The 57,671-nt window shown below is 50.3% G+C and carries 62 protein-coding genes (2 of these 62 running past the window's edge); 2 read left to right on the top strand and 60 right to left on the bottom strand.

The genetic code is table 11. The features are described 5' to 3' along the window. The 52 genes from K0T92_RS00730 to sucC form a co-directional block, all read right to left on the bottom strand. Positions 1-966, bottom strand: partial view of a 1-deoxy-D-xylulose-5-phosphate reductoisomerase gene (locus tag K0T92_RS00730; protein ID WP_219870503.1) — the 5' portion only. The gene continues 174 nt to the left of window position 1, outside the view; 966 of the gene's 1,140 nt are visible here — the first part of the coding sequence; it begins with the start codon at positions 964-966; its stop codon lies beyond the left edge, outside the window. Positions 967-987: 21 nt separating this feature from the next. After that, positions 988-1,785 (bottom strand): phosphatidate cytidylyltransferase, encoded by a 798-nt coding sequence (locus tag K0T92_RS00735; protein ID WP_219870504.1) that lies wholly within the window; start codon positions 1,783-1,785, stop codon positions 988-990. 26 nt (positions 1,786-1,811) lie between these two features. Beyond that, on the bottom strand, positions 1,812-2,567 hold the full coding sequence (gene uppS / locus K0T92_RS00740; RefSeq protein ID WP_246627834.1) for an undecaprenyl pyrophosphate synthase: 756 nt from the start codon (positions 2,565-2,567) through the stop codon (positions 1,812-1,814). Between the two features lie 85 nt (positions 2,568-2,652). Beyond that, positions 2,653-3,207, bottom strand: coding sequence for a ribosome recycling factor (gene frr / locus K0T92_RS00745; protein WP_219870506.1), 555 nt, complete (start codon positions 3,205-3,207; stop codon positions 2,653-2,655). Next, complete coding sequence (gene pyrH, locus K0T92_RS00750) at positions 3,207-3,935, bottom strand: UMP kinase (RefSeq protein ID WP_219870507.1); 729 nt, start codon at positions 3,933-3,935, stop codon at positions 3,207-3,209. The genes frr and pyrH overlap by 1 nt, the downstream gene beginning before the upstream one ends. A gap of 112 nt (positions 3,936-4,047) precedes the next feature. Beyond that, complete coding sequence (gene tsf / locus K0T92_RS00755; RefSeq protein ID WP_219870508.1) at positions 4,048-4,698, bottom strand: translation elongation factor Ts; 651 nt, start codon at positions 4,696-4,698, stop codon at positions 4,048-4,050. Between the two features lie 105 nt (positions 4,699-4,803). Then, positions 4,804-5,502, bottom strand: a complete 699-nt coding sequence (gene rpsB / locus K0T92_RS00760; RefSeq protein WP_219870509.1) for a 30S ribosomal protein S2 — start codon at positions 5,500-5,502, stop codon at positions 4,804-4,806. A 263-nt stretch (positions 5,503-5,765) separates the two neighbouring features. Further along, positions 5,766-6,356: a hypothetical protein gene (locus tag K0T92_RS00765; RefSeq protein ID WP_219870510.1), complete on the bottom strand. Its 591-nt coding sequence runs from the start codon at positions 6,354-6,356 to the stop codon at positions 5,766-5,768. Beyond that, positions 6,349-6,918: a DUF6115 domain-containing protein gene (locus K0T92_RS00770; RefSeq protein ID WP_219870511.1), complete on the bottom strand. Its 570-nt coding sequence runs from the start codon at positions 6,916-6,918 to the stop codon at positions 6,349-6,351. The genes K0T92_RS00765 and K0T92_RS00770 overlap by 8 nt, the downstream gene beginning before the upstream one ends. Positions 6,919-6,954: 36 nt before the next feature. After that, on the bottom strand, positions 6,955-7,287 hold the full coding sequence (locus K0T92_RS00775) for a hypothetical protein (protein WP_219870512.1): 333 nt from the start codon (positions 7,285-7,287) through the stop codon (positions 6,955-6,957). A 49-nt stretch (positions 7,288-7,336) separates the two neighbouring features. Continuing rightward, a complete protein-coding gene (locus K0T92_RS00780; RefSeq protein WP_219870513.1) occupies positions 7,337-8,743 on the bottom strand; it encodes a flagellar assembly protein A in 1,407 nt (468 codons plus the stop codon). A 24-nt stretch (positions 8,744-8,767) separates the two neighbouring features. Further along, positions 8,768-9,553 carry a FliA/WhiG family RNA polymerase sigma factor gene (locus K0T92_RS00785; RefSeq protein WP_219870514.1) on the bottom strand — a complete coding sequence of 262 codons (786 nt, stop codon included), beginning with the start codon at positions 9,551-9,553 and terminating at the stop codon, positions 8,768-8,770. Between the two features lie 5 nt (positions 9,554-9,558). Next, complete coding sequence (locus K0T92_RS00790; protein WP_219870515.1) at positions 9,559-9,987, bottom strand: hypothetical protein; 429 nt, start codon at positions 9,985-9,987, stop codon at positions 9,559-9,561. Position 9,988: 1 nt separating this feature from the next. Continuing rightward, the gene (locus K0T92_RS00795; protein WP_219870516.1) at positions 9,989-10,483 is read right to left on the bottom strand and encodes a chemotaxis protein CheD; all 495 of its coding nucleotides are present in this window, start codon (positions 10,481-10,483) and stop codon (positions 9,989-9,991) included. Next, positions 10,480-11,100, bottom strand: coding sequence for a chemotaxis protein CheC (locus K0T92_RS00800; protein WP_219870517.1), 621 nt, complete (start codon positions 11,098-11,100; stop codon positions 10,480-10,482). The genes K0T92_RS00795 and K0T92_RS00800 overlap by 4 nt, the downstream gene beginning before the upstream one ends. A gap of 3 nt (positions 11,101-11,103) precedes the next feature. Further along, complete coding sequence (locus tag K0T92_RS00805) at positions 11,104-11,565, bottom strand: chemotaxis protein CheW (RefSeq protein ID WP_219870518.1); 462 nt, start codon at positions 11,563-11,565, stop codon at positions 11,104-11,106. 13 nt (positions 11,566-11,578) lie between these two features. Then, a complete protein-coding gene (locus tag K0T92_RS00810) occupies positions 11,579-13,669 on the bottom strand; it encodes a chemotaxis protein CheA (protein ID WP_219870519.1) in 2,091 nt (696 codons plus the stop codon). 47 nt (positions 13,670-13,716) lie between these two features. Continuing rightward, positions 13,717-14,958 carry a protein-glutamate methylesterase/protein-glutamine glutaminase gene (locus K0T92_RS00815; protein ID WP_219870520.1) on the bottom strand — a complete coding sequence of 414 codons (1,242 nt, stop codon included), beginning with the start codon at positions 14,956-14,958 and terminating at the stop codon, positions 13,717-13,719. 29 nt (positions 14,959-14,987) lie between these two features. After that, the gene (locus K0T92_RS00820) at positions 14,988-15,863 is read right to left on the bottom strand and encodes a MinD/ParA family protein (protein WP_219870521.1); all 876 of its coding nucleotides are present in this window, start codon (positions 15,861-15,863) and stop codon (positions 14,988-14,990) included. Then, complete coding sequence (flhF, locus tag K0T92_RS00825) at positions 15,856-17,160, bottom strand: flagellar biosynthesis GTPase FlhF (RefSeq protein WP_219870522.1); 1,305 nt, start codon at positions 17,158-17,160, stop codon at positions 15,856-15,858. The genes K0T92_RS00820 and flhF overlap by 8 nt, the downstream gene beginning before the upstream one ends. Then, entirely contained in the window at positions 17,157-19,190 is a 2,034-nt protein-coding gene (flhA, locus tag K0T92_RS00830; RefSeq protein ID WP_219870523.1) for a flagellar biosynthesis protein FlhA, read from the bottom strand. The genes flhF and flhA overlap by 4 nt, the downstream gene beginning before the upstream one ends. 36 nt (positions 19,191-19,226) lie before the next feature. Next, a complete protein-coding gene (gene flhB / locus K0T92_RS00835; protein ID WP_219870524.1) occupies positions 19,227-20,318 on the bottom strand; it encodes a flagellar biosynthesis protein FlhB in 1,092 nt (363 codons plus the stop codon). Positions 20,319-20,336: 18 nt separating this feature from the next. Continuing rightward, positions 20,337-21,125 carry a flagellar biosynthetic protein FliR gene (gene fliR / locus K0T92_RS00840; RefSeq protein ID WP_219870525.1) on the bottom strand — a complete coding sequence of 263 codons (789 nt, stop codon included), beginning with the start codon at positions 21,123-21,125 and terminating at the stop codon, positions 20,337-20,339. A gap of 11 nt (positions 21,126-21,136) precedes the next feature. Then, entirely contained in the window at positions 21,137-21,406 is a 270-nt protein-coding gene (fliQ, locus tag K0T92_RS00845; RefSeq protein WP_219870526.1) for a flagellar biosynthesis protein FliQ, read from the bottom strand. 24 nt (positions 21,407-21,430) lie between these two features. Continuing rightward, a complete protein-coding gene (fliP, locus tag K0T92_RS00850; RefSeq protein ID WP_219870527.1) occupies positions 21,431-22,186 on the bottom strand; it encodes a flagellar type III secretion system pore protein FliP in 756 nt (251 codons plus the stop codon). Then, on the bottom strand, positions 22,183-22,815 hold the full coding sequence (locus tag K0T92_RS00855) for a flagellar biosynthetic protein FliO (protein ID WP_219870528.1): 633 nt from the start codon (positions 22,813-22,815) through the stop codon (positions 22,183-22,185). The genes fliP and K0T92_RS00855 overlap by 4 nt, the downstream gene beginning before the upstream one ends. A 7-nt stretch (positions 22,816-22,822) precedes the next feature. Then, positions 22,823-23,185, bottom strand: coding sequence for a response regulator (locus K0T92_RS00860; protein ID WP_219870529.1), 363 nt, complete (start codon positions 23,183-23,185; stop codon positions 22,823-22,825). A 20-nt stretch (positions 23,186-23,205) separates the two neighbouring features. Continuing rightward, the gene (gene fliY, locus K0T92_RS00865) at positions 23,206-24,423 is read right to left on the bottom strand and encodes a flagellar motor switch phosphatase FliY (protein WP_219870530.1); all 1,218 of its coding nucleotides are present in this window, start codon (positions 24,421-24,423) and stop codon (positions 23,206-23,208) included. Continuing rightward, positions 24,413-25,414 carry a flagellar motor switch protein FliM gene (gene fliM / locus K0T92_RS00870; RefSeq protein ID WP_219870531.1) on the bottom strand — a complete coding sequence of 334 codons (1,002 nt, stop codon included), beginning with the start codon at positions 25,412-25,414 and terminating at the stop codon, positions 24,413-24,415. Before fliM ends, fliY begins: the two co-directional genes overlap by 11 nt. A 40-nt stretch (positions 25,415-25,454) precedes the next feature. Then, positions 25,455-25,946, bottom strand: a complete 492-nt coding sequence (locus tag K0T92_RS00875; protein WP_219870532.1) for a flagellar basal body-associated FliL family protein — start codon at positions 25,944-25,946, stop codon at positions 25,455-25,457. Position 25,947: 1 nt separating this feature from the next. Further along, positions 25,948-26,169 (bottom strand): flagellar FlbD family protein, encoded by a 222-nt coding sequence (locus K0T92_RS00880; protein WP_219870533.1) that lies wholly within the window; start codon positions 26,167-26,169, stop codon positions 25,948-25,950. Positions 26,170-26,225: 56 nt separating this feature from the next. After that, positions 26,226-27,044: a flagellar basal body rod protein FlgG gene (gene flgG, locus K0T92_RS00885; RefSeq protein WP_219870534.1), complete on the bottom strand. Its 819-nt coding sequence runs from the start codon at positions 27,042-27,044 to the stop codon at positions 26,226-26,228. 172 nt (positions 27,045-27,216) lie between these two features. Beyond that, positions 27,217-27,594 carry a TIGR02530 family flagellar biosynthesis protein gene (locus tag K0T92_RS00890; RefSeq protein ID WP_219870535.1) on the bottom strand — a complete coding sequence of 126 codons (378 nt, stop codon included), beginning with the start codon at positions 27,592-27,594 and terminating at the stop codon, positions 27,217-27,219. Then, positions 27,591-28,043, bottom strand: coding sequence for a flagellar hook capping FlgD N-terminal domain-containing protein (locus tag K0T92_RS00895; protein WP_219870536.1), 453 nt, complete (start codon positions 28,041-28,043; stop codon positions 27,591-27,593). The genes K0T92_RS00890 and K0T92_RS00895 overlap by 4 nt, the downstream gene beginning before the upstream one ends. 47 nt (positions 28,044-28,090) lie before the next feature. After that, entirely contained in the window at positions 28,091-29,560 is a 1,470-nt protein-coding gene (locus tag K0T92_RS00900) for a flagellar hook-length control protein FliK (RefSeq protein WP_219870537.1), read from the bottom strand. A gap of 40 nt (positions 29,561-29,600) precedes the next feature. Next, the gene (locus tag K0T92_RS00905) at positions 29,601-30,506 is read right to left on the bottom strand and encodes a magnesium transporter MgtE N-terminal domain-containing protein (RefSeq protein WP_219870538.1); all 906 of its coding nucleotides are present in this window, start codon (positions 30,504-30,506) and stop codon (positions 29,601-29,603) included. 49 nt (positions 30,507-30,555) lie between these two features. Further along, entirely contained in the window at positions 30,556-31,002 is a 447-nt protein-coding gene (gene fliJ, locus K0T92_RS00910) for a flagellar export protein FliJ (RefSeq protein ID WP_219870539.1), read from the bottom strand. Positions 31,003-31,010: 8 nt separating this feature from the next. Beyond that, positions 31,011-32,336: a flagellar protein export ATPase FliI gene (gene fliI, locus K0T92_RS00915; RefSeq protein ID WP_281423087.1), complete on the bottom strand. Its 1,326-nt coding sequence runs from the start codon at positions 32,334-32,336 to the stop codon at positions 31,011-31,013. Continuing rightward, a complete protein-coding gene (locus K0T92_RS00920) occupies positions 32,326-33,156 on the bottom strand; it encodes a FliH/SctL family protein (protein WP_219870541.1) in 831 nt (276 codons plus the stop codon). Before K0T92_RS00920 ends, fliI begins: the two co-directional genes overlap by 11 nt. Beyond that, the gene (fliG, locus tag K0T92_RS00925) at positions 33,149-34,162 is read right to left on the bottom strand and encodes a flagellar motor switch protein FliG (protein ID WP_219870542.1); all 1,014 of its coding nucleotides are present in this window, start codon (positions 34,160-34,162) and stop codon (positions 33,149-33,151) included. The genes K0T92_RS00920 and fliG overlap by 8 nt, the downstream gene beginning before the upstream one ends. Positions 34,163-34,173: 11 nt before the next feature. Continuing rightward, positions 34,174-35,742, bottom strand: coding sequence for a flagellar basal-body MS-ring/collar protein FliF (fliF, locus tag K0T92_RS00930; protein WP_219870543.1), 1,569 nt, complete (start codon positions 35,740-35,742; stop codon positions 34,174-34,176). A 42-nt stretch (positions 35,743-35,784) separates the two neighbouring features. Then, entirely contained in the window at positions 35,785-36,090 is a 306-nt protein-coding gene (gene fliE / locus K0T92_RS00935) for a flagellar hook-basal body complex protein FliE (RefSeq protein ID WP_246627781.1), read from the bottom strand. Between the two features lie 22 nt (positions 36,091-36,112). After that, the gene (gene flgC / locus K0T92_RS00940; protein ID WP_219870544.1) at positions 36,113-36,565 is read right to left on the bottom strand and encodes a flagellar basal body rod protein FlgC; all 453 of its coding nucleotides are present in this window, start codon (positions 36,563-36,565) and stop codon (positions 36,113-36,115) included. A gap of 3 nt (positions 36,566-36,568) precedes the next feature. Further along, a complete protein-coding gene (gene flgB / locus K0T92_RS00945) occupies positions 36,569-36,979 on the bottom strand; it encodes a flagellar basal body rod protein FlgB (protein ID WP_219870545.1) in 411 nt (136 codons plus the stop codon). Positions 36,980-37,217: 238 nt separating this feature from the next. Beyond that, entirely contained in the window at positions 37,218-37,988 is a 771-nt protein-coding gene (codY, locus tag K0T92_RS00950; protein ID WP_219870546.1) for a GTP-sensing pleiotropic transcriptional regulator CodY, read from the bottom strand. Positions 37,989-38,019: 31 nt separating this feature from the next. Next, the gene (gene hslU, locus K0T92_RS00955) at positions 38,020-39,423 is read right to left on the bottom strand and encodes an ATP-dependent protease ATPase subunit HslU (RefSeq protein WP_219870547.1); all 1,404 of its coding nucleotides are present in this window, start codon (positions 39,421-39,423) and stop codon (positions 38,020-38,022) included. Positions 39,424-39,458: 35 nt separating this feature from the next. Continuing rightward, positions 39,459-40,004: an ATP-dependent protease subunit HslV gene (gene hslV / locus K0T92_RS00960; protein WP_219870548.1), complete on the bottom strand. Its 546-nt coding sequence runs from the start codon at positions 40,002-40,004 to the stop codon at positions 39,459-39,461. A 97-nt stretch (positions 40,005-40,101) separates the two neighbouring features. Further along, on the bottom strand, positions 40,102-41,424 hold the full coding sequence (trmFO, locus tag K0T92_RS00965) for an FADH(2)-oxidizing methylenetetrahydrofolate--tRNA-(uracil(54)-C(5))-methyltransferase TrmFO (RefSeq protein ID WP_219870549.1): 1,323 nt from the start codon (positions 41,422-41,424) through the stop codon (positions 40,102-40,104). A gap of 35 nt (positions 41,425-41,459) precedes the next feature. Next, positions 41,460-43,559: a type I DNA topoisomerase gene (gene topA / locus K0T92_RS00970; RefSeq protein WP_219870550.1), complete on the bottom strand. Its 2,100-nt coding sequence runs from the start codon at positions 43,557-43,559 to the stop codon at positions 41,460-41,462. Positions 43,560-43,584: 25 nt separating this feature from the next. Further along, a complete protein-coding gene (gene dprA / locus K0T92_RS00975; protein ID WP_343223605.1) occupies positions 43,585-44,691 on the bottom strand; it encodes a DNA-processing protein DprA in 1,107 nt (368 codons plus the stop codon). Between the two features lie 210 nt (positions 44,692-44,901). Next, complete coding sequence (gene sucD / locus K0T92_RS00980; protein ID WP_219870551.1) at positions 44,902-45,831, bottom strand: succinate--CoA ligase subunit alpha; 930 nt, start codon at positions 45,829-45,831, stop codon at positions 44,902-44,904. Between the two features lie 56 nt (positions 45,832-45,887). Then, positions 45,888-47,048, bottom strand: a complete 1,161-nt coding sequence (gene sucC / locus K0T92_RS00985; protein WP_219870552.1) for an ADP-forming succinate--CoA ligase subunit beta — start codon at positions 47,046-47,048, stop codon at positions 45,888-45,890. 447 nt (positions 47,049-47,495) lie between these two features. Here sucC and K0T92_RS00990 point away from each other — a divergent pair, with 447 nt between their 5' ends. Next, complete coding sequence (locus K0T92_RS00990) at positions 47,496-49,061, top strand: YifB family Mg chelatase-like AAA ATPase (protein ID WP_219870553.1); 1,566 nt, start codon at positions 47,496-47,498, stop codon at positions 49,059-49,061. Between the two features lie 140 nt (positions 49,062-49,201). Then, the gene (locus K0T92_RS00995; protein WP_219870554.1) at positions 49,202-50,224 is read left to right on the top strand and encodes an NADH:flavin oxidoreductase/NADH oxidase; all 1,023 of its coding nucleotides are present in this window, start codon (positions 49,202-49,204) and stop codon (positions 50,222-50,224) included. An 837-nt stretch (positions 50,225-51,061) separates the two neighbouring features. Here K0T92_RS00995 and K0T92_RS25430 read toward each other — a convergent pair. The 8 genes from K0T92_RS25430 to trmD form a co-directional block, all read right to left on the bottom strand. Further along, entirely contained in the window at positions 51,062-51,694 is a 633-nt protein-coding gene (locus K0T92_RS25430) for a YraN family protein (protein ID WP_343223606.1), read from the bottom strand. Continuing rightward, positions 51,691-52,026: an EscU/YscU/HrcU family type III secretion system export apparatus switch protein gene (locus K0T92_RS01005; RefSeq protein WP_219870555.1), complete on the bottom strand. Its 336-nt coding sequence runs from the start codon at positions 52,024-52,026 to the stop codon at positions 51,691-51,693. Before K0T92_RS01005 ends, K0T92_RS25430 begins: the two co-directional genes overlap by 4 nt. Continuing rightward, the gene (locus K0T92_RS01010) at positions 52,023-54,119 is read right to left on the bottom strand and encodes a hypothetical protein (protein WP_219870556.1); all 2,097 of its coding nucleotides are present in this window, start codon (positions 54,117-54,119) and stop codon (positions 52,023-52,025) included. Before K0T92_RS01010 ends, K0T92_RS01005 begins: the two co-directional genes overlap by 4 nt. A 58-nt stretch (positions 54,120-54,177) precedes the next feature. Further along, the gene (locus tag K0T92_RS01015) at positions 54,178-54,789 is read right to left on the bottom strand and encodes a ribonuclease HII (RefSeq protein ID WP_219870557.1); all 612 of its coding nucleotides are present in this window, start codon (positions 54,787-54,789) and stop codon (positions 54,178-54,180) included. Positions 54,790-55,033: 244 nt separating this feature from the next. Further along, positions 55,034-55,903, bottom strand: coding sequence for a ribosome biogenesis GTPase YlqF (gene ylqF, locus K0T92_RS01020; protein WP_219870558.1), 870 nt, complete (start codon positions 55,901-55,903; stop codon positions 55,034-55,036). A 9-nt stretch (positions 55,904-55,912) separates the two neighbouring features. Further along, positions 55,913-56,605 (bottom strand): signal peptidase I, encoded by a 693-nt coding sequence (gene lepB, locus K0T92_RS01025; RefSeq protein ID WP_219870559.1) that lies wholly within the window; start codon positions 56,603-56,605, stop codon positions 55,913-55,915. Between the two features lie 85 nt (positions 56,606-56,690). Next, complete coding sequence (gene rplS / locus K0T92_RS01030; RefSeq protein ID WP_219870560.1) at positions 56,691-57,032, bottom strand: 50S ribosomal protein L19; 342 nt, start codon at positions 57,030-57,032, stop codon at positions 56,691-56,693. A gap of 329 nt (positions 57,033-57,361) precedes the next feature. Then, positions 57,362-57,671: the 3' portion of a tRNA (guanosine(37)-N1)-methyltransferase TrmD gene (gene trmD, locus K0T92_RS01035; protein ID WP_219870561.1), read on the bottom strand. Its footprint extends 467 nt past the window's final position; only the last 310 of its 777 coding nucleotides appear in the window; its start codon lies off the right edge, out of view; its stop codon occupies positions 57,362-57,364.

The following is a 57,671-nucleotide window of genomic DNA, read 5'->3' on the forward strand; positions in this document are numbered from 1 at the left end:
GAAGACAGTCGGGGCGGATCGTCCTGCTTTGCCGCTCTCATAGGCGAAGCGCAAGCAAGGATAACGGGCGAAATCCATCTCACGGAAGTTAAGCGAGCCCAGCCTGGCAAGATTAAGCGATTCTGTTGGTGTCGGACGCCGCCCCGGATAAGTAAGTGCATATTGAATCGGCACCCTCATATCAGGCAAGCCAAGCTGGGCAACGATGCTGTTATCTACAAATTCTACATAGGAGTGTATGATGCTCTCCGGATGTATAATCACATCAATCTCATCATATTGAAGGCCGAACAGCCAGTGAGCTTCAATAACTTCCAGCCCTTTGTTCGCCATTGTAGCCGAATCAATCGTTATCTTAGCACCCATCGACCAATTGGGATGATTCAGCGCTTCCGCCACAGTTACGCCCTGGAGCTCATCCCTTGTGCGGTCGCGGAAGGAGCCGCCGGAAGCGGTCAGTGTAATTCGCTTCACATCCTTGCGGTTCTCGCCGTTCAGACATTGGAAGATCGCGGAATGCTCGCTGTCGATCGGCAGAATAGAGACGCCCTTGTGGGCTGCCTGCTTCATCACCAGATGTCCGGCAGTTACAAGTGTCTCCTTATTCGCAAGTCCAATGTTCTTGCCGGCCTCTATGGCCGCAAGAGTAGCGCTCAATCCCCTGCTTCCAACAATCGCGGTTACGACCGTATCCGCCTCCGTTGTTGCAGCGATTTCGATCAGACCTTGTTCACCGAAGAGCACCTTCGTTCCGCCTGGCAGATGAGGCTTAATGTCATCGACCAGCGACTTCTCAGCTACGCACACAACCCGGGGATGGAACCGCTTCGCCTGCTCGATAAGCAGCCCAATGTTGCCCCCGGCCGCAAGGCCGTGAACCTCATAGGCATCCGGCTCATTAGCTACAACATCCAATGTCTGCGTGCCCACTGATCCCGTTGAACCGAGTATAGTCAGTTTCTTCATTCATCCACCTATCCTTCTCTTCTAGCCAAGCGGCAGTAAATCTGTCATTACTAGAAGCGGAAACACGATAAGCCAGCTGTCGCAGCGATCAAGCACACCGCCATGACCTGGCAACAGTGCCCCGGTATCCTTTATTCCGCGAACCCGCTTATATGCGGATTGAATCAGATCACCTAGCTGCCCGGCTATGGCAGCGACCAGACCGATCAGCAGCGCGCGTCCCAAATCAATGACATCCGGTACCGCAAAGGCAAATATGGCGGTGACAATAACTGCCAGAAGCACACCGCCCAGCGAGCCTTCAATCGTCTTGTTCGGGCTAATGGAGGGCCACAGCTTGTGCTTGCCGAATGCCCGGCCTGTGAAGTAGGCGCCGCTGTCAGATGCCCAGATTGCTCCGAATGCCATCAGTGTTGTGAGCAGGCCATGCATATCTCCATTGCGCACCTCAAACATCGCATTGAAGCCATAGCCTACGTAGAGCGCTCCAAGGAGAAGCAGAGCCGCTCCATCTATTGTGAATTTGTTCTTGGTCATAACCGTTGCCGCCAATAACAAAAACATAAGCAGCCAAATCATATGTAGTGCTGAAGGCTCCCTTAGCCCCAGTTCACCCCATGGTACCAGAAGGAACAGCACGCCGGCATATCCAATCAAGGATGCCGGATGATGCCACTGCAAGCCATTCATTCGAATAAATTCCCAGAATCCAATTAGAGCAAGCAATAAAAGCAGGCCATAGAAGAACCAACCGCCCAGTATAGTTAAGAGGATAAATATGGCGCCGCCGATGACGCCTGTTACGATTCGTTGTTTCATTGCGACGCACTCTCCAGTAAAGCCGGCTATACACCGCCATAACGACGCACGCGACGCTGATATTCGCGAACGGCTTCATAAAAATGTTCTTCTGTAAATTCAGGCCAGTACACATCGGTGAACCATAGTTCGCTATACGCAAGCTGCCAAAGCATAAAGTTGCTTATCCGCAGCTCCCCGCTTGTTCGAATGAGCAAGTCAGGATTCGGCATGCCAGCCGATAGCAGGCTGGATTCCATATGCGATTCATCGATTTGCTCCGGCAGCAGCCGTCCAGCCTTAACTTCTTCTCCGATTAAGCGGACAGCCTCAATCATTTCTTTCCGGCTGCCATAATTAATCGCAAAATTAAGCACAAGTCCCGTATTATTCGCCGTTTGCCGGATCGCTTCTTCAATGGCTTGCAAGGTATGATCCGGCAGATCGCCCTTGTAGCCCATCATGCGAACCTGCACATTTTTGTCTACCAGCTCTTTCAGCTCAATGGCTAGAAACTCCTGGGGAAGCTTCATCAGAAACTCAACTTCCGCCTTCGGCCGCTTCCAGTTCTCTGTCGAAAACGCATATAACGTTAAATATTTGACGCCTAGACGGTCGGCTGCCATCGTAATCCGTTTGACTGTCTTCATTCCGGAATGGTGACCGGCCATCCGCGGCAAACCGCGGCTCTTTGCCCATCTGCCGTTACCATCCATAATGACTGCTATATGCTGCGGTATTTTATCGGCACTAGGCACCTGCTCTGAAGCGGGCTTTGGCGTCCCTCCGAATAATGCCTTCAATCGCTGAAACACGCGCTATACCTCCCACCGCTAACGTCAATTTATGCAACAAACCCCACCTGTTGGAGGGGCCGGTGAGCTTGCTTTATACTTCCATGATCTCTTTCTCTTTGGAGGCCAGAACTTTATCTACCTCTCCAACAAATTTGTCAGTCGTCTTCTGGACATCATCCTGATGACGGCGTGACTCATCTTCTGAAATATCCGTTTTTTCCAGCTTCTTAATATCGTCATTGGCATCACGGCGCACATTGCGAATCGCAACCTTGGCCTCTTCACCAAACTTCTTCGTCATCTTGACTAGCTCAGCACGGCGTTCTTCCGTCAGAGCAGGAATGCCAATACGAATTGTACTTCCATCATTAGAAGGCGTCAATCCAAGATCGGATTTCAAGATTGCCTTCTCTATTGCAGCAAGCGAAGTCTTGTCCCACGGTTGAATGAGCAGTGTGCGGGTATCTGGCGTATTGATGTTCGCCAATTGGCTCACCGGTGTCATTGCACCATAGTATTCAACCTGCACGCGATCCAGCAGCGCTGGCGTTGCCCGGCCAGCACGCAGTGTGGAGAGATCCCGTTTCAATGCGCCGATCGCTTTCTCCATCCGATCCTCTGCGCTTTTCTTAATCGATTGCGGCATTAATCTACACTCCCTTTTACAATGGTTCCGATTTTTTCTCCCAGAACAACACGTTTAATGTTGCCTTGCTCCGTTATTGAGAATACGACAAGCGGAATATTGTTATCCATACATAGTGACGATGCCGTCGAGTCCATTACTCCCAGATTGCGATTCAATACATCCAGGTAAGTGAGGGTCTCGAATTTCTCTGCTGTCGCATCTTTGAATGGATCAGCTGAATAAACGCCATCAACTTTGTTCTTCGCCATCAGAATGACTTCCGCCTCGATTTCGGCAGCGCGAAGCGCAGCAGTTGTGTCTGTCGAGAAGAACGGATTGCCTGTTCCAGCAGCGAATATAACGACACGGCCCTTCTCCAGATGGCGAATAGCGCGGCGGCGAATATAAGGCTCCGCAATTTGCTGCATCGCGATCGAGGTTTGTACTCGTGTCGGAACTTCAATCTGCTCCAGCGCATCTTGAAGCGCCAATGAATTCATTACCGTTGCAAGCATGCCCATGTAATCGGCTGTCGCACGGTCTATTCCTTTGGCAGTACCGGCAATGCCGCGCCAAATATTGCCGCCGCCGCATACGATCGCCACTTCAACATTTAATTCAACAACCTCTTTGACTTGTTCCGCTATCGATGCTATAACAGCTGCGTCAATTCCATATCCGTTATTGCCAGCAAGCGATTCACCGCTAACCTTCAGGACGATTCTTTTGTACACGGGACTTTGCAACGTGGTATACCTCCATCTTTGACCTTGTTCATAGGCCGCATACTTTTTATTATGCACTTCTATTTAAACAAATAGGCGGGGCGGACGCCCCGCCCCGCCTTGTGCGTTCGGTTTACAGTTTTGCCTGAGACATAACTTCAGCAACGAAGTTGTCTTCTTTTTTCTCCAAGCCTTCGCCAAGCTCATAACGAACAAAGCGACGGATCGAAATGTTTTCGCCGATTGTGCTGATTTTTTCGTTCAGCAGTTGAGCGATCGTTTTGTCTGGATCTTTGATGAAAGACTGCTCCAGCAAACAGAACTCTTCGTAGTATTTGCCAAGACGGCCTTCAACCATTTTCTCAACGATTTTCTCAGGCTTGCCTTCGTTTAATGCTTGAGCTGTAAGAATCTCACGCTCTTTGTCCAGCTCTGCCTGAGATACTTCTTCACGGCTCACGAATTTCGGATTAGCCGCTGCAATTTGCATGGCGATATCACGAGCAAAGTCACGGAATTGATCCGTTTTGCCTACGAAGTCCGTTTCGCAGTTGATTTCTACGAGAACGCCGATACGGCCGCCCGCATGAATGTAAGATTCAACAACGCCTTCTGTAGCTACACGACCTGCTTTGTTAGCTGCAGCAGAAAGGCCTTTCTCGCGGAGCAGATCGATTGCTTTGGATACATCGCCATTCGTTTCATCAAGCGCTTTCTTGCAATCGAGCATGCCTGCACCTGTTTTTTCACGCAATTCTTTAACTGCACTCGCACTAACTGCCATGATGGAGACCTCCTAGTATGATCTATCATATTCTCATTCGAAAAAAAGGGCGGTGAGAGGTTTATCACCTTCTGACCACCCTTCGTGTTGACTTATTAAAGACGACTATACAGTCGCTTGTTCGCCTTGGTTCGCTTCCACGATTGCATCAGCCATCTTAGCTGTCAGCAACTTAACTGCGCGGATTGCGTCATCGTTACCCGGAATAACATAGTCGATCTCGTCCGGATCACAGTTGGTATCAACGATACCGACAATTGGGATACCAAGCTTGCGAGCTTCCGCAACAGCGATACGCTCTTTACGCGGGTCAATAATGAACAGCGCGCTAGGCAATCCTTTCATGCCTTTAATACCGCCCAGGAATTTCTCGAGGCGATCTTTCTCTTTGCGGAGAATGATAACTTCTTTCTTAGGCAATACGTTGAATGTACCGTCTTCTTCCCACTTCTCAAGTGTTTTCAGACGATCGATACGTTTTTGGATTGTTTGGAAGTTAGTCAGCGTGCCGCCGAGCCAACGTTGGTTAATGTAGAAGTTGCCGCAACGCTCTGCTTCTTCTTTAACCGAATCTTGAGCTTGCTTCTTGGTACCGACGAAGAGGATCGTACCGCCTGTGCCTGCTACTTCGCGAACGAAGTTGTAAGCTTCCTCAACTTTCTTAACCGTCTTCTGCAAGTCAATAATGTAAATACCGTTTCTTTCAGTGAAGATATAACGATCCATCTTAGGGTTCCAACGACGAGTCTGATGACCGAAGTGCACCCCAGCTTCTAGAAGCTGTTTCATGGAAATTACCGCCATCCTCACACACCTCCTGTACAATGGTTTTTTTGGTTTCCTCCGCAAATATCATCTTTCGTCAAAACTTCGGCCGGGCCGAAGCACCCTTGACGAAATTAATTCGCGTGTGTTTTTAACACCGTCAATTACTATACCATAACTGCCATCCACCATGCAACAAGCAATCATCTATTTTTCAGCATCAAAATGAAGAAATCCAGAGACAACAGCGATGGGAAGAATGATCCGCACGCCAGCAGGCCTCAGCTTTGGCCCCGCATCGCCTACTCCTTCAACTGCCGCTTCGCTTCCTCAGGAGGGAGCGGCTGCCCTGTAATGACCTTCTTCACCTGCTGCAAGGTTAAGTCGCCCTCAAATGCAAAATAGCCCGCGCGTATTTTGTTGCTCTCTTTACGCATCAGGGATATGAAGGACTTCTGGTTCTCGATTACTCCATGCTTCTCCAGCAAAGCGGCTGTCTCGGTCAGGTCTGATCCCGGAACGATGCGGACGATAGTTCTCCCGGGCTCAGAGTCTTTTGCAGCCTTCCCTTCAGCAGCTGATGGGGCCTTCGGTTGAGGTTGAGGTACAGATGTATCCTTATTCGCCTCTGGCTTTGCATCCTCCGCCTTCTGCTCCTCATCCTTGGCCTTCTGAACCTTCTGCATTTCTTCCGCTCTAATCCGCTCGGCCGCCTCGGCCAGCTTGCTGTCAAGCTCCTCTTGCGTATACAGCTTGGAACCGGAGGTATCCGTATCTTGATTGAAGTGGTCCAGATTATCAGCCTGCTGCTGTCCAACGAGCATAAGCTGGAGGAGGGCAGCTCCAATAATTAGCCCGATACCAAGCCCAAGTAGAAAAGGTCGTTTATTCATGACGGCTTTCTTCCTCCTGCCTGGATAACTGGAGAATCAACAGCACTTCTCCCTTGTTCATGCCAAGCTTCTTCGCAATGGCCTCAACTGACTTGCCATTGTCATGAAGCGCGAACAATTCCGTGTATCGATTGCGGATCGATGCCGCCTCCTGCTCCTGCACCTCTTCAGCTGCTGTCTCCGGGATTGCGGACTCCGGCATTGCTTCCGGTTCATGAGAAGCCGCCGCCGGCTGGTTGCCAGGGGCAAATGCCTCTGCTGCGGGCTGCGATTTGGCCTGGTTAACCAACGATTGCTCCAGTTCGCCGCAGCGCTGCTCCAATTGATTGATCCGCTCTTCACGCCGCTTTGCTTGCTCCTGTGCTTCCTTCTGGGCGCTTGTTACAAGCTCGACCATCTCGCGATTGTCGGCCTCCATGTTCTCCATGAATTGCTCCAATGCTGTTTCCATATTGCGTACAGTAGAAGATTGATCGCTGCCTGGCGCGGATTTACGCGGCATAATAACAGCGAAAACTACAGCAACTGCGCCCAATAGAACGATCGTATGCCAAGGTTCCATTACGTTTCACCTGCAATCCGGTAATTAATGCGGTATCTAAAGCGATATATCAATGTGCTGGCCTTTGTAAGGATGTGTCTGGGCCGCCTGCTTGTCCTCAGACTGCTCCAGCGCGTCATCCCGGTTGCCGGCGTTTTTTCGTTTCTGCGATTTCGAGCCTGCTTCACGCTGCTTATTATCTTTAATGCCCAGCTTGCTGCCTTGTTCAACCGCACTATTCTTGCTGCGCATCAATTCCGTTTGTTTGGCACTGTCACCTTCCAAACGAGTTTGGTCGGCGACAGGCTTATGCAGCATTTGATTTTGCAATGCGGCAGTATCCGGCGTTCGTGGTATAGAGGCCTGCAGGTCAATCGATTTATAGGGCATCCGTTACTCCTCCCTTAATCATGCAATTTGTCCGCTTCCAACCTCTCCATTAAAGATAAGGAGCCATCACAATATCGCCTTCTGAATAACGGAAGGAAATTCGCTGCGTAGGATCCTTCACAAAGCGCGTGTAGCGTCCGATAACAATTTTCGTTCCGCCGTAGATGGTATTGATGACGTCTACTCTCGCAGTATCGGTGTCCTCAAGCGACTTCTCTATTTCCAGAATGCGTTCTCGAGATACAGACATTTCTTCAACTGCTTGACGCTTGGTCGCGCCCAGCTTGATCCTGAGCGCCAGCTTGTCTGATGGCAGCTGTCCTGCAGCAGCAAGCTGATCAAGCAACGTTAACGCCTTCTCTGTCTTATCCAGGTTCTCGCCTGTTGACTTCAAGTGCTGTCTAAGCTCCAGAAGCTCCGAGCGCAGCTCTGGCCGAACGCCGACCTCAATGGCTGTGGCAGTTGACATGGTATTGCCGATCGTCCTTGCGACGACCCGCTCTCCAGCCTGTATCATTCCTCCTACAACAAGACCTTTGGTCCCGCTGCAAACTACGTTTCTGCCAGCACGCACATGAGAGTGCATAATACTTTGGGTAACAAGCACATCCTCCATTGCCGTTACGTTCCCATCCTGGATAAATGAGCTCTTGACGTTCTTGCCGGCCTTGACATAACCTTTATTGCTTGCCAGTATGCCTCCGGTTATTTCGATTGAGCCCTCTGATTCCAGCTCAGCGCCCTCAACGCCCCCGATAACCCGTATATCGCCAGAAGCTTTAATCCGGAAGCCTGTCAGTACATTGCCGCGCACGACAACAGTTCCTACGAAATCAATATTGCCGATATTATAATCAACATCACCGTTAACCTCATAAATAGGAAACACGTTGATTTTGTTTTTGTCGGTCATTGTGATTAGTCCGTCTATTGCTGCATAAAGTGCTGTTTGTTCAGGGTTCAGGACGACATTTTTGCCTAATTTGAAATAAGCTTCCTTACCATTCTTTCCAGCTATATCATCACCGGTAACCGCTTTGCCAGGTTTGCCTTCCGTTGCTGGTACTTTCTCCGCGATCAATTGACCGCGTCTGACATTTTTAAGCTGCGTGATTTCTTTGAAATCAACTTTCCCGCCCTCAATTTCAACCGGCTTGTGCTGTTCTTCCTTCATATCATACGAGAAACGAATAGCCCCGTCCTCACCGTTGACAGCCATCTCGCCCTGCGCTACTAGTGTCTGACTATTGAAGTATAATTTCGGCTGCCTGGCAATGTTGGCAAGCACATTAAGGTCAATTCCGTGGATAACGCCATGACTTCTCACAAATTCCTCAAGCTGTTTAGAAGTGATGGTGAGATTCTCGTCCGCAACATTAAACCTTAAATGAGCTGTAAGTTTATCAGGTGAGATCTGGATGACTATGTAAGTTTCAAGCGTTTCATAAGTTGACAACTGACGTCCCCCCTTTCAATATATTTAGCGCTGCATTAACTGATCCTTTTGCTTGTCCAGAGCGCCGCGCAATCTTAGAATTGCCTTGGAATGAAGCTGCGAGATCCGTGACGGCGATAAACACATCACTTCCGCAATTTCACTCAGGGACAGCTCTTCATAATAGAATAAGGAAATGACCGTTCTCTCTTTCTCTGTCAGGCGGTCGATTCCTCTTACAAGCGATTCCTTCAAATAAAATTCATGCACCTTATAATCCGGATTTTTGGCTTTCTCATCAATAAGAAGGGACAGCCGTGTTTCCGACTCTTCCTCTTTGATGGGATCCTCCAGCGAACAAACGGTTGTTACCGCAATCTCCTGCAGCATATGTCCGAATTCCTTCTCGCTGATGCTCAAATATTCACTTATCTCCGCATCGGAGACGGAACGAAGATACTGCTGCTCCAAATGCTGGTAGGCTTCCTCAATCTTCTTCGCCTTCTCGCGCACGGATCGCGGAACCCAATCTCCCTGACGCAATCCATCAATGATGGATCCCCTGATCCGCCAGGATGCGTAGGTTTCGAACTGGAGTCCGCGGCGGTAATCGAATTTCTCGATGGCATCGATTAGTCCCATTACTCCATTGCTGGCCAGATCGTCCTTGGAGACGTTCTTGGGCAATCCGATCGCCATGCGGTTGCTTACATAATCAACCAAAGATAAGTAATGTTCGATAAGCCGTTTCTTCGCTTCAATGTCCCCTTCTTCTTTCCACTTCTGCCAGATCTCGATGTTAGACAAATGAGGTGCTTTCGGCTCTATCATTCAACTCACCCTCCCGTAAGGTGACGTACTGCTTTGGCCAATTCTTCAGGCTCTTTGTTTGGAGTCGATACAAGCTTAGGTGGAGTCAGCGGTTGAAAGTTCGACTGTGCGCCAGGCTCAAGCTGTACGTTCCCGTCCATTTGCTGTTTAAGTAAATCATTCAATTCGTCGCTCTCATCCGGCGTCGACATATCCACCTGAATGCCTCTGGCCTCATCCTGAGATTGGGATTCCTCCGCCAGCGGAACTGCACCAGGCTGCAGTATGAGAGCAATAACTGCACGAAACAAATACATGAGTACAAAAAATGCGATAAAGGCGTACAGGCACCGCATGCTAGTTACGGCAAGCCCATTGCTGCCCAAGGAGAACAGCAGCGTAAGCACAGACCCGCATATACCAAATGCAACGTTCCAACGCCAGGTTCCAATCATCTTAAATCTCCTTTATTCCAAGTTGGACGCTTCGAATGACCAAGATTCCTCTTGTACTATCGAACTCTATCGTCCGGCCATAATTCCCGCCCGTATCTTCCCCTAGCAAGGGGATATCGAATCTCGTCAGCATTTCCTTGCAAGATTCCACATTGCGCGGTCCGATTCTCATCGCTTCGCTCTGCATCGCAAACGCGAACATCTGGGCGCCTCCCGCCATCTTGGCAGTGAGACGGCTTGTCATCGCGCCAGCTTGCTTCATTCTCTGGATCAGCTCCGGGATCGCGGTGTCTGCATATTTGGCTAAATTTATAGATGACTCCCGGGCAATTTCCGAAGTTGGCAGCATGACATGTGCCATACCGGCAATCCTGTTGCGCTCATCGAATAGAATCAAACCGACACATGATCCGAGTCCGGTCGTCCTGAGCGTACCGCCGTCGGAAGAAATATTTAAATCGGCCATGCCTACTTTCACCACGTTCTGCTGTATCATTCAGATGGCACTCCCAAAGAGCTGAAAATTTTGTCGAACGACTCAGGGTCAGGAATGAGGAAGAAATGGCCTTCCAGATCCTCCCGGCCCTCAAAGAATGTAGTATCAATCAATAGTGCGGAGTCGCCCATCTCACCGTACTGTACAAGCCCATAGCTCAGTATCGCTCCAGCCATATCGACTGCTAATGCCGGAACCGTCGGCGACATAGACAGCTTGGTAAAATCAGCGAGAGAAGATAAGTAAGAGCCTGCTAGAATATTGCCAATTTCGGACAGAGCGGACAACTCCATCTCCGAATATCCGTTATCGTCCCGAACCTCTAAAGAAAGCAGGCTGTTCAACAGTCTCTTGGCGGAATCCTCTTTGATCAAGAAGAACATATTGCCTGGAGCATCACCCTCTACCCGCAGAAAAACAGCGACGACGACTTGCTCCAAACCTCCCACCTTGTCCGCAACCTGCTCGAAAGGAATAAGATTGACTGTTGGCACCTTCATATCAACCGGCTTGTCCAGAAGTCTGGATAAAGCAGTGGCCGCGTTACCTGCTCCGATATTACCGACTTCCTTCAGCACATCCAGTTTAAAGGCCTCCAGCTTGGATAAAGGATTCACGGCTTAGTCCTCCAGCTGCTCTAGCTGGATGATTTCATTCTTGTTCAACACTTCGGCCAGGTTAAGCATAATAAGCAGGCGATTGTCACCGATCTTGGCTACTCCGTGCAAATATTTGGCCTTGATGCCTCCCACGACCTCCGGAGGTGAATCAATGCTGTCCGTATCGATATCGATAACATCATTGGCAGCATCCACAACGAATCCTACCTCCAGATCATTGACGGCAACAATAATAATCCGCGAGCTGTCTGTCGGCTCTGATTCCTCCAGATTAAACCGTCCCCGCAGATCAATGACAGGAAGCACTACTCCGCGCAGATTGATGACTCCTTTGATGAAGGCAGGTGTTTTGGGTACTCGTGTTATGGGGATCATTCGCTCGATTGTACGAACTTTCTCTACTTCGATGCCATATTCTTCGTTAGCAAGTCCAAAAACGATAACCTTGATTTCCTCACCCATGCGTTATCCCTCCTTATTTTATGAGCGCATTCGGATCGATAATTAATGCCACTTGGCCATCGCCAAGAATCGTAGCTCCAGATACAGCCGGAATGTTCGTTAAATATTTGCCAAGCGACTTGAGGACGATCTCGCTCTGGCCAATAAATTCGTCCACCATAATCGCGCCCTGCTTGTCCCCTTTGCGAATGACGACAATTTCGGTCTCCGCTTCATCTTCTTCGCTATATGAAGGTGATTGAAGCACCTGGCTGAGCGATACGACCGGTATGACACTGCCGCGGTATTCAATCATCAAATTGCCGTGAATGTTGCGGATTTGCTCCTTGCGTATGATGCCTGTTTCTACAATAGAGGAAAGCGGAATCGCATACTTCTCATCTCCGAGCTTGACAAGCATTGCCGATATGATCGACAGTGTCAGCGGCAGCTGAATCGAGAATTTAGTCCCTCTGCCAGGCTCAGAATCAATCGTGACATTACCGCCAAGAGAAGTGATCTTCGTTCGTACGACATCAAGCCCTACACCGCGTCCGGATATATCGGATATTTTGTCCGCTGTACTGAAGCCTGGCGCAAAGATTAGCATGTTGATCTCGCTATCATTCAAGCGCTTGGCCTCTTCTGCAGTGACAACGCCATTCTTGACCGCTATTTCCTTAACCTTGTCGCGGTTGATTCCCTTCCCGTCTTCCTCCACCTCGATAAAGACATGGTTGCCGCTGTGGAAGGCGCGCAAATGAACAATTCCTGTCTCGGGCTTGCCTGCCGCAATCCGGTCAGCGACCGATTCGATACCGTGGTCAAGCGAGTTGCGAAGCAAATGTACGAGCGGGTCGCCAATCTCGTCGATTACGGTACGATCCAGCTCTGTTTCAGCACCCGTAATGATGAGCTCTACCTTCTTATCGAGTGACTTGGCCAGGTCGCGTACCATCCGTGGGAACCGGTTGAAGACAGATTCCACAGGCACCATCCGCAGCTTGAGCACAATATTTTGCAAGTCGCCGCTGACACGGGACATATGCTCAACCGTCTCTGACAACTCGGTGCTCTTCACTTCGCTGGCAAGCTGCTCAAGGCGAACACGATCAATAAGCAGTTCACTGAATAAATTCATGAGCGCATCCAGCCGTTCAATATCAACACGGATCGTGCGGGATGCAGCGCCGCCGCCCCCCGTAGCGCCTGACGATGCAGGGGCAGCTGCTGGAGCTGCGGTTGCCGCTGTCTGTGAACGGGCCGCGCTTATTTGCTGGGCTGCCTCTGGCTGCGGTTTCGCTTCCGAAGCCAAATCCGGTTTGGCCGCTCCTGTGCCGGTCCCGCTGCTGATTTGCTTTAAGGTTTCACTATCCAGTCCAATAATCTCGCAGCCCGCTATTTCGGAGACGGATTCGATTCCTTTGCGGAGCTCCTGCTCATTAATATTGGAGATTGTAAACACCGTAAAGGAGTTATCGAATTTTTCCTGCTCAATATCTTGGACGCTTGGAATCGATTTAACAACCTCTCCGCTGCGTTCCAGGAAATCGAACACCATATAAGCTCTGGCAGCTTTCAGCAAGCAATCCTCGCGTACTGTAACGACGATATGGTAGACGGAGTGGCCGGATTCAATAGATTGCAGCAGCACCGATGTTTGGAATTCATCCAGCAGTGCCGAGCTGTTGGATGATCCAGCGCTCCCTGCAGATGCGGCTGGCGCTGCAGCCTGTGACTTGTGCTCGCCCTTCTCGATAGCTTTCAGCGACTTCACGATCTCCGTTACATCCGCTTTACCTGTTCCGCCGCCTATAATATCTTGTACCATCGATTCCAGCGCATCTAAACCCTTAAACAGCGTGTCGAAAATAAAGCTGTCCATTTTCAACTTGTTGTTGCGCACCAGATCCAGCACGTTCTCCATTTCGTGAGTCAAAGAAGCGAGATCCTCAAATCCCATTGTCGCCGACATGCCTTTAAGCGTATGAGCGGATCGGAATATGTTCTGGACGATGCTCAAATCCTCCGGATCACCTTCCAGACGCAGAAGGTTTTCGTTAAGCGCCTGAAGATGATCGTTCGATTCATCAATGAACATCGATAAATAGGCATTCATATCCATTTCCATACACCTCCTGATTGAATGGTTGCCAATCGAAAATATATCTGTTACTTCATAACAGCCTCTACTAGTCTGGATGCGATTTGACGCAGCGGAACGACCGTCTTGGCGACCCCTGCTTCGATTGCTGAACGAGGCATCCCATATACGACGCATGATTCTTCGGCTTCAGCAATGGCGCTTTCACCACCGCTCTCATTCAATGCCTTCATTCCCTTGACTCCGTCGCTTCCCATACCCGTCATAATGACGGAATGTCTCCTAAGCTCCTTGAAGGAGGTGCAGGACTCGAACATCACATCAACAGACGGGCGATGCCCATTGCGTGTTGGTTCTTGTGTCAGTCGTATGTAATAACCTCTGCTGTCCTTCGCCAGCTCCATATGATTGCCGCCAGGCGCTATATATACCATCCCGGCATTAACCCGCTCCCCATTGGTCGCTTCAACTACCCGCAAGTTGCTGAAGGTATCCAGCCGCTGTGCCAATGAGTGGGTGAATTTGGGCGGCATATGCTGTACGACCAGTACTGGTGCGGGCAAATCTCCCGGCAGCGCCGTAATAACCTCATGAAGCGCCCGCGGCCCTCCTGTTGAAGTGCCGATTGTAATCAAATGCTGGAAGGTACTGCTAGGCTGGGGCTTTTTGTCTACGGGCTTATGAGGCTCCAGCAGAATATCCTGAGCGGCCAATTGTTTCGGTTTATGGATTGCCACCGGTTTCTTAACCGATTGGCCATCCATTGTCTTGCCCTGCACATCCGGCGGTGCTTTGCTTATCGGGCTGTCTGCAGCCTTTGGCCTCGGCTTGAATGTCCGCTCCAGCTTAACGTCAGGCGTTAGTTTCGGAGCAGGCTTCTCTATTGGCGCAGCGGTCTGATGCACGCGCTTCGTCAATACTGCGATTCGCATTTTTTCCAGCAGCATCTCGCCAACTTTATGAATATCAGGCGATAACGGCCCGGACGGCTTGCGAATGAAATCGAATGCCCCGATTTGCAGCGCTTTTATTGTTTCTCTCGTAGCATCGTCGCTTATGCTGGAGAGCATTATAATCGGCGTTGGAAGAGTACGCATAATACGTTCCAGAGCTTCCAGTCCGTTCATCTCCGGCATTTCCAAATCCATCGTAATAACATCCGGCTTTAATCGCTCGACAGAATCTATCGCTTCATAACCATTAGTGGCCGTTGCAACAATTTCAAACTGCTTGTCCGATGCAATCAGATCACAGAAAATTTTGCGCATAAAAGCGGAATCATCGACCACAAGCACACGGTAAGGGCTCATCGGCATCTCCCTCCTACTCTTTCAAAGGATCACTTCATCAGTCTGAACATCTTATGCAAAAATCCTTTGACCCCGCTGCCCGCAGAGGTCGGAGTACTCGGCACGTCCATAAACCTTTTGGCTATTTCCATAATAGAATGAGAAGCATCACTTTCTGGAAAAGCGATTGTGAACGGAACCTGCTTTTTAACAGCCTTGGTCACATTCGGGTCGTCGAGCAGGATGCCGAGCATCGGCAATGAAGTGTCAAGAAACCGTTCGGCCACCATGCTGATCTTGTCAGCGGTCGCCTTTCCTTCTTTCCTGTCAACTGCCCGGTTGACCACCAGCTTGAACTGAATATTATGCTCCATCGCATTCACCATTTTAATTAACGCGTAGGCGTCCGTGATTGAGGTTGGTTCCGGTGTTGTAACGACAAGGGTCTCTTGTGCAGCGGCAATAAATTTAACCGTTTCCTTCGAAAGGCCTGCTCCGGTATCGAATAGAATCAGATCATATTCGCCATGCAGACGTCCGATCTGCTCTTCGAAGTAATCGAGCTCCGTCGGTGTCAGTTCCAGCAAATCCTTGAAGCCCGAGCCGCCGGCGATAAAATGAATACCGCTGGGGCCTTCCTGAATGATTTCCCAAATATTTTTTTGCCCTTTCAGCAGGTGGTACAGATTGTAAGGAGCCGAGATCCCCATTAGAACATCAATATTCGCCATTCCGATATCGGCATCGAATATTAACACCTTCTGGCCCAGCTTCTGAAGCGTCAGAGCAAAATTCAAGCTGAAGTTGGATTTGCCGACGCCTCCCTTGCCGCTCGTCACCGTAATAACTCGCGTCGTCTTCCCGCTGCTTTGCAGTTCCCGGTTCTTGACCATGTGACGAAGCGCCTCGGCTTGATCGTTAAACATCCCAATCCCCCAGAAGTTGTTCTACATAGTTGTCTATACGAAATGGAGTGATATCATCTGGAACGGTCTGGCCATAGGCTATATAAGCGGGCTTCAAGCCCTGTTCAAGCGCCAAATTCAGTATCGCGCCATATGCGTTCGTCTCGTCCTGCTTCGTAAACACCACACGGCTAACATCATACTTGGCAAAATGCTCGGCTACTGTCGCCATATCCTTGTACTTTCCGGTCAAGCTCAGAACGAGATAAGTTTCTGATTGCCGATCCGTTTGCAGCAGGCTGTTTACTTCCGAGACATAGAGCTCGTTCCGGAAATTGCGTCCTGCCGTATCCATAAAGATCAGCTCCCGGTCTTCAAGCTGCTTGAAGGCGCGTGATACTTCAGAAGGAGAGAAGACAACCTCCAATGGAACATTCAGAATCGTTGCATAGGTTCGCAATTGATCAACCGCAGCGATTCGGTAGGTGTCAGATGTAATAAAGCCAACCTTTCGGCCTGCCTTGAGCGTCTGCTCTGCTGCAAGCTTTGCGATCGATGTTGTTTTGCCGACACCTGTAGGGCCGACAAAATGAACAACCCGCGTATCCCGTTGAATGCCTTTGCCCTGGAACTCACCGAGCCATCCGGCCAATACGGCCTTGGCAGCCTTCCAGACGGACTCACGATCAAGAGCAGCTTCTTCCTCGCCTTCGAATTGCTTCTGTACCGTTTCGATTAACCGTTCGATCCACTGGGCGCCAACCTCTTGTTCTGATAGACGATCATGCAGCCCCTGCAGAGGAGCTGGAAGAGCCTCCATATTCTGCTGTTTGGATATTTGGAGAATCCATTTCTTCATCTCGAGAATTTCATCCAGCAATTCTTTTTCCTTCGCTATTCTTTCCTTGGACTGGACGACCGGATTCGAATTTGCCTTTGCCGCATTGAGCTGAGATAGCTCGGCAGGACTGGCAGCAGCTTTGTTCTGGACAGCAGACGCCGCTGCTGAAGGCACATAGCGCTCGCTGCCTCCGGCTTCAGCAGCCCATTCTGCTCTTGCCGGTCCGCTCGAGCTCACGGCAGCCGCTGCAGCTGGTTTAGCCGGAACGGGTTTGGAACGAACGGGCGGAGATTGCTTGCCGGCGACACTGCTGTCAATAGCGGCGATAACCTCCATTTTTTTCTTGCCGAACATGCCGAGAAATCCGCCTACACGTATTTCCTTCGTATTGAGAATAACGGCATCAATGCCCAGATCGGTTCGAATCATCGGCAGCGCTTCCGGCACTGCATTAACAACATATCGTTTTACCTTCATAAATTAACCACCCCAATGCTTTGAACTTCTACACTAGGTTCAAGCTCACTGTAGGAAAGTACCGGAATATCCTGCATAGTACGTTCAACGATTTGACGCAAATACATTCTGATGGTCGGCGATGCAAGAACGACCGGTTGATAACCCGATTGAATTTGCTTGTTGACCTGCTCGTTGAGCTTCTGATGGATCGTCTGGGTAGCAATTGGATCAAGAGCCAGATAGCTTCCCTGCTCGGAGGATTGCACCGATTCCGCGATCTTCTTCTCAACTGAAGGACCAACGGTTATTACTCTCAGCGTATCTCCCGTTTGAGAGAACTGCTGTGTAATTTGACGCGATAAGGATTGGCGAACATACTCGGTCAGAATGTCCGGATCTTTCGTGTAGGTGCCGTGATCGGCCAAAGTCTCGAATATCGTTACCATGTCCCGAATCGAAATTTTCTCTCTGAGCAGCTTGGAGAGCACCTTCTGAATATCGCCGACCGTAAGAATCGATGGTATTAGCTCCTCGACAAGTGTCGGATAGGTTTCCTTGACATTCTCGACAAGCGCCTTCGTTTCCTGGCGGCCGATAAGCTCGTGAGCATGACGTTTGACGATTTCCGTTAAGTGCGTTGCAACAACAGACGGCGGGTCAACGACAGTGTAGCCTGTCAACTCGGCGCGTTCCTTCGTTGCTTCATCAATCCAGATAGCCGGTAATCCGAAAGCTGGCTCTACCGTTTCAATCCCGATAATGCTGTCGTTGTCGAACCCTGGGCTCATGGCCAAATAGTGATTGAGCAGCAGCTCGCCGCGTGCGACAATATTGCCTTTGATCTTGATGACATATTCATTCGGCTTCAATTGAATATTGTCACGTATCCGGATGACCGGCACGACAAGCCCAAGCTCCAATGCACACTGTCTGCGAATCATGATGATGCGGTCGAGCAAATCCCCTCCCTGCTGCGTATCCGCTAGCGGGATGAGGCCATAGCCGAATTCAAATTCGATCGGATCAACCTGCAGCAAGCTGATTACGCTCTCTGGACTGCGGACTTCCTCGATCTGCTGCTCCTCTACGAGCAAATCCTCTTCCTGCTGCTGGGCTGTAAGCGTCTTCTGCATTCGGTAACCAGCGAACACCAGTACACCCGCAAACGGAAGTGTTGCGATGGGACCGATTGGCGTTCCGATACCAAGCAATGCTATCGTGCCTGCAACTATGTACAGCAGCTTAGGGTAACGCAATACTTGCGAGGTGACGTCGAAGGCCAGGTTCCCTTCAGATGAAGCCCGGGTAACGATAAGACCTGCGGCTGTGGAGATCAGAAGTGCCGGAATCTGGCTGACCAGTCCGTCACCAATCGTAAGAACCGAGAATCTCTCAATGGATTCTCCGAAAGAAAGTCCATGCACGGTCATCCCGATCACAAAGCCGCCGAGCAGGTTAATAATCAGAATGATGATGGATGCAATGGCGTCACCTTTTACGAATTTGCTGGCACCGTCCATCGATCCGTAGAAATCTGCCTCTCTCTCAATCTTTTGCCTGCGGTCTCTTGCCTGCTGTTCATTAATAAGGCCCGCATTCAAATCTGCATCGATACTCATTTGCTTACCAGGCATCGCATCGAGTGTGAACCGGGCGCCTACCTCAGCCACACGCTCCGAGCCTTTCGTAATAACGATGAATTGGACGACGACCAGTATGAGGAAGACGACAAATCCGATTGCAATCTGTCCGCCGGCTACCCATTTACCGAAGGTCTCAACGACTTCACCGGCTTCAGCCTTCTGCAAAATGTTCCTGGTCGTCGATACGTTGAGCGCTAACCGGAACAATGTCGTAATAAGCAGCAATGCGGGAAAGATGGAGAACTGCAAAGCATCCTGCGTGTTCATTGAAATCAACAATATCATGAGCGCCGCGGAAATATTAATGACGAGCAGCACGTCCAATAACCCGACAGGAATCGGAACAACCATCATTAGAACGATGCCTATAATCCCGATTAGTATAGTCAGGTCTCTTGCTTTCATGACGTTTCCTCCCCCATTAATCGCAACTGGTTACTTCTACTTCCCTTTGCCCTTCAGCTTATATACATAAGCCAGCACTTCAGCAACTGCTTGGAACAAGTCAGCCGGAATGGTTTCTCCAATCTCCGACCTATCGTATAACGCTCTGGCGAGCGGCTTGTTTTCCATCGTTATAACGCCGTTCTCCTTCGCTACCTCTTTGATTCGAAGCGCGACATAATCCATTCCCTTAGCGATTACCGTCGGCGCTTCCATATTGGCTGAATCGTATTTCAAGGCGATTGCAAAGTGAGTCGGGTTCGTAATGACGACATCCGCTTTGGGCACTTCCTGCATCATTCGCTGCAAGGCCATTCGTCGCTGACGCTCACGAATCTTCCCTTTAATGAGCGGATCGCCTTCTGTCTTTTTGTACTCTTCTTTAATATCCTGCTTGGACATACGCAAGCTTTTCTCGTGCTCATAGCGTTGATAGATATAATCGATAACGGCGAGTACTGCGAGCAGTGCGCCGATCTCCAGGCCGAGCGTAATCATAAGACTGGCTGTAAAGCTGTAGATGCTCTCGATGGGAACACGCGCAAGCTGCATAATGTGATCGCGTTCGCTCCACAGGTTCAAGTAAACGATCAAACCGATTACCAATAACTTTAAGATATTCTTGACAAACTCGAATAACGAACGCATTGAGAAGATCTGTTTGAAGCCATTAATCGGATTTAGCTTGCTCAGCTTGAGCTTCAGTGGCTCTCCTGTGAACAGAAATCCGATTTGCACGTAGCTTCCGAGTATGGCGACAATAACCGCGATTGCAAAAATCGGGGCTAACAGTATAAACACTTGGAACATAATTTCCGAAAATAAAGACATGACATTACCGGTCGTTATCTGCAGCAGCAGCTTCTGCTCAAACATAAGTCCGAACAAATGCAGCAGCCGTTCCTGATAGAAGTCGCCCAGCATAATGAAGCTGAGAAACACAAAGAGCAGGATAAATGCGGCCGGTAAATCAGCACTCTTGGCAACCTGGCCCTTCTCTCTCGATTCCTGCCTCTTCTTAGGAGTTGCACGCTCTGTTTTTTCTTGAGAAAACAGCTGTAGATCTAGCGTCCAACGATGTGATCGCATGATCGCAAGCCCTCCTGCCTAAGTTACGGGGCCCTGCACAATGCCGAACAGCTCCTCAAGTGCGTTGAATAGCTGTGTAAACAAGTGCTCAAAGATCGTAATCAGACCCGGCATCATAATAGCCAACATAAGTAATCCAACAATTATCTTGATCGGAATACCGATAACAAACACATTGTATTGCGGTGCGGTGCGGGCCAGAAACCCAAGACCAACATCAGTCAGGAACATTGCAACGACCAGAGGCGCCGCCATTTGGAAAGCAAGCAAGAAGGTTTCTGCGAATGTCTTGACAATAAAATCGCTAATGCTGCCTTCATAGATTCGGCCGAACAGCTCATTGGATAGCGGAATCCATTCATAACTTCGCATCAAAGCCGATAATAGGAAATGATGCCCGTTAATGGACAGGAAGATTAGAGACGCAATCATAAATTTAAAGTTACCCATAAGCGGTGCAGATGCGCCTGTCATCGGATCGATCACATTCGCCATACCAAAGCCCATCTGCAAATCGATAAATGCCCCTGCTGTTTGGACAACTGTAAAAAACAGATAGGCGACAAAACCAAGCAATACGCCTGCCATTACCTCTCGAATAATCGCGAGTATAAACTCGGCATCAGGCACAATCGTCTGCTTGAGGCCATAGGTCAAAAAGACGATCAGCGAGATCATGAAGCCAAGGCCAATCTTGAACGTCGTCGGCAAATTCCGGGATGAAAAGATCGGCGCAACGACGAAAAACGAAGTAATTCGACAAAAAATAAGCAAAAAAATAGGGAATCCTTGTAGAAACTGCTCCATCGATTCACAGCCTATCCGATGTATTTATACAAATTACTCAGCAGATTGTATGTGAAATCGACCAGCGTGTTTAATATCCATGGGCCAAACAGCAAAATCGAAAGCAATACCGCCACTATTTTCGGAATAAAAGCAAGTGTCTGCTCCTGAATTTGTGTCGTTGCTTGAAAAATACTGACGAGCAGCCCTACGATCAGACCGAGCACCAGCATAGGCGCGCTCGCTTTCAGGATCGTATATACTGCCTGCCCAGCCAAGGCAATGATGAAATCTGAACTCACGCCCCGCACTCCTTCCTTTCATCGTCAGGTGTTGAAGCTTAGCAGCAGCGACTTGACAATTAAGTACCATCCGTCTACCAATACAAACAGTAGGATCTTGAATGGCAGCGATATCATAATTGGAGGGAGCATCATCATCCCCATCGCCATGAGCGTACTGGATACGACCATATCAATGATTAGAAACGGAATGAAGATCATAAAACCCATCTGAAAAGCCGTTCGCAATTCGCTGATTGCATATGCTGGCACCAAGACAGTGATTGGAATGTCCTCGTATGTTTTCGGTTTCTCCGTTTTGGTATATTCCATGAAGAGAAGCAAGTCTTTCTCACGTGTTTGGTTAAACATAAATTTCTTCATCGGTACCGAAGCTTTATTCAATGCTTCCGTCTGTGTTAGCTCACCCTTCAAATAGGGCTGAAGAGCTACCTCATTCACCTGGCCGAGTGTCGGTGCCATAATGAAGAAGGTCAGGAACATCGCTAGTCCGATTAGCACCTGGTTCGGCGGCATCTGCTGTGTGCCAAGCGAGGTTCGCACAAATCCAAGCACAATTACGATCCGTGTGAAGCTGGTCATAAGAACCAGGATAGCTGGCGCTACACTGAGTACTGTAATAATTAACAGCAGTGATAACGCGCTTGTGCTCGGCTGCTCGTTATTGTCATCGCCGATTGTAATGCTTACATTCGGCAAAGGTTCTGCATACGAATGCGTTTGGAATAACATTCCGATTACTAGTAGGGCTAGAAGCGAAACGATTATTTTTTTGTTCATTCATCCAACAACCGATCATTATGATTTTCCTTCTTGAGAAGATCCTCAACCTTCTGCTTCTGAGCCGATTGCCGTTTCATCTTGTTTTGCAGCAGCTCCTGAAAGGAGCTTGCCTCCTGCCAAGGCTCACTAGTCGGTCCGGACTCAGAATTCCGGTTGCGGAATCGATTCAGAAAGTCTGTAAATGACGGAGCGCTCCACGCTCGGGCGTTCTGCTGCTCCATGGAATCCAGAACAGCTTGCGCAGTCTGCGGATCATCGATCTTATCAAGCAGAGTAACAGACTCACCGACACCGACAACATAGATGCGTCCGGACAATTCAACGACTTGCAGAGACTTGTTTTGGCCGAGTGGAATGCCGCCTAGCGAACGAAGCGTGCGATTGGTACCCCATCCTTGATTGCGCTTGGCCAACCACTTAATCACTAGAATAATAAGTCCGATGATCAGCGCCAATGCAATGGTTACCCAGATGAGATATCCGGTCATATCAGGACCTTCAATTAGGCCCGAAGACTTATCCGCATCAAAAGTGACATTCGAAGACTCTGCCATTGCTGCATTAGCGCTCACCAGCCAACCGCCAAGAGCAAGCGCCGCAAGCCGTAATCTGTTCCGTTGTATCATGAGTGAATTAACCGAGCGTTTTCTTGATCGCTTCGATTACGCGGTCAGCTTGGAATGGCTTAACAATAAAGTCCTTGGCGCCTGCTTGAATCGCATCGATGACCATCGCTTGCTGCCCCATTGCCGAACACATAATGACCTTTGCATTGCCATCGATCTTCTTGATTTCCTTCAAAGCAACGATTCCGTCCATCTCAGGCATCGTAATATCCATTGTTGTTAGATCAGGTTTGAGCTCCTTGTACTTCTCGATCGCTTGCGCGCCATCCTGAGCCTCACCTACGACCTCATAACCATTTTTGGTTAATATGTCGCGGATCATCATTCTCATAAAAGCTGCATCATCAACGATCAGAATGCGGTTTGCCATTGTTTCTTCCTCCTAAGGTGTTATTGTAATTTTTGGATACGATCCCATTGGCTGACGATGTCCGTAACCCTTACACCGAAATTCTCATCAATAACGACAACCTCGCCTTTAGCGATCAGCTTGTTATTGACCAGAATGTCAACCGGTTCTCCAGCAAGCTTGTCCAGCTCAATAATGGAGCCTTGTGACAACTCAAGGATATCCTTGATTTGTTTCTGAGTTCTTCCTAATTCTACTGTTACCTTTAGGGGGATGTCGAGCAATAAATTCAGATTTGATTCCTCTGGTTGAATATATGGCGCACCCTGGAAGTTAGCGAACTGTACCGGTTGAACATTCACGTTGCGGTTTGACATTCCACCCAATGTTTGAGGACCTCCATATGCTGCTGCAGCGTGCTGCGGCGGCGCTATTGGCGCTGCTGGCGGTATCGGCGGAGCACTCGGCGACGGTGCAGGCGTATGTGCCGCTGGTGCGCTGACCGGAGCACTCACAGGCGCACTTGCAGGTGCGGCAACCGGAGCTGGAGCCGGTTCAGGTTCTGATGCTCCTCCCATTAGCGTCGATACCATATTCTTCGCAAAGGATATCGGCAGAAGCTGCATAAGGGTAGAATCGATCAGATCCCCTATCATCAGGCGGAAAGCTACTTTGATAAACATGTCATCGGGAGGCAGATTCTCTACACCTTCACCATTGGACACATTCAGAATGTCAATGCCAGGCGGCGAGATGTTGACGAAACGGTTGAATATGGTGGACATCGATGTAGCTGATGATCCCATCATCTGATTCATAGCTTCCTGTACAGCGCTGATATGTATTTCATTCAGCTCTGCATCTGTAACCAAGCCCTCACCGCCAAGCATCAGGTCAGCGATTGTCTGCGCGTCCTTCGTCTTGATAACGAGCGAATTGATTCCCTCAAAGCCGTCAACATACCGGACAGATACCGCCACATGAGGCTTAGGAAATTCTTCGTCCAGCTCACTCCGTTTAATAAGCGATACCTTTGGCGTCGTAATGTCTACCTTTTTGCCCAGCAATGTAGACAGCGCGGTTGCAGCACTGCCGAAAGTAATATTGCCAATCTCGCCGAGTGCATCCTGCTCAATCGAATTCAGAAAGGCATTCAAGCCCTCTATCTGTTCGCTCGGTGTGGACGAATCCGGCTCATCGGAAGACTGACGCAGCAAGGCATCGATTTCTTCTTGGGACAAATAATCTTTACTCGTCATATTCCTCTTCCACTCCTTCACTGATTACCTCGTCGATCTGAATGGCCATCCGGTCTTTAATGGAGCCCGGGCTGCCCATAAACTTGAGCTTTTCTCCGACCTTTATCGAAAGACCTTCCGTAATCGGCTTGTTCAAGCCAATAACATCGCCAACGGCAAGCCCGAGAAATTCACGTATCGAGATGCTGGAATGTCCAAGCTCTGCAACAATCGGCAGCTTCGCTTTGCTTACCCGCTGCTTCAGAACATCCAATTCCTCCGGTGCCCGTGTTTTCTTCTGCGAGACGAACCAGTGATGTACCGACAACCGAGGCATGATAGGCTCGATTACAACATGCGGGATACATAGATTGATCATCCCGGTTGTATCTCCAATCTTCGTGCTTAACGATATAAGAGCAATCGTTTCATTGGGAGAAACGATCTGCATAAATTGCGGATTCGTCTCCAATGCTTCCAGGCGAGGCGAAATATCTACAATCGTCTTCCAGGCCTCCTGCAAGCTCTCAAACGCCCGGCTGAATATGCGCTCCATAATAATGGTTTCGATTTCAGTCAAAGCATTGATTTTGGAAGGCGCCAATCCTTGTCCGCCCAGCATGCGATCAAGCATGGCATAAGCGACGTTAGGATGTACTTCAAGCACCATTCGCCCTTCAAGCGGCTCAGCCTCAAAGATGTTCAGAATCGTCATCTTAGGTATGGACCGGATGAATTCGTCATAAGGCAGTTGTTCAACTTGAACGACATTGATTTGAACAAATGTGCGAAGCTGCGCTGAGAAATAGGTTGTCAAATATCGCGCGAAGTTTTCGTGTATCCGCGTTAAGCTCCGAATATGATCCTTCGAGAATCGGACTGCACGCTTAAATTCGTAGGAGCGAATTTTCTTCTGCGTATCCTCTTTTTTCAGTTCTTCAGCATCCATCTCACCAGATGACAGAGCAGCCAGCAACGCGTCAATCTCGTTCTGCGACAAAACATCAACCAATTATCTCACCCCCTTCGAAGGAATGCGTCATGATAGAAACTTACAATTTCGTAACGATAAAGTTCGTTGTTTCAACATTGATTAATTTCCCTTCGGAAAACTCCTCAAGCTTTTTGTTGATGAGATTCAACAGCTTCGTATTCAAGTCGTCCTTGCCCTTCGAGCCCTTCAGCTGTTCCGGCGTCATATCCGATAACGTGCGGATGATGATCGGCTTGATCTGAATATCCTTAATCTTGTCGAAATCTTCTTTGGTCGATTTGTCATCAAGCTGGAATGCAAAGCCCATAACGCCGATGTATTCCGGATCTGCGAGGTTCGTCTTAATGTCGGCAAGCTCGCTCGTCACCTCAACGCGCTCATCAGCATCCAGCTTCTTCATCTCTACATTATTGGCGCTGTTTGCTGCATTTGTTGCCGGATCATTGGAATTGTCGCCACCCAAAATCGAATTAAACAAGATGACTGCTACTATCGCGATAAGGGTAATGGCGAGCAATATCGTGATCAACCAAGGTAGCATCTTTTTCATGTTATGGTCCCTCCGTTGGCTCGCTCTTAACGGTCGCCGCATAGACACCGATAGAACGTAGGTATTGTTGAACGGAGGCAATCACTTCCGCCGCTTTTTCCAATACAATTATTTTTTTCCCCGTTGTTAGCGTAATTAGTGTGTCCGGCGTTTCTTCAATCATCTCAATAAGCAGCGCGTTGATATGAAATTGTGTTCCGTTCAAACGCGTTACAGCGATCATGAGCTTCCTCCTTAACCTAGCAGGGAGGCAGGAGCGCCTCCCTTGTGGTTATTGGCCTATCGTTTTAAGTTAACGACTTCTTGTAAAATTTCATCTGAAGTTGTAATGATACGCGAGTTCGCTTGGAAGCCGCGCTGCGAAACGATCATTTCGGTAAACTCGGAAGTCAGGTCTACGTTGGACATTTCCAATTGACCGGAAATGATTGCGCCAGTACCTGCTTCAATATCTCCAGCGAACGTAATCGTCATATCTCCCTCAGGATTCGCATTCTGCGTCATGCGGTACAGATTGCCTCCAAGCTTCTCAAGCCCGCCTGGGTTGACGACTTTCATAACGCCGAGCTGTGCTGCTACTGCGCTTGTTCCGTCTGCATTAACTGCGATAATGGAACCATCCTGCGCAATCGAGAATGATTTCACTTCTGCTGGATCAAGAATGATTGGCTCGCCCCCTGAACCAAGAACGAACATTCCGTCTCCATTAACAAGCTGGCCGAGAGCGTCCACTTTAAAGTCGCCAGCGCGAGTTAAAAGCTGAGTTGTGCCGTCATCAGGTGAAACGACGAAAAATCCATCTCCATCGATCCGCACATCAGTAGGAACATTCGTCGTCATAGCAGAGCCAGGCGTATGCAGCGTATCGATTGAGCCGAGCGCCACACCGAGACCGACTTGCTTCGCATTGACGCCGCCTGTCGTACCCGCTTCCGGACGGGTTACACCGGCAACAGATTGGCTAAGAATATCCTTAAACATAACGCGACCTGCTTTGAAGCCAACCGTATTCACGTTCGCAATATTATTACCAATAACATCTAGCTTAGTTTGAAACCCGCGCATACCCGAAACACCGGAATACATCGATCTTAACATGTGATTTTCGACCTCCTAAGAGTTTTCATGAAACTTCGTGAATATACTTCCCAGCGAGTAAAAACTCACTTCGTAAGCATAAGCTTAGTTTTTATGAAACTTCGTTTGTTACACTTACAAGCCGCTTCCATCGATCCGCGGCTCTATCGGCCTCCTATCAAGGTCCAGCCGTTCAAGATACCACTACAGCACTGTCGATTTGGGTGAACACATTGCCGTGCATGGATTTGCCGTCCATAGCAGTGACGACCGTCCGACTCGGCACGTTAACGATCATTGCAATATCCCCATATAGAACAAGAGAATCCTTTGCTCCTTTGGCAGCTGCCTGATCGATCGCATGTCCGATCTTCGATAACGTCTCCGGCTTGAAAGTAATGCCGCGTTGTTCCATTCGAAGCTCTGCGTGATGACTAAATTTAATAATATTCCGATCCAGCACTTCTTTAAATGAAGGAATACCTTGTACATTCTCTTGTTGTGCCGGTTTACGTATTCCCGTATTTGCACCGCTTAATCGCAAATGGCCGATTTTCATGGGTTCATTCATTTGGCAGGCTCACCACCTACACTGATGGCTACGATTTCTTCAAGAGGCACCTCGTTCTCGCCCACCTTAGCGTATTGCTTGCCATCCCGAATGACAATTCCATCGACAGTACCGTATTTAATAATTGTTTCACCAGTTTCCGACTTGCTGTACCAGTCGACATCCTTGCCAATCATGCTGGATGCCATTCCGAGATTCTGACGAAGCTTCGTCATATCACCGGCCATATTCATCAGCTGCTCCACGGATGAGAATTGTGCCATCTGAGCAATAAAATCCTTATCCTGCAGCGGCTGCATAGGATCCTGGTTCTTCAACTGGGTAACCAGAATTCGCAGGAAATCATCTTTGCCTAGTGTATTGTCCTTCGCCTTGGCTGTTGCCAGCTTAATATTGCTGCTGTCATAGTTAGGCCAAACATTGCGTGTGGAAATATTATCTGCTGACATTTGTGCTTCACCTCCGTTCTAGGGCGATCAAAGATTGGCCTTCTAACTTAAGCCATCGTATTAATCCCCCTGCCGAATCCCATATCACGATCGACAGCTTGCTCGACTGATGTCTCTTCCAGACCGGTATCGAAACCATTGATTTCTCCGATGGAATCATCCTTCGATTTGTTTCGCTTCGTTTCTTGCTGCTCTCTTCCGTTATGGCCTTGACGGTCCTGGAAAAGATTCGCTTGAACGGAGCTGTTCGAAACCTCAAGCTTGTCTACCTGCAAACCGTGGGATTGAAGCGCCGAACGAAGCTGTCCCAATTGATTCTCCAGCAAATCCTTGGCTGTTGAATTATCTGCAATAAACATCGCAGTCAATTGACCGTTCTGTACCGATATGCGGACATCAACTTGTCCAAGCTGCTCAGGGAACAACGTGATGCGTGCTTCGGAAATACCATTGACAGTCGTTAGATTGAACTGTTTAACGACAAGGCCCTGCATCGTTTCTGCAAATTGCTGTACTGGCACAGGCTGCGCAATAATCGTCTTCGCCGCATGGGGCTGGCGTTGAATATCCTGGCTTCCTGGTGTCAGCCCAGCAGCAGCTCCTGTACCTGCAACCTCTACAGGCAGTTCAACGATTGGAGCCGTTTCTTCCTGTGTCGGAACAACCGCCATTAAACCAACATGGAATGATTGCTGCGCCATTCGATGCAGATGAGAATGAGAAGCCGGAACGCCTTGCATCGTGCGAAGAGCAGCCGTTGTCTCTTCATTCAGAACGACATTCAAGCCAGTAGTTGGATGGATCAGCCCTTCACCATCCAGCAGCCCTTTAATTGCCAGCAGCTGCTTGCCGATGACAGCGGATTGCTCGCGGTTGATGACATCGCTTTTACCCTGCTTCAGGAACGAACGCAGGTCTGACAATGCATCATGAAGTGCTGATTTCAATACCTCAATGGATTGCGGATTTTCACTCGCAAGTGCAACAGATTCAGTATTAACCGTGTTCTGTTGTCCGTTGGACACTGCCGCTTGCACGGCTGCCTGCACATTCGCCAATACTTTCACCGCAAGCTCCGAAGCCTCCGCCTCAACCGTTAGCTCACCAGCAGTTGGAGCATTCGCAGCGATAGGCTGCTGCGTCGTTGCAGGCACTGCGCCAAGCAGAGCTAACAGATTATCCAGCTGCTCTAGCGCACTTTCGAGATCTGTCTCGGAAAGCTTCGCCTCTTCACCTTCCCCATCGGCACCTTCCAGCTTCGCCAGCAGACCTTCAATCGCTGTAATGAGATCGGCAGTTGTCAGATTTTCTCCTAATAGAGAAGCCATCGCGTTGACAACAGCCGTTCCCCCTGCCGCTTCTCCTGCGACTTGCGATTGACCGCCTTCAACTGCAACTCCTGCGATCGTCTGAACGAGAGTTTGACCAAATGAGACGCCATCGGCACTTTTCGCTGCCGCACCCCCTTGCTGAGTTGGTGCTGAGCTTGTTGCCACTTGAGAAATGGACATTTGCATACATTTCACCTCCTTTCCTAATTAGAAGGGAATGATGTAATTACTTCCCGGTCATCAGCTTGGATACGAGCTGTGCAGTCACCGCTTCATTCTTGTCAGACATCGCCGCAATAATGCTGGAACGGGAGGTATCATCAACCGCGTTCAATATGCGCAGCACTTTACTTGCGCTTACTTCCGACATTTTGAGAAGCAGCTCGCCGGCGCTCTTAGGATCCATATTGGAGAACGTTTCTTTCAGCTGCGTTTTGTCCAGAACCGTTTCCGGCTGCTGTGCTGCAGTTGTCTGCTGCTTGACCCGAGCCTGCAAGGCGGCAATCTGCCGATCCTTCGCTTCCTTGATATCCTTCAGCATGACAGTCACATCTGCTGCCCGCTTGGGGTTCATCTTCTCAAGAATTTTGACACGATCATCCGGACGCATGGAATCAAGTACCAGAACCGCCTCTTCCAATTCCATTGCTGCTAGAATAGGAGCTGCCTTACTAGGAGTAATTTTGGCATACATGCTGGCAAGCTCAGTGATCTTGTTCTGATACTGCTCCTCATCCAGCTGCACTTCTTCATTCACACGCTTCAACTGATCCACTTGACCCTGCAAATCTTTAATTTGCTGAGCTTGCTTTGTACTCTCTCCAACTGCCTTGGTCAGCTCTGCTTCCTTGGCCGCAAGCACAGATTTCAATTCATCGATCTTCGCGGTGGAATTCTCATTCTTGAGCTTCTCCTCATCCACAACATCTCCCTCTTCAACTGCCGGGTCTGGCAGCACGGAGCCCAGAAAAGGGATTGAATTGCCGATTTCAAGCGCTTTGTTGCGGAGATCAAAATTGAACAAAGTAACCAGAACACCTAGCAGTACCAGGGTGAAGAGTATCGGTGTAACAAAAAACATAAATCGTTCAAACCCACTATAGCCTTGCTTTTCAATATCCAAGTCCGCCACGATTATCCCTCCCTCGGACGTCTGTCCGATTCGACAAGCTTGCCTTTTGTTATGGGGCCGGAACGATGAAGCGGACCGTAGCCAACTCATCCAGCTCATTTTGTTCCTTCGATTGCACAACGGCACGGAATCGATCCAATGCGCGTTCCTTCGACTTCTGCCACACCTTCTCATCCTTCATCTTATCGGACAAGAAATTACGGCGGTCATCCACTTCCCTCTGCGCCTTCTTGATGTCTGTAAGCTTGCGCATAATGCAAGTGTCGACATGATCAACATACTGCTGCATAACAAGAATTTCGGAAAGCGGCACTGCAGTCGATGACGCTTCCTGCAGCCGCTGGCACCATTCTGCGCGTTCCTCATACAAATTTTGCAGCGTCAGCTCTTCAGAGCGCAGCTTGCCGAGAGCAGCTGACAACAGCCATTCCGCCTGTGTCTTCTCGCTGGACTTCAAGTCAACAACTTTTTGGTACGCATAATGAAACCTGGCCATCTAATCAATCAACTCCTATGAAATTCGATGACGAGCCTCTCTAACGCTTCCAGATAGTCTACCTTCTCAGATGTCTTCTGGCGAGTAAATGAGCGAATCGCTTCGCTGTTGTCAATCGCTTTATCAATTTCTGCATTGGAGCCGCGCTGGTACGCCCCAATATTTATGAGATCTTCCGAATCCTTATATATAGCGAGCAGCCGCTTTAATTCGTTCGCAGCATCCTGCTGTTCTTCCGGCACAATATCCTTCATGACCCGGCTTACTGAGGCAAGTACATCAATGGCCGGAAAGTGCCCTTTGTTCGCTAAATCCCGGGTGAGTACAATATGACCGTCCAAAATGCCCCGTACAGCATCGGCAATCGGTTCATTCATATCGTCACCATCGACCAGCACGGTATAAAAAGCAGTGATGGAGCCTCGCGGTCCCGTTCCCGCCCGTTCAAGCAGCTTGGGAAGATTAGCGAATACCGAAGGTGTATAGCCCCGTGTTGCAGGAGGCTCCCCTATGGCAAGACCGACTTCCCTCAGCGCCATCGCATAGCGTGTAACAGAATCCATCATGAGCATGACATTAAGTCCGCGATCCCGAAAATATTCTGCTATTGTCGTTGCGATCAATGCGCCTTTAATCCGGATCAATGCAGGCTGGTCAGAAGTGGCTACTATAACGACCGATCGTGACAGCCCTTCAGGACCAAGGTCCTTCTCAATAAACTCAAGAACCTCGCGGCCCCGTTCACCAATCAGCGCGATCACATTAACATCAGCGGAGGTATTGCGGGCAACCATGCCCAGCAATGTACTCTTGCCGACACCAGATCCGGCGAATATACCAACCCGCTGTCCTCTGCCGATCGTCAGCAAGCCATCAATCGCACGCACACCAATACTGAGCGGTTCAGTTACACGCGGTCGTGAGAGCGGATTGCTTGGCGCGTTATGTGTCGAATAGTGGGGCATTCGGCTGGAGATGTGCGTTCCGTCCAGCGGCTGGCCTAGCCCGTCCAACACTTTGCCTAGCAAGTCAGAACCGACTTGAACGGTCAGCGGCTTGCCGGTACCGACTACATCGCAGCCAGGTCCAATGGACTGCAGATCACCAAGCGGCATAAGGATGACCTTATTGTTCCGGAAACCGACCACTTCCGCTTTCAGCGGCTTGGCCGTCTTGGCCGGATAGATGTAGCACACATCGCCGATGCTGGCGTCCGGTCCTTCTGATTCCACCGTCAGTCCGATAACCTGGGTTACTTTACCGTTCACACGCACCGGATCAATCGGCCCCATATGCTCGATATATTTGGCAGCATCCAGCATTTTAGCTCTCATCGGCGTTCCCTCGCTCTTCGGCATGCAATGCAAGCCCGACAAGCTCACGCTTGATTTCGGTTAGTTGCGTATCGATTCTGGCATCAATGCTGCCGAATGCGGAACGGATTACACAGCCGAAATCTCTGACCGTAATATCAGGAACAATCTGCAATTCGGCCTGGGAGTCAATCGCCAGACTCAGCTCCTCACGGGCTGCTTGTACGAATGTCAGCTGGTTCGGTGATACACACAGTGTAATTACGCCTTGCTCACGTCTTCGTGCAAGCGATTTGCGGATAAGCTCAAGTGACCAATCTGGCGACACTGTAAGCTCCTTGCAAATAATTTTCTCGGCTATTGCTGCACTAAGCTCGACTAGAAAGGGCTCAGCCTCCATAATAATCTGCTCTTTCGTTTCATAGGCCGAATCCAATATTGATCTCGCTTCGATCAGCATCGCTTCCCATTGTTCTTGAACTTCTTGCTTGGCTTGATCAAAGCCTTCATCATATCCAAGCTGATACCCGTCTTGCCGGATTAGTCCAAGAAGCTCCGTGTCCTGTTCACGGCGTTCTTCCCACCAAGCCTCAATTTGCGACTTGGCATCACTATACATGACTTCAATCTGGGCGCCGGTTTCCTGAATCCGCTGTTTGGCGAACTGCTCGGCATCCGACAGAATCTGATCCCTAAGCGATATGGTCTCTTCGTCAGGTCCAGCCGGCTCGGCACTGGCTTCCAATTCGGGTGCCGGTTTCAGTACATACTTGTTATACCATTCCAGCCGCTTCATATCTTCGACCGAGATAACGTCCGTTGATTTAAACAGCCTAGACAATGATATCATCTCCTCCGCCGCGTGCGATGATGATCTCGCCAGCTTCTTCAAGCCTGCGGATCGTCGCTACGATGCGAGTCTGAGCTTCTTCAACATCACGCAGCCGGACAGGTCCCATGTACTCCATTTCTTCCTTGAATGTCTCTGCCATACGCTTGGACATATTGCGGAAGATCGCTTCGCGCACTTCTTCGCTCGCAACTTTAAGCGCAAGCTGAAGGTCGGCGTTCTCGATATCGCGAATGATGCGCTGGATGGAACGGTTGTCGATGTTGACGATATCTTCGAAAACAAACATGCGCTTCTTGATTTCTTCTGCAAGCTCGGGGTCCTGAATCTCCAGAGCATCCAATATCGTACGCTCGGTTCCCCGGTCTACGCCATTTAATATTTGAACAATTGATTCAATACCACCCGCACTGGTGTAATCTTGAGTAACGGTAGCTGAAAGCTTCTGTTCCAGAATGCGTTCAACCTGCGAAATAACTTCAGGTGACGTGCTGTCCATTAGAGCGACGCGCCTTGCAACCTCCGCCTGCTTGTCCTGAGGCAGTGACGACAGAATCTGTGCGGATTGTTCCGCCTGAAGGTACGAAAGGACAAGTGCGATCGTTTGGGCGTTCTCATTCTGAATGAAATTGAGAATCTGGCTGGCATCCGCTTTGCGTGCAAAATCGAAAGGACGAACCTGCAAGGTAGCCGTCAAACGATTAATGACTTCCTGCGCCTTCTGCTCCCCGAGAGCTTTCTCCAGGATTTCCTTCGCATACGTGATACCGCCTTGAGATATATACTCCTGAGCAAGGCATATCTGATGGAACTCACCAAGAATCGTCTCTTTATCGGTGCTGTCTACCTTTCGCACATTGGCGATTTCAAGCGTAAGCTGCTCGATTTCTTCATCACGCAAGTGCTTGAAGATTTGAGCGGATACTTCAGGGCCCAGCGAAATTAACAAAATTGCTGCTTTTTGACGTCCACTGAATCCTTGTGATACTTTCGCCAACTAGGCCACCTCTATTCATCAACAAGCCAAGTCCGGAGCAAATTAACAAATTCATCCGGTTTGCGCTTCGCAAGGCTTTCGAGCTGCTTGCGCACTTGACTTTCATTATTCACATTGTCGAAATCAATGGTCGGATATTCAACCTTGCCCGGTACGATAATCTCCTCTGCATTTTCAGCAGCCATTTTGCGGCGGCGGAGAATAACGAAGGCAAGTCCGCCGATCAGTGCCAGTGCGGCAAGACCGATACCGACCAGCCAGGCTGTCGATATGCCTGCAGCTGAAGTTGAAGCGCTTCCTTCTGCGAAGGTTTGACCGATGATTGAAACTTTTTTGCCTATAATTGCGTCATCATTGACATCTTGTCCTGATTCAACCAGTTGGGTGCGAACGAGCGATGTCAGAAAGCTGTTGATATCAGTTCTTGCCGCTTCGTCCAGCTTGCTCTTCTCCACACCAACGCTGATCGCAAGATCTTTAATGACATAAGGACCAGATTCAATAAGGTTGTTGATGCGATTCACTTCGTAATTGACGGTGCGTGTGTTCTCCTCTGATTCCGAACCGCCTTGGCCCGTCGCCTGATAACCTGGAACATCCGTTTCTCCCGTTCCGGCAATTCCACCTGCATCGCTTGATCCCGTTGCAGACTTGGAAGTCGTATTCTCGCTTATAATAATGCCGTTATTGTTGTTGTTCGGGAGAGGCTCGACAAGATTCTGATCTGATTTCTTCTTGTCGAAATTGAATGTGCTCAGGACATTGACTACAAGATTCTCTGAACCAACAATAGGTCCAAGGAACTGCTGAATACTTCTTTTCAGATCGCCTTCATATTTCCGTTGAATTTGGAAATGCGTCTCCAGTGTCAGCGCGCTTCCTGCACCTTCTCCGCCAACCTCGGCAGAAGCGATCAATTCGCCCTCCGGGCTAGAAATCGTAATATCCGCTACTCCCAGATTCGGGACAGATGTTCGAACCAGGTTGTAGTAGCCGTCTACTTCCTTCTGGTTCGGACGATAGCCGTTATTAAAGGTGATCATGATGGAGGCCGATGCCTTCTGCTTCTCTTCGGTTGATAGAAACACACTTTCTTCCGGCAAATTAATGAGAACGTTGGATTTCTTAACCCCTTGCATATCGTTGAGGAGCTGCTGAATTTCTCCGTTCAAGGCGTTGCGGTATTTCACATCAAATTCGCGATCCGTTGCACCGAATGGCGATGAGCCTTCGCTAAAAATATCGAAGCCGATGGAGCCGTTCTGCACGAGCCCCTGCGAGCCAGCCTCTACTTTCACTTTGTCCGCGTTCGCCGTAGGCACTAAGATGCTCTTGCCGCCATTGGCTAGTTCGTACGGGATGCCGCTTCCGTCCAGATAAGCCATAACTGCTGCCGCATCTGTCGTATCCAAATCTTGAAAGGCGAGCTCATACTCTGTCTTCGAGAAAATGAAGGTCAGCAGGATGATTGACAACAGCAAAACCCCTGCCGTCGCTCCTAGCCATATTTTTTGCTTTTTGCCTATTGTGTTCCAATATTGAGATATTCTCGCTCGATATTGGGCCAATTTCTCATTCACACTTCCACCTCACTCTTATGCTTTACCGCGTCTCGAGCGCAATTAGAGCTGCATACGCATTATTTCCTGATAAGCCTCGACGACCTTATTGCGAATTTGTGAGGTTAGCTGCAAACTGAGCTGTGCTTGCTCGGAAGCGATCATGACCTCCGAAACATCGACCTGACCGATCAGATATTTATCATTCATAGCGTGAACGTTCTGCTCTTGCGCGCTCACACTATCCAGGGCATTCTGCAGAAATTCGCCAAAGCTCTTCGTCATGTCAGCTGGCGTCTTTTCTTTCACCGCATTGGATTCCGTCAAGCGAACCGTTTGCACAGGATTAAACATGGTCTGATTGATCAACGACTTTTCCCCCAGTTAGATTTTATTTTCCAATCTCCAATGCTTTAGTGAACATGGCTTTAGACGCATTCAAGGCCGTTACGTTTGCCTCATATGCCCGTGATGCCGAGATCATATCGACCATTTCTTTCAGTACGTCCACATTAGGCATTTGTACATAGCCATTAGCGTCAGCGTCGGGATGAGTCGGATTGTAGACCAGCTTGGAAGGTGACCGATCCTCGGTAATTCGGGTTGCTTTCACACCTTGAGAACTACTTCCTGATCCGCCAAGCTGCCCATTCAGTACCTCCGAGAACGAGCGGTTCATCGGTTCCAGGACGACCATTTTCCGTTTGTAAGGTTCGTAGCGGCCGTTGACGAATTTCGCTCTCGTTGTTTCCGCGTTAGCGATATTGGAGGAGACAACATCCATTCGAAGCCGGTTAGCCGTTAACGCCGAGGCGCTGACATCAAAACCATTCGTAAGCCTCAAAATCTAACCTCTCCCTTCAATTCCTGTTCTCATCATCTTCACTTGATGGTTCACTTGACCGATATAAAAATTGTAGTTCAGTTGGTTCTTCGCCAGCAGCGACATTTCGCGATCGATATCAACATTGTTTACATTGTTGTTCATAACGCTCAGTTGATCCGTCACAACTTTCGCTCGGGGCGTCGTTCCTGAAGATCCGATGACGAAATGTCTAGGATCTGAACGAAAACCTGCAAGTTGTGGTGCGCCACTGCCCATGGATTGTTCCAAAAGCGATTCAAATAGTACCTCTGAACGTTTAAATTTCGGCGTGTCTGCATTAGCTACGTTGTTAGCAACTACCCGTTGACGCATTTCTGCAGCACTAATTGCACTTTCCAGCCTTCTAAATTCCGGGCCATTCAACAATTTCACTGAAAAACCCCTCTTTCTTCTCGAATGTCTTTGTAAGGTATTCAACAGAATCTCTCGCATTCCTTCTTCTTCGACAAAAGATTATTAAAAAAATGAGAGAGAGATGTCGATCATTGCCGACAAATCTATTATTCCTCAACTTCCTAATTTATTACAATGAGAAAAAAGCCCTATCTTTTGTAAAAGATAGGGCTTCGAAACAGTAACATCGACCTGTTTTAAGAAACATTGTTCCGGTTTAATTTTTTTTCTTATTCAGCTCCTGAATTAGCTGGCTGTTAAGCATTCTGATATAGGTCCCCTTCATGCCCAGGGAGCGAGTTTCTATAACTCCCGCGCTCTCCAGCTTGCGTAGCGCATTCACAATAACAGAGCGGGTAATACCTACACGATCAGCGATTTTGGAGGCGACAAGCAAACCTTCCTTGCCATCCAATTCCTCAAAGATATGTTCCACCGCTTCCAGCTCGCTAAAGGAGAGGGAGCCTACCGCAACCGCCACTACAGCCCTGCTCCGCGCTTCAATCTCAATCTCTTCCGCACGTTCCCGCAAAATTTCCATCCCAACAATGGTTGAGCCATATTCTGCAAGAATGAGATCGTCATCGCCAAACGGGTCTGCACTGCGGAGTAGGACTAATGTACCAATTCGGTCACGACCGCCAACAATCGGCACAACCGTCATTTTTTCCTGTCCTGCCATCATCGGGAATGCTTCATACACCCCGGCATCAGGCTTGACATTCGTAACCGTTTCTTGCATGTTCATAAATCGTTCATTGCTCTCGGGGGAGAAACGCAGCTCAGCCGCCGGCATAGCCCGCAGCTGGTCATGCTGGAGAGGCCCTACTGCCGCGCAGCCAAGCACTTTGCCTTTGCGGCTGACAACAAATACATCTGCTTGTATCGTTGTGCACAGCACCTCCGCCATTTCCCGGAAATTGAGCGCTCCACCAGCCGCACGCTGCAGCAGCCGGTTTAGCGTTCTTGTTTTTGCTAGTAAAATCATTTCTTTGCCTCCTACTTTCCAATCCGCAACTCTACAAAATATATTGACTCAAATCGCGATTTTTCGCAATATTGCCTAACTTCTCACGCACATATTCCGGTGTGATGGTCATCTCATCCAGCTGCAGCTCAGGCGCCTCAAAGGAAAGATCCTCCAGCAGCTTCTCCAGAATCGTGTGCAGTCTTCTTGCCCCAATGTTCTCTGTGTTCTTGTTCACATCTGCTGCAATCAATGCCAGCTCGCGTATCGCCGCATCCGAGAATTCGATACGAATACCCTCTGTCTCAAGCAGAGCGGTATATTGCTTGGTCAGCGCATTTTTGGGCTCGATTAAAATTTTCACGAAATCTTCGAGACTCAGGTTGGTCAGCTCGACCCGGATCGGAAACCGGCCTTGCAGCTCGGGAATCAGATCGGAAGGTTTGGCCATATGGAAAGCTCCTGCCGCTATGAACAGAATATAATCCGTTTTGACAGGCCCATACTTCGTCATAATGGTCGATCCTTCAACGATTGGCAAAATATCGCGCTGAACGCCCTCGCGCGATACATCCGGTCCTGAGCCGCGTGAAGGACTGGCGATTTTGTCAATCTCGTCAATGAAGATAATGCCGGACTGCTCCGCACGGTTGACCGATTCAGAAATGACATCATCCATGTCAATCAGCTTGTTCGCTTCCTCCTGCGTAAGCGCTTTGCGCGCTTCCTTCACAGGCAGCTTGCGCTTCTTCGTCCGCTTGGGCATGAATTGGCCGAACAGCTCCTGCATGTTCATGTTCATCCCCATGCCTTCCCCGCCTTGACCCGACAACATATCAAGCATGTTAGGGGAGGTATCCTCAACCTCGATCTCAATGATCTCATTCTCCAGCTTGCCAGCTTCAAGCTGCTCCTTCACCTGCTTGCGGCGTTCCGACAGCGAGCCATCCTGCTCAGGCACTTCGTCGCTCTCTTTAGCCGCATTGCCGCCGAACAGCATTTCCAGCGGATTTTTTTGCGGCTTCGATTTGGACGAGGATGGGGCAAGCAGCGCGACAATTCTTTCGTTGGCAAGTTTCTCGGCTTTATCGCGCACCTTTTCTGTCTTCTCCGCCTTTACCATACGGATCGCAGTCTCTACCAGGTCGCGCACCATAGATTCCACATCACGGCCTACATAACCGACCTCAGTGAACTTGGTTGCCTCCACTTTAACAAAAGGCGCATTAACCAGCTTCGCCAGCCTGCGGGCAATTTCAGTCTTACCTACACCTGTCGGGCCGATCATCAAAATGTTCTTAGGAACAATCTCGTCACGCAGCGCTTCATCCAGACGGCTTCGGCGGTAACGATTGCGAAGCGCTACAGCTACTGATCTTTTCGCCTGCTTTTGACCTACAATGTATTTATCCAGCTCCGTCACGATTTGTCTCGGCGTCATTGCTTCATTAACCATTCATTATCCCTCCACCGGTTCGCGGACGTCCGCGGCTACTCCAACTCTTCCACAATAATATTGCGATTGGTAAAAACACAGATGTCTGCAGCAATTTCCAAGGCTGATCTCGCCATATCCTTTGCTTCAAGCTGCGGGGCATGCTTCTGCAGCGCACGCGCAGCAGCGAGCGCGAAGCTTCCGCCAGATCCGATCGCCAGCACACCGTCGTCAGGTTCTATAATCTCGCCATTGCCAGAGATGAGCAGCAGTCCGCTTGCATCCATAACGAGCATCAGCGCTTCCAGCTTGCGAAGCACTCGATCCGAGCGCCAATCCTTTGCAAGCTCTACTGCAGCCCGCTGCAAATTGCCGTGATGCTCCTCCAGCTTGCCCTCGAACTTCTCGAACAGCGATATGGCATCTGCTACTGAGCCCGCGAATCCGGCTATCACTTGCCCGCGGTACAATCGGCGAACTTTCTTGGCCGATTGTTTCATCACCATGCTATTGCCGAATGTTACCTGCCCATCGCCAGCAATTGCGCCCTTGCCGTTATGGCGAACCGCACATATTGTCGTCGCATGAAACTGCATTTCCATGGCATAGCTCCTCCTTGAAATCGATTAGTATTAGAGGCCAATTGTATATGTAGAAATGAACCAGCGGCTCGCAGTACAGCCCAGCCGCCGCTTCAGGTTAGACTTCGTTAAGCTGCTCCTTGAAACGCTCCAATCCCTCCAGAGCGCGGTTGGCTATTGCATCATTCTTATCCTTCTTGCTCTTCATCCGCTTATCCAGCGGCGGGAACAATCCGAAATTCGCATTCATCGGTTGAAAATGCTTGAAGTCCGCTGTCGTAATGTACTCCGCCATACTTCCAAGTGTCGTATCCGGCGGAAACACAACCGGTTCCAGACCTAACGCAAGCCTGCCGGCATTGATCCCTGCAATGAGCCCCGACGCTGCCGACTCTACATACCCTTCCACCCCTGTCATTTGACCGGCAAAGAACAGCGTCTCCCTGTTGATGGACTGGTACGTGGAACGGAGCAGCTTAGGTGAATTAATAAACGTATTGCGGTGCATAACGCCATACCTGACGAACTCAGCGTTCTCAAGGCCCGGAATAAGCGATAACACCCGCTTCTGCTCCCCCCACTTGAGATGGGTCTGGAAGCCAACCAGATTATACAGCGTGCCTGCCGCATTGTCTTGACGCAGCTGTACGACCGCATGCGGCAGCTTGCCGGTATGCGGGTTTACAAGCCCCACCGGCTTCATAGGGCCGAACAGGACGGTCTGCTTGCCTCTGCTCGCCATCACTTCAATCGGCATACAGCCCTCAAAATATTGCTCTTTCTCAAAATCTTTAATTTCGGCCTTCTCTGCCGTAATCAAGGCCTCATGAAAACGTTCGAATTCCTCTTCTGTCATCGGACAATTCAGATAGGCAGCCTCTCCCTTATCATAACGGGAGGCCAGATATACCTTGCTCATATCAATGGAGTCCTTCTCGACAATCGGAGCGGCCGCATCATAGAAATAGAAGTATTCCTGGCCAAGCAGAGCCTGAATTTGCCGGGAAAGCTCGGGAGCGGTGAGCGGGCCTGTCGCAATGACAACAATGCCGTCTGCCGGAATCTCCTTGACTTCCTCACAGCGGACATCGACAAGCGGGTGCTCGCTAAGCAGTTGTGTTACATTGCCGGAAAATCCATCGCGGTCTACAGCAAGCGCTCCTCCTGCCGGAACAGCATGGCGATCAGCGCAATCCAGAATAAGCGAATTCATCCGGCGCATCTCTTCCTTCAGTACGCCTACCGCGTTCGCCAGCCCGTTGGCACGCAAGCTGTTGCTGCATACAAGCTCAGCGAATTGATTCGTATGATGTGCCGGTGTTTGAGTTTCCGGACGCATTTCGTAAAGGGTAACAGGCACGCCCTGCGAGGCGATTTGCCAAGCAGCTTCACTGCCGGCAAGGCCTGCTCCAATGACTGTCACTCGTTGTGGTTGGGACAAAACATTTACCTACCTTTCATCAGACCCGGCAGAGCTTAAACCTCAATGCCGTCGTTCTCTTCGATAACTTCTTCGTTGAAATCACACTGGGTGCATTGATGGCGCGCGCCGCTGCGGTTCCGCTTCTCGACCAGGAGACTCTGGCATTGCGGGCATGGCTTGCCAACCGGCTTATCCCATGAGACATAATCGCAGCCCGGATATTGATCGCAGCCGTAGAAGAAACGTCCCTTCTTGCTGCGGCGCTCGATAATTTTGCCCTCGGCGCATTTGGGGCAAGCAACGCCGATATCCTTCACGATCGGCTTCGTATTCCGGCAATCCGGAAATCCCGAGCAGGCAAGGAACTTGCCGAAACGGCCCATCTTGTACACCATATGACTGCCGCACTTCTCGCATGTCTCTTCTGATATTTCATCTTGAATTTCTATCTCTTTCATTTCTTCTTCGGCAACCTCAAGACGCTTCTCGAACGATTCGTAGAAGGAGCCGAGTACCCGCACCCAATCTTCCTTGCCGTCCTCCACATGGTCAAGATCATCTTCCATATGGGCGGTAAATTCGACGTCAAGAATTTCCGGGAAGAACTCCTCCATAAGCTGGATGACAAGATCGCCAAGCTCGGTTGGAATGAACTTCTTCTCTTCCATAGCAATATAACCGCGCTTCTGAATCGTCTCCAGTGTCGGTGCATATGTACTCGGACGTCCGATTCCGATCTCCTCCATCGTCCTTACCAGCCTTGCCTCTGTATAACGAGGCGGCGGCTGTGTAAAGTGCTGCTTGGGATCAATCAGTTCAGGAATCGCAATATTGCCGACAGCCAGAGGCGGCAGAAACTTCTCCTCGTCTGTTGCGCCGTCGTCGTTTCCTTCGACATAGATCTTCATAAAGCCGTGGAACTTCACCTTTGAGCCCACCGCTCTGAACATTGCCGTTCCAACCTTCAAATCAACGGCCATCGTATCCAGTACTGCAGATGCCATTTGGCTGGCCACAAACCGCTCCCAGACAAGCTTGTAGAGACGGAACTGATCCCGGCTGAGAAACTCTTTCATCGTATCCGGGTCACGGAGTACAGATGTGGGACGGATCGCTTCATGCGCATCCTGAGCATTGCTGTTCTTCTTCGCATAGATCCGGGGCTGATCAGGCACGAACCTGGCGCCATACTTCTCTTCGATATAAGCTTTGGCCTCTTCCTGCGCTACAGGAGAAATCCGCGTGGAATCTGTACGCATGTAAGTGATCAAGCCGACTGTGCCTTCCTTGCCAAGATCAACACCCTCATAGAGCTGCTGGGCGACTGACATCGTCTTGGAGGCACGGAATCCCAGCTTGCGGGCAGCTTCCTGCTGCAAGGAGCTCGTAATGAACGGAGCAGCAGGATTGCGCAGCCGCTCCTTCTCCTTCACTTCCGCAACGGTAAAGGAAGACGTGCCCATCGCTTGCAGCACTTCCTCCACATCCTGCTGACTTCCGAGTTCCCGCTTCTCGCCTTCAATGGAATGGAATTTAGCCTCGAAGGTTGCGGATTCATGCTTGAGCTGTGCCGTTATTGTCCAGTATTCCTCTGGAATAAATGCGTCAATCTCATTCTCCCGATCAATAATAAGCTTAACCGCAACAGATTGAACCCGCCCTGCCGACAACCCCTTCTTCACTTTCTTCCATAGAAGCGGACTGATCTTGTAACCGACTAGCCGATCCAGTATTCTTCGCGCTTGCTGCGCATTAACCAGATCCATATTAATCGGTCTGGGCGACTTGAAAGCATCCTTCACCGCTTGCTTCGTAATCTCATTAAACACAACACGGCATGAATCGGTCTCATCGATCTCCAGATAGTGAGCCAAATGCCAGGCAATCGCTTCCCCTTCGCGATCCGGGTCAGCCGCGAGATATACTTTTTTCACTTTCTTTCTGGCATCCTTGAGCTCTTTGAGCACACTGCCTTTGCCGCGAATCGTTATATATTTTGGATTAAAATCATTATCAACTTCCACGCCGATCTGACTCTTCGGCAAGTCACGAATATGACCCATTGATGCTTTGACAATAAATTTACTGCCAAGATATTTGCCAATCGTCTTTGCCTTTGCCGGTGATTCGACAATAACCAGTGAATCCGCCATAGACGCGCCCCCTCTCCACAACAAACTACAATACACTATATATAGAACCACTATGCTGCTCGATCTTCCGTTTTATAGTTAAATTTATCAGAACTGCGTGCAAAAGTCCAAACGGCATTGAAGAAAGCTCAATAAGCTCATCCGTTGAACGCGGTTGATCCACTAGAAGCTGGAAAATATGCTCCTCCTGGGAAGTCAGCGGTTCCGAGCCTTTCGAGCCCCGTTCTCCCCCTGTCAGCCCTCCCGAAATGAGCCAGCTGTATTCCTCCATAATATCCACGATTGAGGTAATAAGCTTCGCACCGCTCCTGTTGATCAACCGGTTCGTGCCGATGCTTTTGGGTGAGGAGATTGTCCCTGGAACAGCGAATACTTCCCTGGACATCTCCAGCGCCATATCAGCCGTAATAAGCGAGCCGCTTTTCTCTGCGGCTTCAACAACGACAGTGCCAAGCGACAAGCCAGCAATAATGCGATTACGCAGCGGAAACAATCCGGGATGAATCGATGTTCCAAGCGGGGTCTCCGACACAAGGAGCCCACGCCCCGCGATTTCATTATAGAGTGACCGATTCTCAGCCGGGTATATGACATCAACAGGTGATCCAAGAACGGCAATCGTTCCGCCGCTGGCTCTCAGAGCGCCTTCATGCGCAATGCCATCAATCCCCCGGGCTAAACCGCTTACAACCGTAATGCCCTGCTCAGAAAGCCCTAAAGCAATATCCAGAGCAGCCTTCCGTCCATAAGCGGTCGGACCTCTTGTACCGACAATCGCAATCGAAGGCCGATTCAACAGCTCAAGATTCCCAATCGTATAAAGAACCCACGGCGGCTGCGGAATTTCGGACAGCAGTTCCGGATATCCGCCATCAAAGCGGGTAATAACATGGATTCCCCGTTTGTATAGTTGTTCGCAGCGACGGCCGATTTTGAGGTCTCCGAAAGCTTTCACAACAGCGCCCGCCTGCTCGGACCTCATGCCGACCGATGACATCCAGGCATTCGCTGTGAACCGTTGATAGCAATCCCAAGCCCCGTATTCAACCACCTTGCGGATGGTCTGCCAGCCGATTCCGGGCAATTCATGAAGCGTTATGATCATTTCCTTGCGCATTTCTCCATCTGTCACGGATGCTCCGTCCCTTCATAGGACGGCGTACATTCTTACCCTATTGTGCTTGAGCGTGATTCAGAATGCAAGCCGCACCTTAATATTAATAAAAAAAAGCAACCTTCCGAAGCCCATATAACGGGTCTTCCGGAAGGTTGCTTACCTTCTGTTTCAGCTATATATAATAGTAGAGTCATGTGCAGCACTCTACTCTCTAAGCGAGTTCGCCTAGTGCGTTTTACACTTTTCGAGCAAGCCTTTCTCTTCCAGAACGGTTACAAGCGTTGAGCCCATATCCGATGGAGTAGGAGCCACTTTAATGCCGCAAGCTTCAAGCGTAGCGATCTTCTCAGCAGCTGTACCTTTACCGCCAGAGATAATTGCGCCAGCATGTCCCATACGTTTGCCTTCTGGCGCTGTTGCGCCGCCAATGAAGCCTACAACCGGCTTCGTCATATTGGCTTTCACCCATTCAGCCGCTTCTTCCTCTGCAGAACCGCCAATCTCACCGATCATAATGACCGCATAAGTGTCCGGATCTTCATTGAACAGATTCAGAATATCGATGAATTCCGAGCCTTTAACAGGGTCGCCGCCAATACCGACTGCGGAGGATTGTCCGATGCCGCGAGTTGTTAATTGGTGAACCGCTTCGTAAGTAAGCGTACCGCTGCGGGAAACAACGCCCACATGTCCCTTGGTATGGATATAGCCTGGCATAATTCCGATCTTGCACTCGCCAGGTGTAATAACGCCCGGACAGTTAGGTCCGATCAGGCGTGTTTTGCGGCCTTCCATGTAACGGCTAACTTTAACCATGTCCAGAACCGGAATGCCTTCTGTAATACAGATGACAAGGTCAAGCTCCGCATCGACAGCTTCCATGATGGAATCTGCTGCGAAAGCCGGCGGTACATAAATAACAGAAGCTGTAGCACCGGTTGCTTTAACAGCTTCCACCACCGTATTGAATACCGGTAGCGAAACGGTTGAACCGTTCTCCAGCGTGATGTCCACGTTCGTGCCGCCTTTGCCCGGCGTTACGCCGCCGACCATTTGCGTGCCGTAATCGAGGGCGCCTTTCGCATGAAACAACCCTGTAGCGCCGGTAATGCCCTGGGTGATCACTTTTGTATCTTTGCCTACCAAAATGCTCATCGAAACTCACATCCCCTATATGAATTCGTATGCCGCTAAGCGCGAACCTTCTGTCCTTACTTCACAAGCGCGACGATCTTCTGCGCACCATCGGCCATGGAGTCTGCGGCCACGATGTTCAGTCCCGATTCGTTCAAAATCTTTTTGCCAAGCTCAACGTTGGTACCTTCCAGACGAACGACAAGCGGACGGTCCAGACCGATTTGCTTAGCTGCTTCCACAACACCATTCGCGATGACATCGCACTTCATGATGCCGCCGAAAATGTTAACGAAAATGCCTTTTACTTTCTCGTCAGAGAGAATGATTTTGAAGGCTTCCGTTACTTTCTCCGTCGTCGCACCGCCCCCAACATCGAGGAAGTTGGCAGGGTCGCCGCCGTAATATTTGATAATGTCCATCGTCGCCATTGCAAGACCCGCGCCGTTAACCATACAGCCGATATTGCCGTCCAGCGCGATATAGCTCAGGTCGAATTTGGACGCTTCGATTTCCTTCTCATCTTCCTCTTCCAGATCGCGCAGCTCCAGAATATCCTTATGACGGTAGAGCGCGTTGGAATCGAAATTCAGCTTGGCGTCAAGCGCCATTACGTTGCCGTCACCAGTAACGACAAGCGGGTTAATCTCCGCAATGGAGCAGTCTTTCTCCTCAAATGCACGGTACAGGGCCAGCATAAACTTAGCCGCTTTGCCTACCAGCTCATTCGGGATATTGATGGCATAAGCCAGTTTGCGGGCTTGGAACACCTGCAGGCCAACAGCCGGATCAACGACCTCTTTGAAAATTTTCTCAGGCGAGTGAGCAGCGACCTCTTCGATCTCTGTACCGCCCTCTTCGGATGCCATCATTACGATACGTCCTGTACCGCGGTCAACAACGACACCTACATAGTACTCTTTCTTAATGTCGCAGCCCTGCTCGATGAGCAGACGCTTCACTTCTTTGCCTTCCGGCCCTGTTTGGTGCGTAACGAGCACCTTGCCCAAAATTTCGCTGGCATAGGTACGAACCTCGTCCAAGCCTTTGGCAACTTTAACGCCGCCTGCTTTACCGCGGCCACCTGCATGGATTTGCGCTTTCACAACGACAACCGGTGTTCCTAGAGCTTTGGCAGCCTCCACCGCTTCGTCGACAGAAAATGCCACTTTACCTTCAGGGACGACAACCCCGTATTGCTTCAGCACTTCTTTACCCTGATACTCATGGATATTCATTGACGATATTCCTCCTGTCCGCAGTCATATCCTACGTATGTACACAAAACCTTACTCATTGTAACACGTTTCCTCTTGCCTTTCCTTATTTTTTCACTAGATTAAACCCATCATTTTTGATATCAGTTTCATCTCATATTGAGATGGAATCCTGTCAATTGATCGCTTAATTTGACCTATAGGAGCAGCCTGTTCCATAGAGATAGTACCAGCCAAAGTGTAGTATAGCCAATTGCCGGATTTATATTGCGGCCGATCCCGCTATGAGGCAAATTTTGACGAAAAAGCTCGATTGGAGAGATTGCCGAAGCCGGCAAAATGAAAGTGGAAATTGTGCTGGACATTGACAGCACTTCCCCGTCTGTACTATGATCAGTGGAGAAGATAAGTGGATACGGATCTGTGAGGAAGCACCTTCAGCCGATAATGGCGGAGGTGTGTTTTGTTATGTACAGAAATGTTTGGAGCGGAAGTGTTTACGGAGTAGAAGGACGGTTAATTGCGGTTGAAGTCGATTTGTGCAACGGGCTTCCTCTGGTCAATGTAGTAGGGCTGCCAGACCCTGCGGTACGTGAATCTATTGACCGGGTCAGGGCCGCAGTCAAAAACTGCGGATTCACCTTTCCGCTGCAGCGCATTACAGTTAATCTCGCTCCCGCTGATCTGCGAAAAGAAGGAACCGCCTTCGATCTGGCTATCGCAGTCGGCATTCTGACAGCCAGCGGACAGCTCGGCTACGAGCCCTTCAACAATACGCTCATTCTGGGCGAGTTGGCATTGAATGGAGAAATAAGGGCCGTCTCCGGTGTGCTGGCGATGGTGGAACAAGCCAAGCATAACGGGTTCACACGGGTTCTTGTCCCTGTCGGAAACGCGCTTGAAGCCTCCTTTATCCATGGTCTGGAGTTATATGCGATCTCGCATTTGCAGGAGCTGGCAGAATGCAATAATGGCAGATGGGATCATTTCCGCTTCAATAGTCATGCTAAGAACAGCGATAGCGTCTATGAGAGGGCAGTCCATACAGGAGGCGATTACGGCGATGTGCTCGGCCAGCATCATGCAAAGCGGGCGCTGCTCATTGCGGCCGCAGGCCGGCATAACGTACTGTTCACCGGACCGCCTGGAACCGGGAAAACGATGCTTGTACGGAGATTGCCGGGCATCATGCCTCCTCTGGATGAGCGGGAAGCGCTGCAAGTAACGAAAATTTATAGTGCAGCCGGGAAGCTGCCAGGCGGGTTCCCCTCCCTGATGCGCGAGCGTCCCTTCCGTGCGCCGCATCACACCATTTCGGCAGCCGGTCTTGTTGGGGGCGGCTCCATTCCACGACCCGGAGAGGTTACTTTGGCGCATCATGGCGTTCTCTTTCTCGATGAATTGCCGGAGTTCTCAAGGAGCTCGCTTGAAGTGCTCAGACAGCCGCTGGAAGACCGTGAAGTAACAATTGCCAGATCAAGAGCTGTGTTCCGGTTCCCATCCCAATTTTTGCTTGCGACCTCAATGAATCCATGCCCTTGCGGGTTCCACACACATGAGACTGAGGAGCAGCGCTGCCAATGCAGCAGCGGTGCTATCGCCCGCTACAGAGCGAAAATATCCGGTCCATTGCTGGATCGAATCGACATGCACATCGAGGTGTCCAGGCCGCAAGCACCGGAGCGCTTGAAGCCCGGAATGACATCGGAGGAAATGCGGCAAATTGTACATTGCGCCTATAACCGCCAGCAGGAGCGACTTCAAGAGCAGCCCCGCGGAGGAGGCCGCCCGCTTGCCGAACTGGCTGGCCACTCTCTGCGAAGAGCAGTCTCCTTATCGAAAGAAGCTGACAAGCTGCTTCGTGCCGTGTTTGATTCGCTTGGCATCAGCTTGCGGGCTCATGACCGCATATTGAAGCTGGCTCGGACCATTGCCGATATTGAAGGCAGCGGATCCATTGAAGCTGAGCATGTTGCCGAAGCGGTCAGCTATCGCAGCTTGGATCGTCAGCTGCAGACACTAGATGCGCGATAAGACTGGCAAGCTTTCGCCTGTCAGAAGCGGCGGTAATGGCGGCTAAATATAATTTTCAGAAATTTTGTGTAGCATCTTTCGGCCAATACAGTTACAATACAATAAAATAAAGATACTATAAAAAATAAAGGAGATTCCATATGACCGATCATTTGTATTCCCCTATCACGATAAGCAACCTTGAACTAAAAAATAGAATAGTTATGCCGCCAATGTGCCAATACTCTGTTGAAGCCCATGACGGCACGCCGACTGACTGGCATTTTGTCCATTATGTATCCCGCGCAGTGGGCGGAACCGGACTGATCATTATCGAAATGACGGACGTAGAGCCTGATGGCCGCATCTCGGATCGGGATCTGGGCTTATGGTCTGATGAGCAAATTCCGGCCTTCAAGCGGATCATTGATGAATCACATAAATACGGCGCCAAGGTTGCCATCCAAATTGCACATGCCGGACGAAAGGCAGAAGATGCGCCAGAACCAGTCGGCCCCTCGGATATTCCGGTAAGCGCCGACTATAAGAAGCCACGTGCGCTCACGACAGAGGAAGTGCGGAGCATGGTGGTGAAATTCAAGGAGGCAGCAAGGAGAGCCGTTGAAGCGGGTGTTGATACGATTGAGCTGCATGGGGCACACGGATACTTGATTCATCAGTTCCATTCTCCGTCGATCAACAATAGAGACGATGAATACGGCAAGGATCTTGCCAAATTCGGAGTCGAAGTCATCCAGGCCGTTAAGAGCGTCCTGCCCCAAGGGATGCCGCTTATTATGAGGATTTCGGCCGTGGAGTATATGGACGGCGGATATGATCTCGAACACAGCATTGCGATCAGCAAGCGCTATAAGGACGCTGGTGTTGATATTTTCCATGTATCCAGCGGCGGAGAAGGCCCTGCGGGCGCAAGAAAGCCCGGCAATTACCCTGGCTATCAAGTGCCTATGGCCCGCGCTATCAAGCAAGCGCTAGAGGTGCCGGTCATTGCCGTCGGCAATCTGGATGATCCCAAACTGGCCGAGGCGACAATCGCCAATGGGGATGCGGATCTTATCGGCGTGGCGCGCGGAATGCTGCGCGACCCTTACTGGGCTCTTCACGCAATTCAAGCTGTCAGCAAAGAAGGAACGCCGCCACCGCAATATTTGCGAGCCTATTGATTGTCGATTATTGCGGGCTCGCTGTTGGCGCTGCATGGGAAAGAGTGGATGTTCGTCAAATAAAGATGTAGTATGCTGACAATGATGAATGCATGAAAGATGAATGGTGAGTTACGAATGATGAATGATGAATGATGTGTGACGATGATAAATGACGATGATGAATGACGATGATGAATGATGAAAGATGAATGACTAGGAATTAGGAATGAATAATGGGTGACGAGGGACGAATACCGAAAGACGAATGTAAATATCGATAGACGATTGATGAATAATGAATGCCGAAAGACTAAAGATGACGAAGACGAATTGAAGTCCCGACTCACAAGTAAAAGGAAAAAGCATCCAAAACCACAGTTAAAAGTGGCACCGGATGCTTTTTTGCTATCATTCGCATTCCGGAAGGAACACATAATTTGAACGAATCCTCCGCAATGGTGACATGAAAGCAGCACTCAAGAACACGCTCCACTAACGAAAGCAGCGCTTGACTTCATCTCGACAGGTCAGAGAAGAATTCATGCGTAAGCGCAGGAATTCCATTAGAAAAAGCCATTTCTGGACGAATGCCTGCAATTAGGCAGGAATATGAAGCGAAATGGGCCGCGATGATAAATATGGTTGAAATTCCTGCTTATTGGCAGGTATTTCATCTTAAACAAGCTAAATCGAATAATAAAACTGCGTTTTTGCAAGTATTTTGACGTTAGTGAAGTCGCATCCTAGGCAGGGATATTGTAAATGTGTGAAGAGCCGAAGTGACCACCCAGCTACTATCCTCATCTGCTCAACATTCCAATATGTTCAATCACAGCAATCAGGCAGTGAGCGTCATTAGAATGCCCCTTCTATATGATTCACATCTATAATTCGCTGCGAATGGCGTTCCACAGTTATAGCTATAACATCAAAGCGAATCGCGGTATTTCGCAATTTATGAGCCAGCATATAAACTTCTGCGGTCGTTCTAACCTGCTGCTGTTTGCGCGGATCTACAGATTCTGCTGCTGTTCCGAATTTCCCTCCCGTTGACCGGGTTCTAACCTCGATAAAAACGGTAACTCCATCAAAGCTGGCCACGATATCAAGTTCACCGGAACGACAGCGCCAATTGCGATGCAGGATCGCAAATCCCTCCGACACAAGACGTTCCACGGCCGCCTCTTCGCCAAGCCTGCCCAAGGAATGTCTACGATCGGAATTACTAGACTTGGAAGGCGACTGTGACAGCAGTTGCCCTCTGCGATCGTTGGATACGTTGGATGCAATGGAAACATTGGACACATTGGACACATTGGATACATCGGATACATTGGATACGTTGGATGCAATGGAAACATTGGATACATCGGACACATTGGACACATTGGATACATTGGATACATTGGATACATTGGACACGTTGGATATGTTGGTATTCGATTCATTGGATGCATTGAAGCCGCCTCCAGGATGTCGTGCGCTCACTTAGGCCATCCTCCTGCCCGCTGGTCTGATCGGTAGACGAATGACAGAATCTCCGCAACGAGCGCATACAGCTCTGGTGGAATTTCCTGATCGATATCCAGCTTTGACAATACCTCGACCAATGAAGCGTCCTGCTGGATCGGCACCCCGTTCTCCGCCGCTTTATCCAATATGGCCTCTGCCATTTTGCCGCGTCCCTTGGCCACGACTACGGGAGCGACCCGGTCACCGGGCTCGTACTTGAGAGCAACTGCTTTTTTGAGCGAAGACAGCTGCTGTTCATCTGTTGATTGTTGCGATACTTTGCGGACTTTACGGCTATTGTCGGTCATGCTCGGAAGTCCACTCCTTTATAAGGCTTGGAGGACCACTCTGCGGCAGCAGGAGTCTGCAAGGATGATTTGGGCTCGCGAGCATCGGCAGGGTCCGGCGTCCGGTTCGGCATTGGCGTGGAACGAAGCGTCAACAGTTGGTATCCTGCCCTGTTCAGCGCCTCCGTTACTTCTCCCCGCGAAGATTCAAGCAGCGTTCCAATTGCAGGATGATCATTCCATAGGTTGAGGCTGACGATTTTGTCGACAACATGTACATCTACTACTGTGTCTCCTAACGATTTCATACGGAGATCGAACAGCAGCCTGCAGTTGTGTGCATCCAGTTCTCCCTTTCGGCCCCGGCGAGTCTGTATATGAACGGAAGCCGTTTGACCGTGTTCCGAACCTTGCAGCGGGATGAACATCGTTAAATGGGTGAAAGGAGATCCCGTTCGCTCCTGTGACAAGAGCAGCTGCTGGCCTGTAATTTGTTGTACCAGCTGCTGCGCTGTATCCCTAAGCGCGGGAGGAACATCATCTCCGGAAGCCAGTGTCATCAGCACACTCTTCAGCGAATCCGCAGATGTTGGCTTCGCTGCATCCTGTGATACCCCTTCAGGCGTAACGGGAGGAAGCGAAGCCGTCCCAGCGATGTGGCCCGTTCGCTCACCTTGCGGACCAACCACCCCCTTCTCTTGTTGAAGAATCGGGGGCTGCCCGTCCAACGAACGAGCAGCAGGCTGCTTGCCAGCAGGCTGCTCAGCCAGGCCGTTATGGGATCCTTCAAGCGGTTCCCCCGCATGCTGTGCATGACCGATTGTGGATGCCGCCAGCCCCCGTTCATGGTCTACGCCAAGCCATTTGATCAACTGGCCCAGCCAGTTGGATGCGCTGCTCTGCTGCGCAGCTTGAGGGCCGCCGCTTGTGGCTGCTGCGGCGGTTTGGGGGCTGCTGCTGCCTACGGCGGCTTGGGGACTGCCGCTTGCGCCTGCGGCGGCAGCGCTGCTCTGCGCCGCAGACGCACTAGCGGCGCCGCTAGCCGCGGCCGCCTGCGCGGGCTGTGCCGCGCTGCCCGCGGCTGCGCCGCCTGCCGTGCCGGCGCCAGCCGCTGCCGGCGCAGCAGGAGCGGCGGCATTGCCTGCCGCGCCTGCGTCCGGGCGCGGAGCGCCCGGCATGCCTGCGGCGGCTTCGCCGCCTGCCGCAGGCACTGCGCCGCCGGGGGCGGCGCCACCCGCAGCGGCGGGCGGCTGCGCCCCGCCCGCCGCTGCGCGCATAAGCGCTGCGCCTTCGGCCAGCAGCGCTTGCAGCTTCGCTGCCGCCGCTTGCGCAGCAGTCGGCTGCGGCGCGGCCTTCTCCGCCCCGGCCCCGGCGGACGAGCCGCTCCAAGCGGCAAGCCCCTGCTCCAGCGCCTCCAGCAGCGCATGCGCTGGCGCTCCATAGAGCGCCTGATGAAGCGCGCCTACCGTCGCGCCTGTCATCGGCAGGCCCCGCTTATGAGCGAGCGATGCAGCCTGCATCCACGTCTGCGGGTCCTCGCCCTGCGGCATCGCGGCTGCGGCCCCCTGAAATTGACGCGCAGTCTCCCGCGTCAAAGCCGTCATTCCATCGCGGCGAAGATCGCTAACGAGATCAAGCGCCCACTTTTGCTCCGGCAGGCCGAGCGCCTTGGCAAGATCCTTCAGACTCTCTTCCGGCATCAGGGCAGCCTGCCCTTCAACAGTCTTCAGCACAAGCGTTCCTGCCGTCGATTGCGGCTGCACCTGCAGCAGAGTCGATTGACCTGGCTGAAGAGGCGTCTCCAGCTTGGCACGAACCTGAATGCCATTTATTTGTACGAGCGCTTCTTGATTGTCCATCATTTGAACAAATACACCGCGCACAATTTGGCCGACCTTTAGCTCAAGCGCCTTACTGTCGAGCGGTTGAACATCGCCTAGCAGCCCGCCCATCAATTGTCCGATATTCACAAATAATCGCTCCCCTTCCGTCCAGCTTGGCATTTCTACAGCCTCTACTATCATTATCGGCGTCACAGCAGCACTAGTGAACCTGCAAAATCCGGCAAATAATAAATAAGACCGCTGATAGCTGGCGATAACCACCCCCGCCATATCCACCAGCCGTCCCTATGATCTGCTGCTTCAGCGAACTCCCCGCCCATTTTCAAAGCTAGAACATCATCTGCTTATCTGCGAACAGCTTGCCCAGAAACGTTTGGCGATGAAAAGGGCTCGGACCAAATTCCAACAGCTTCTCCCGATGATGCTTCGTTGCATAACCTTTATGTATGGCAATGCCGTATGCAGGATACAGCGCATCCCACTCGTCCGCGCACAGCCGATCCCGCGTGACCTTGGCCAGTATCGACGCAGCCGCGATCGATTGGCTTCTGGCATCGCCCTTAATAATCGCCAGTTGAGGAATGTCACAATCAATCTTCTCCGCATCAATCAGCAAATAATCCGGCTGCACCGACAACGATTCCACCGCGAGCTTCATCGCCAGCCTGGCCGCCTGCTTAATATTAATTCTATCAATTGTCGCCGCATCCACCCGAGCCACAGACCACGCTTCCGCATAAGAAGTAATCCGCTCGTAGAGCTGCTCCCGTTTCTTCTCGGAAATTTTCTTCGAATCATCTACACCATCAATGACAATCCCATGCGGCAAAATAACTGCGGCAGCTACTACATCTCCGAACAAGCATCCGCGGCCTACCTCATCAATCCCTGCAACAGCGCCATACCCCTGTTCCCATAAAGGCCTTTCAAATTCCAGCATGTCCCTGCCTCCATTCTCCCCTAGCTATCTCTATAATCTATAGCTTAACTCTCTGCGCACCGCGCCGCAATAAAAAATGTCGAACCTTGCAGCAAAATGCAGCTCGCAATTCCCTCGTATGATCGACCGACCGCCGTCATGCAGCGAAAACACCTCGCGCGGCAGCTCCAGCCATAGAGGATAAAAAAAAATGACCCGCAAGAGGCCACGACTGAACATGTCCATCTTACGGGTCATTATTGAATTACAGATCATCCGGCCCTTCCAATGAGATCCGGCCAAGCTTGCCTGCACGCAGCTCGCGAAGAATAATGCCTGATGTCTTCTCCAGATCGACTCGACCACCGCTAATCAGACATCCCCGCTTGCGGCCGATATCCTCCATGACACGCACAATTTCATCCGCATCCTCAATATCCTTAGGCGGAGTTTCAACACCGAACCGCTCCGCAATAGTCGGCCAGTAGCGCTTGACCAGCACCTTGACTGCGAAGAAGGCGATATCCTCCACGTTCAGCACTTGCTCGCGAATGGCGCCTGTCATTGCCAGCCGATAGCCGACTATCTGGTCTTCGAACTTCGGCCACAGAATACCCGGCGTGTCCAGCAGCTCCATCTCTGTGCCGACCTTGATCCATTGCTGCCCCTTCGTAACACCCGGACGGTCGCCGGTTGCTGCGATATTGCGGCCTGCGAGCCGGTTAATCAGCGTTGATTTGCCGACATTCGGTATGCCCACGATCAGTCCTCTGACTGCTCTCGGCTTGATTCCTTTTGCAATCTGGCGCTCAATCATCGCATGCAGAATGGCTCTGGCACGCACCGGAATCTCGTTCACCCGCGTGCCTGTCGATGAATCAACAGCGATACAAGCATGTCCTTGCTCGGCAAAAGCGGCAATCCATTGCTCTGTTGTGCGGCTGTCAGCCAAATCCGATTTGTTGAGCACGATGAGTCGCGGCTTGTCCCGCAGAATCTCGTCAATCATCGGGTTCCGGCTCGAAATCGGCACACGGGCGTCGAGCAGCTCAATGACGATGTCGATGAGCTTCAGCTTGTCTTGAATTTGCCGCCGCGCCCGTGTCATATGACCGGGAAACCACTGGATCGTCATGCTGTCACCTCATTCATGTTTAACAAACGTAATATCCTTCAGCGGCCAAAAAACAACATCCGCCCGTCCAACAATCTCATCCATGGAAATAAAGCCGATTGCCCGGCTGTCCTGGCTGTTCCGACGGTTGTCACCGAATGCCAGCACCGTGCCCTCCGGCACCGTGTCGCTTTGCACCTTCTCATTGGGGAAATTAGCTTCAGTATTGAAGATCTCGCCTTTGGCTTTAGCCGCATCAAGAGATTCCTTCAAATAGGGTTCTTCAACCTTTTTCCCATTAATATATAAGTTGTCGCCCTCATACTTTACTTTATCGCCAGGAACACCAATGACACGCTTGATGAAGTCACGGCCTTGATCCGGAACGTGGAACACAAGCACTTCCCCGCGCTTAGGCTCGCGAATATCATAGATCAGCTTGTTTACGATAATCCTCTCACCGGTATAGAAATTAGTCTCCATGGACGGTCCGTCAACAATAAACGGCGCGAACAGGAAATAACGAATAACGATGACCAGCAGTGCGGCAATCGCCAGCGCCTTCACCCATTCGAAAATTTCCTTCTGTGCCCGGCCGCCGCCAGAGGGAGTCCCTTCAGCAACCGCTTCAGAGCGCGATCCATTTGCTTCATGGGCACTGTTGTCTTCATGCCCTTTCTCCAATTCGTTAGCTTCTTCATTCGGCCGTTGCTGTTGATCCATAAATTCACCCTCTTCAATGGCAAGTATAAAGTGTTTTAAAAAAACGAAAAGGGACTTGTTTGTGCAAGCCCCTTCTTGTCGTTCATTAGCGAATTTCTTTAATTCTCGCAGCTTTACCGCGAAGGCTACGCAGGTAGTACAGTTTCGCGCGGCGAACTTTACCACGACGAGCTACTTCAATCTTCTCGATTTTCGGCGAGTTGAATGGGAAAGTTCTCTCCACACCAACACCGTACGAAATTTTACGAACCGTGAACGTTTCGCTGATTCCGCCGCCGCGACGTTTAATAACAACGCCTTCGAAAAGCTGGATCCGCTCGCGAGTGCCCTCGATAACTTTAACGTGTACTTTCAACGTGTCACCAGGACGAAAGTTGGGAAGATCTGTCCGCAACTGTTCTTGAGCAATCGTTTGTAAAAGATTCATGATCAATTCACTCCTTCCACCACAGACGTTCTTATGTGCTCACCGGTTGTCCAATAAACCGGTATCATAGCCTCATAGCGGACCGCCCGACTATTCAAATGCAACACCAGCAATTCTACCACATCTATATCCATAAAACAACAGCCTATTTTCAGCCGCCTGCTAACTTGCTAATCTCGGCAGCCCGTCAACCGCTAGAGCAAACCCGCTCCAACGCACTCCGCACCCTATAAGCCGCCTCGGCGCCATGCTTTCCTGCGATATTCCGCTTTATTAGTCTGTAGAGCCTTGCTCTTTGGCTGACTGATTTCCTGCCACATCCCGCTTTATTAGTCTGTGGAGCCTTGCTTTTTGGCTGGCTGGTTGCCCATTCCGCCCTGCTCCTTGAGCTTGCTAAGCCATATCCGCTCCTTGGCGGTCAGCTCAGCCGTCTCCAGCAGCTCCGGTCTCCGCTGCAGCGTGCGCTGAAGCGATTGTTCCCTTCGCCATGCTTCAACATTGGCATGATGTCCTGACAGCAGCACCTCAGGCACCTCCCAATCGCGGAACACAGCCGGTCTCGTATAATGCGGGTATTCCAACAGCCCTGTGCTGAAAGAATCCGTCACAGCGGAATTCTCATTGCCCAGAACGCCCGGC

The sequence above is a fragment of the Paenibacillus oenotherae genome, from assembly GCF_019443105.1.
Classification (GTDB): domain Bacteria; phylum Bacillota; class Bacilli; order Paenibacillales; family Paenibacillaceae; genus Paenibacillus_Z; species Paenibacillus_Z oenotherae.

Excerpts from the sequence above, each read along its gene's own strand:
- K0T92_RS00735 (WP_219870504.1), bottom strand. The coding sequence starts at position 1,785 with ATGAAACAACGAATCGTAACAGGCGTCATCGGCGGCGCCATATTTATC.
- frr (WP_219870506.1), bottom strand. The coding sequence starts at position 3,207 with ATGCCGCAATCGATTAAGAAAAGCGCAGAGGATCGGATGGAGAAAGCG.
- tsf (WP_219870508.1), bottom strand. The coding sequence starts at position 4,698 with ATGGCAGTTAGTGCGAGTGCAGTTAAAGAATTGCGTGAAAAAACAGGT.
- rpsB (WP_219870509.1), bottom strand. The coding sequence starts at position 5,502 with ATGGCGGTAATTTCCATGAAACAGCTTCTAGAAGCTGGGGTGCACTTC.
- K0T92_RS00765 (WP_219870510.1), bottom strand. The coding sequence starts at position 6,356 with ATGAATAAACGACCTTTTCTACTTGGGCTTGGTATCGGGCTAATTATT.
- K0T92_RS00770 (WP_219870511.1), bottom strand. The coding sequence starts at position 6,918 with ATGGAACCTTGGCATACGATCGTTCTATTGGGCGCAGTTGCTGTAGTT.
- K0T92_RS00775 (WP_219870512.1), bottom strand. The coding sequence starts at position 7,287 with ATGCCCTATAAATCGATTGACCTGCAGGCCTCTATACCACGAACGCCG.
- K0T92_RS00785 (WP_219870514.1), bottom strand. The coding sequence starts at position 9,553 with ATGATAGAGCCGAAAGCACCTCATTTGTCTAACATCGAGATCTGGCAG.
- K0T92_RS00790 (WP_219870515.1), bottom strand. The coding sequence starts at position 9,987 with ATGATTGGAACCTGGCGTTGGAACGTTGCATTTGGTATATGCGGGTCT.
- K0T92_RS00795 (WP_219870516.1), bottom strand. The coding sequence starts at position 10,483 with ATGATACAGCAGAACGTGGTGAAAGTAGGCATGGCCGATTTAAATATT.
- K0T92_RS00805 (WP_219870518.1), bottom strand. The coding sequence starts at position 11,565 with ATGGGTGAGGAAATCAAGGTTATCGTTTTTGGACTTGCTAACGAAGAA.
- K0T92_RS00810 (WP_219870519.1), bottom strand. The coding sequence starts at position 13,669 with ATGGATATGAATGCCTATTTATCGATGTTCATTGATGAATCGAACGAT.
- K0T92_RS00815 (WP_219870520.1), bottom strand. The coding sequence starts at position 14,958 with ATGAGCCCTTACCGTGTGCTTGTGGTCGATGATTCCGCTTTTATGCGC.
- K0T92_RS00820 (WP_219870521.1), bottom strand. The coding sequence starts at position 15,863 with ATGTTTAACGATCAAGCCGAGGCGCTTCGTCACATGGTCAAGAACCGG.
- flhF (WP_219870522.1), bottom strand. The coding sequence starts at position 17,160 with ATGAAGGTAAAACGATATGTTGTTAATGCAGTGCCGGAAGCGCTGCCG.
- flhA (WP_219870523.1), bottom strand. The coding sequence starts at position 19,190 with ATGAAAGCAAGAGACCTGACTATACTAATCGGGATTATAGGCATCGTT.
- flhB (WP_219870524.1), bottom strand. The coding sequence starts at position 20,318 with ATGCGATCACATCGTTGGACGCTAGATCTACAGCTGTTTTCTCAAGAA.
- fliR (WP_219870525.1), bottom strand. The coding sequence starts at position 21,125 with ATGGAGCAGTTTCTACAAGGATTCCCTATTTTTTTGCTTATTTTTTGT.
- fliP (WP_219870527.1), bottom strand. The coding sequence starts at position 22,186 with ATGAACAAAAAAATAATCGTTTCGCTTCTAGCCCTACTAGTAATCGGA.
- K0T92_RS00855 (WP_219870528.1), bottom strand. The coding sequence starts at position 22,815 with ATGATACAACGGAACAGATTACGGCTTGCGGCGCTTGCTCTTGGCGGT.
- K0T92_RS00860 (WP_219870529.1), bottom strand. The coding sequence starts at position 23,185 with ATGGCAAACCGCATTCTGATCGTTGATGATGCAGCTTTTATGAGAATG.
- fliY (WP_219870530.1), bottom strand. The coding sequence starts at position 24,423 with ATGACGAGTAAAGATTATTTGTCCCAAGAAGAAATCGATGCCTTGCTG.
- K0T92_RS00875 (WP_219870532.1), bottom strand. The coding sequence starts at position 25,946 with ATGAAAAAGATGCTACCTTGGTTGATCACGATATTGCTCGCCATTACC.
- K0T92_RS00880 (WP_219870533.1), bottom strand. The coding sequence starts at position 26,169 with ATGATCGCTGTAACGCGTTTGAACGGAACACAATTTCATATCAACGCG.
- flgG (WP_219870534.1), bottom strand. The coding sequence starts at position 27,044 with ATGTTAAGATCGATGTATTCCGGTGTTTCGGGTATGCGCGGGTTTCAA.
- K0T92_RS00890 (WP_219870535.1), bottom strand. The coding sequence starts at position 27,594 with ATGAATGAACCCATGAAAATCGGCCATTTGCGATTAAGCGGTGCAAAT.
- K0T92_RS00895 (WP_219870536.1), bottom strand. The coding sequence starts at position 28,043 with ATGTCAGCAGATAATATTTCCACACGCAATGTTTGGCCTAACTATGAC.
- K0T92_RS00900 (WP_219870537.1), bottom strand. The coding sequence starts at position 29,560 with ATGCAAATGTCCATTTCTCAAGTGGCAACAAGCTCAGCACCAACTCAG.
- fliJ (WP_219870539.1), bottom strand. The coding sequence starts at position 31,002 with ATGGCCAGGTTTCATTATGCGTACCAAAAAGTTGTTGACTTGAAGTCC.
- fliI (WP_281423087.1), bottom strand. The coding sequence starts at position 32,336 with ATGAGAGCTAAAATGCTGGATGCTGCCAAATATATCGAGCATATGGGG.
- codY (WP_219870546.1), bottom strand. The coding sequence starts at position 37,988 with ATGATTTTACTAGCAAAAACAAGAACGCTAAACCGGCTGCTGCAGCGT.
- hslU (WP_219870547.1), bottom strand. The coding sequence starts at position 39,423 with ATGGTTAATGAAGCAATGACGCCGAGACAAATCGTGACGGAGCTGGAT.
- hslV (WP_219870548.1), bottom strand. The coding sequence starts at position 40,004 with ATGGAAATGCAGTTTCATGCGACGACAATATGTGCGGTTCGCCATAAC.
- topA (WP_219870550.1), bottom strand. The coding sequence starts at position 43,559 with ATGGCGGATTCACTGGTTATTGTCGAATCACCGGCAAAGGCAAAGACG.
- sucD (WP_219870551.1), bottom strand. The coding sequence starts at position 45,831 with ATGAGCATTTTGGTAGGCAAAGATACAAAAGTGATCACCCAGGGCATT.
- sucC (WP_219870552.1), bottom strand. The coding sequence starts at position 47,048 with ATGAATATCCATGAGTATCAGGGTAAAGAAGTGCTGAAGCAATACGGG.
- K0T92_RS00990 (WP_219870553.1), top strand. The coding sequence starts at position 47,496 with ATGTACAGAAATGTTTGGAGCGGAAGTGTTTACGGAGTAGAAGGACGG.
- K0T92_RS00995 (WP_219870554.1), top strand. The coding sequence starts at position 49,202 with ATGACCGATCATTTGTATTCCCCTATCACGATAAGCAACCTTGAACTA.
- K0T92_RS01005 (WP_219870555.1), bottom strand. The coding sequence starts at position 52,026 with ATGACCGACAATAGCCGTAAAGTCCGCAAAGTATCGCAACAATCAACA.
- K0T92_RS01010 (WP_219870556.1), bottom strand. The coding sequence starts at position 54,119 with ATGGCGGGGGTGGTTATCGCCAGCTATCAGCGGTCTTATTTATTATTT.
- K0T92_RS01015 (WP_219870557.1), bottom strand. The coding sequence starts at position 54,789 with ATGCTGGAATTTGAAAGGCCTTTATGGGAACAGGGGTATGGCGCTGTT.
- ylqF (WP_219870558.1), bottom strand. The coding sequence starts at position 55,903 with ATGACGATCCAGTGGTTTCCCGGTCATATGACACGGGCGCGGCGGCAA.
- lepB (WP_219870559.1), bottom strand. The coding sequence starts at position 56,605 with ATGGATCAACAGCAACGGCCGAATGAAGAAGCTAACGAATTGGAGAAA.
- rplS (WP_219870560.1), bottom strand. The coding sequence starts at position 57,032 with ATGAATCTTTTACAAACGATTGCTCAAGAACAGTTGCGGACAGATCTT.